Annotated in this window: 52 protein-coding genes, 1 tRNA gene and 1 pseudogene (1 of these 54 running past the window's edge); 41 read left to right on the plus strand and 13 right to left on the minus strand. The window is 60.0% G+C overall.

Going from position 1 to position 57,671, the window contains the following annotated elements; all coding sequences use genetic code 11:
* The coding region (locus PHU01S_RS25550; RefSeq protein ID WP_164762942.1) for a hypothetical protein at nt 1-279 on the plus strand (279 nt) is incomplete at its 5' end.
* Between the two features lie 138 nt (nt 280-417).
* On the opposite strand, the gene PHU01S_RS01940 is transcribed toward PHU01S_RS25550, so the two are convergent.
* Nucleotides 418-1,596, minus strand: a complete 1,179-nt coding sequence (locus PHU01S_RS01940) for a glycosyltransferase (RefSeq protein ID WP_127505822.1) — start codon at nt 1,594-1,596, stop codon at nt 418-420.
* Between the two features lie 55 nt (nt 1,597-1,651).
* Nucleotides 1,652-2,380: a glycosyltransferase gene (locus PHU01S_RS01945; protein WP_127505824.1), complete on the minus strand. Its 729-nt coding sequence runs from the start codon at nt 2,378-2,380 to the stop codon at nt 1,652-1,654.
* 407 nt (nt 2,381-2,787) lie between these two features.
* Between PHU01S_RS01945 and PHU01S_RS01950 the strand changes: the two genes are divergently transcribed.
* The 8 genes from PHU01S_RS01950 to ppk1 all read left to right on the plus strand — a co-directional run bounded on the left by PHU01S_RS01950 (nt 2,788) and on the right by ppk1 (nt 11,187).
* Nucleotides 2,788-3,297 carry a phosphatidylglycerophosphatase A family protein gene (locus PHU01S_RS01950; RefSeq protein WP_048749075.1) on the plus strand — a complete coding sequence of 170 codons (510 nt, stop codon included), beginning with the start codon at nt 2,788-2,790 and terminating at the stop codon, nt 3,295-3,297.
* A 365-nt stretch (nt 3,298-3,662) separates the two neighbouring features.
* A complete protein-coding gene (locus tag PHU01S_RS01955) occupies nt 3,663-3,851 on the plus strand; it encodes a glutamate decarboxylase (RefSeq protein WP_048749077.1) in 189 nt (62 codons plus the stop codon).
* Between the two features lie 43 nt (nt 3,852-3,894).
* Nucleotides 3,895-4,788, plus strand: a complete 894-nt coding sequence (accD, locus tag PHU01S_RS01960; protein WP_048749079.1) for an acetyl-CoA carboxylase, carboxyltransferase subunit beta — start codon at nt 3,895-3,897, stop codon at nt 4,786-4,788.
* A complete protein-coding gene (locus PHU01S_RS01965) occupies nt 4,778-5,908 on the plus strand; it encodes an acetyl-CoA carboxylase carboxyltransferase subunit alpha (RefSeq protein WP_127505826.1) in 1,131 nt (376 codons plus the stop codon). Before accD ends, PHU01S_RS01965 begins: the two co-directional genes overlap by 11 nt.
* 200 nt (nt 5,909-6,108) lie before the next feature.
* A complete protein-coding gene (pyk, locus tag PHU01S_RS01970; protein WP_127505828.1) occupies nt 6,109-7,863 on the plus strand; it encodes a pyruvate kinase in 1,755 nt (584 codons plus the stop codon).
* A 172-nt stretch (nt 7,864-8,035) separates the two neighbouring features.
* A complete protein-coding gene (locus tag PHU01S_RS01975; RefSeq protein WP_048748583.1) occupies nt 8,036-8,557 on the plus strand; it encodes an acyl-CoA thioesterase in 522 nt (173 codons plus the stop codon).
* Nucleotides 8,554-8,979: an FxsA family protein gene (locus PHU01S_RS01980; protein ID WP_021880355.1), complete on the plus strand. Its 426-nt coding sequence runs from the start codon at nt 8,554-8,556 to the stop codon at nt 8,977-8,979. Before PHU01S_RS01975 ends, PHU01S_RS01980 begins: the two co-directional genes overlap by 4 nt.
* A 114-nt stretch (nt 8,980-9,093) precedes the next feature.
* Nucleotides 9,094-11,187: a polyphosphate kinase 1 gene (gene ppk1, locus PHU01S_RS01985; RefSeq protein WP_049867851.1), complete on the plus strand. Its 2,094-nt coding sequence runs from the start codon at nt 9,094-9,096 to the stop codon at nt 11,185-11,187.
* A gap of 142 nt (nt 11,188-11,329) precedes the next feature.
* On the opposite strand, the gene PHU01S_RS01990 is transcribed toward ppk1, so the two are convergent.
* The gene (locus PHU01S_RS01990; protein ID WP_048748584.1) at nt 11,330-12,868 is read right to left on the minus strand and encodes a Ppx/GppA phosphatase family protein; all 1,539 of its coding nucleotides are present in this window, start codon (nt 12,866-12,868) and stop codon (nt 11,330-11,332) included.
* Between the two features lie 381 nt (nt 12,869-13,249).
* Between PHU01S_RS01990 and citZ the strand changes: the two genes are divergently transcribed.
* The 9 genes from citZ (at nt 13,250) to PHU01S_RS02035 (ending at nt 24,121) form a co-directional block, all read left to right on the plus strand.
* Nucleotides 13,250-14,362: a citrate synthase gene (gene citZ, locus PHU01S_RS01995; protein ID WP_048748585.1), complete on the plus strand. Its 1,113-nt coding sequence runs from the start codon at nt 13,250-13,252 to the stop codon at nt 14,360-14,362.
* Nucleotides 14,363-14,494: 132 nt separating this feature from the next.
* Complete coding sequence (gene icd, locus PHU01S_RS02000) at nt 14,495-15,790, plus strand: NADP-dependent isocitrate dehydrogenase (RefSeq protein ID WP_048748586.1); 1,296 nt, start codon at nt 14,495-14,497, stop codon at nt 15,788-15,790.
* 164 nt (nt 15,791-15,954) lie between these two features.
* The gene (gene mdh / locus PHU01S_RS02005; protein WP_048748587.1) at nt 15,955-16,905 is read left to right on the plus strand and encodes a malate dehydrogenase; all 951 of its coding nucleotides are present in this window, start codon (nt 15,955-15,957) and stop codon (nt 16,903-16,905) included.
* Between the two features lie 178 nt (nt 16,906-17,083).
* Entirely contained in the window at nt 17,084-17,554 is a 471-nt protein-coding gene (locus PHU01S_RS02010) for a hypothetical protein (RefSeq protein WP_021880349.1), read from the plus strand.
* Between the two features lie 268 nt (nt 17,555-17,822).
* On the plus strand, nt 17,823-19,283 hold the full coding sequence (locus tag PHU01S_RS02015) for a sedoheptulokinase (protein ID WP_127505830.1): 1,461 nt from the start codon (nt 17,823-17,825) through the stop codon (nt 19,281-19,283).
* Nucleotides 19,284-19,335: 52 nt separating this feature from the next.
* Nucleotides 19,336-21,510: a DNA helicase RecQ gene (gene recQ, locus PHU01S_RS02020; RefSeq protein WP_049869678.1), complete on the plus strand. Its 2,175-nt coding sequence runs from the start codon at nt 19,336-19,338 to the stop codon at nt 21,508-21,510.
* Between the two features lie 346 nt (nt 21,511-21,856).
* The gene (locus PHU01S_RS02025; RefSeq protein ID WP_049867849.1) at nt 21,857-22,282 is read left to right on the plus strand and encodes a hypothetical protein; all 426 of its coding nucleotides are present in this window, start codon (nt 21,857-21,859) and stop codon (nt 22,280-22,282) included.
* 62 nt (nt 22,283-22,344) lie between these two features.
* A complete protein-coding gene (locus PHU01S_RS02030; RefSeq protein ID WP_127505832.1) occupies nt 22,345-23,301 on the plus strand; it encodes a sugar kinase in 957 nt (318 codons plus the stop codon).
* Nucleotides 23,302-23,305: 4 nt separating this feature from the next.
* Nucleotides 23,306-24,121 (plus strand): DeoR/GlpR family DNA-binding transcription regulator, encoded by an 816-nt coding sequence (locus tag PHU01S_RS02035; RefSeq protein ID WP_127505835.1) that lies wholly within the window; start codon nt 23,306-23,308, stop codon nt 24,119-24,121.
* Nucleotides 24,122-24,286: 165 nt separating this feature from the next.
* Here PHU01S_RS02035 and nagA read toward each other — a convergent pair whose 3' ends face one another.
* Entirely contained in the window at nt 24,287-25,456 is a 1,170-nt protein-coding gene (gene nagA / locus PHU01S_RS02040; RefSeq protein WP_127505837.1) for an N-acetylglucosamine-6-phosphate deacetylase, read from the minus strand.
* Entirely contained in the window at nt 25,429-26,196 is a 768-nt protein-coding gene (gene nagB / locus PHU01S_RS02045) for a glucosamine-6-phosphate deaminase (protein ID WP_048745329.1), read from the minus strand. Before nagB ends, nagA begins: the two co-directional genes overlap by 28 nt.
* Before the next feature lie 255 nt (nt 26,197-26,451).
* On the opposite strand from nagB, the gene fni reads away from it, so the two are divergent.
* Nucleotides 26,452-27,522, plus strand: a complete 1,071-nt coding sequence (gene fni / locus PHU01S_RS02050; protein ID WP_127505839.1) for a type 2 isopentenyl-diphosphate Delta-isomerase — start codon at nt 26,452-26,454, stop codon at nt 27,520-27,522.
* A 42-nt stretch (nt 27,523-27,564) separates the two neighbouring features.
* On the opposite strand, the gene PHU01S_RS02055 is transcribed toward fni, so the two are convergent.
* Genes PHU01S_RS02055 through PHU01S_RS02065 form a run of 3 tightly spaced genes read right to left on the minus strand, consistent with a single transcriptional unit; the run spans nt 27,565 to nt 31,117 of the window.
* Nucleotides 27,565-28,698: a Ger(x)C family spore germination protein gene (locus PHU01S_RS02055; RefSeq protein ID WP_218032398.1), complete on the minus strand. Its 1,134-nt coding sequence runs from the start codon at nt 28,696-28,698 to the stop codon at nt 27,565-27,567.
* Nucleotides 28,674-29,774, minus strand: coding sequence for a GerAB/ArcD/ProY family transporter (locus PHU01S_RS02060; protein ID WP_164762944.1), 1,101 nt, complete (start codon nt 29,772-29,774; stop codon nt 28,674-28,676). The genes PHU01S_RS02055 and PHU01S_RS02060 overlap by 25 nt, the downstream gene beginning before the upstream one ends.
* Complete coding sequence (locus tag PHU01S_RS02065) at nt 29,771-31,117, minus strand: spore germination protein (protein ID WP_069202446.1); 1,347 nt, start codon at nt 31,115-31,117, stop codon at nt 29,771-29,773. The genes PHU01S_RS02060 and PHU01S_RS02065 overlap by 4 nt, the downstream gene beginning before the upstream one ends.
* A gap of 196 nt (nt 31,118-31,313) precedes the next feature.
* Between PHU01S_RS02065 and PHU01S_RS02070 the strand changes: the two genes are divergently transcribed.
* Nucleotides 31,314-32,405 carry an MBL fold metallo-hydrolase gene (locus PHU01S_RS02070; RefSeq protein ID WP_246029121.1) on the plus strand — a complete coding sequence of 364 codons (1,092 nt, stop codon included), beginning with the start codon at nt 31,314-31,316 and terminating at the stop codon, nt 32,403-32,405.
* Between the two features lie 104 nt (nt 32,406-32,509).
* Nucleotides 32,510-32,866 (plus strand): cupin domain-containing protein, encoded by a 357-nt coding sequence (locus tag PHU01S_RS02075; protein WP_049867842.1) that lies wholly within the window; start codon nt 32,510-32,512, stop codon nt 32,864-32,866.
* A gap of 95 nt (nt 32,867-32,961) precedes the next feature.
* On the opposite strand, the gene PHU01S_RS02080 is transcribed toward PHU01S_RS02075, so the two are convergent.
* A complete protein-coding gene (locus tag PHU01S_RS02080; RefSeq protein WP_083436320.1) occupies nt 32,962-33,516 on the minus strand; it encodes a phosphatidylglycerophosphatase A family protein in 555 nt (184 codons plus the stop codon).
* Between the two features lie 138 nt (nt 33,517-33,654).
* Here PHU01S_RS02080 and PHU01S_RS02085 point away from each other — a divergent pair, with 138 nt between their 5' ends.
* From PHU01S_RS02085 to PHU01S_RS27055, 4 genes and pseudogenes are all read left to right on the plus strand, one after another.
* The gene (locus tag PHU01S_RS02085; RefSeq protein WP_127505847.1) at nt 33,655-34,740 is read left to right on the plus strand and encodes a GerMN domain-containing protein; all 1,086 of its coding nucleotides are present in this window, start codon (nt 33,655-33,657) and stop codon (nt 34,738-34,740) included.
* A 181-nt stretch (nt 34,741-34,921) separates the two neighbouring features.
* Complete coding sequence (rph, locus tag PHU01S_RS02090) at nt 34,922-35,668, plus strand: ribonuclease PH (protein WP_048745336.1); 747 nt, start codon at nt 34,922-34,924, stop codon at nt 35,666-35,668.
* Nucleotides 35,665-36,018 (plus strand): annotated as a pseudogene (locus PHU01S_RS27050) (non-canonical purine NTP pyrophosphatase); the annotation flags it as partial. The gene rph and the pseudogene PHU01S_RS27050, both read left to right, overlap by 4 nt.
* Before the next feature lie 228 nt (nt 36,019-36,246).
* Nucleotides 36,247-36,501: a non-canonical purine NTP pyrophosphatase gene (locus tag PHU01S_RS27055; RefSeq protein WP_269745411.1), complete on the plus strand. Its 255-nt coding sequence runs from the start codon at nt 36,247-36,249 to the stop codon at nt 36,499-36,501.
* A 646-nt stretch (nt 36,502-37,147) separates the two neighbouring features.
* Here the strand turns inward: PHU01S_RS27055 and asnB are convergent.
* Nucleotides 37,148-38,992, minus strand: a complete 1,845-nt coding sequence (gene asnB / locus PHU01S_RS02100) for an asparagine synthase (glutamine-hydrolyzing) (RefSeq protein ID WP_048745337.1) — start codon at nt 38,990-38,992, stop codon at nt 37,148-37,150.
* Between the two features lie 238 nt (nt 38,993-39,230).
* Between asnB and PHU01S_RS02105 the strand changes: the two genes are divergently transcribed.
* Both PHU01S_RS02105 and PHU01S_RS02110 read left to right on the plus strand, forming a co-directional pair.
* Nucleotides 39,231-39,578, plus strand: coding sequence for a hypothetical protein (locus PHU01S_RS02105; RefSeq protein ID WP_021878854.1), 348 nt, complete (start codon nt 39,231-39,233; stop codon nt 39,576-39,578).
* Nucleotides 39,575-39,916: a hypothetical protein gene (locus tag PHU01S_RS02110; RefSeq protein ID WP_021878855.1), complete on the plus strand. Its 342-nt coding sequence runs from the start codon at nt 39,575-39,577 to the stop codon at nt 39,914-39,916. Before PHU01S_RS02105 ends, PHU01S_RS02110 begins: the two co-directional genes overlap by 4 nt.
* 87 nt (nt 39,917-40,003) lie before the next feature.
* Here the strand turns inward: PHU01S_RS02110 and PHU01S_RS02115 are convergent, their stop codons facing one another.
* Nucleotides 40,004-40,918 (minus strand): YihY/virulence factor BrkB family protein, encoded by a 915-nt coding sequence (locus tag PHU01S_RS02115; RefSeq protein ID WP_232312906.1) that lies wholly within the window; start codon nt 40,916-40,918, stop codon nt 40,004-40,006.
* Between the two features lie 268 nt (nt 40,919-41,186).
* On the opposite strand from PHU01S_RS02115, the gene deoR reads away from it, so the two are divergent.
* Entirely contained in the window at nt 41,187-42,128 is a 942-nt protein-coding gene (gene deoR / locus PHU01S_RS02120) for a DNA-binding transcriptional repressor DeoR (protein ID WP_048745339.1), read from the plus strand.
* A 98-nt stretch (nt 42,129-42,226) separates the two neighbouring features.
* Here the strand turns inward: deoR and PHU01S_RS02125 are convergent, their stop codons facing one another.
* Both PHU01S_RS02125 and PHU01S_RS02130 read right to left on the minus strand, forming a co-directional pair.
* The gene (locus PHU01S_RS02125; RefSeq protein ID WP_049867837.1) at nt 42,227-42,652 is read right to left on the minus strand and encodes an EamA family transporter; all 426 of its coding nucleotides are present in this window, start codon (nt 42,650-42,652) and stop codon (nt 42,227-42,229) included.
* Nucleotides 42,653-42,781: 129 nt separating this feature from the next.
* Nucleotides 42,782-42,858: transfer RNA gene (locus PHU01S_RS02130), tRNA-Arg, on the minus strand.
* Between the two features lie 203 nt (nt 42,859-43,061).
* On the opposite strand from PHU01S_RS02130, the gene PHU01S_RS02135 reads away from it, so the two are divergent.
* From PHU01S_RS02135 to hemA, 13 genes are all read left to right on the plus strand, one after another.
* Complete coding sequence (locus PHU01S_RS02135; RefSeq protein ID WP_246029122.1) at nt 43,062-44,015, plus strand: hypothetical protein; 954 nt, start codon at nt 43,062-43,064, stop codon at nt 44,013-44,015.
* Nucleotides 44,016-44,114: 99 nt separating this feature from the next.
* The gene (gene tig, locus PHU01S_RS02140) at nt 44,115-45,416 is read left to right on the plus strand and encodes a trigger factor (protein WP_021878860.1); all 1,302 of its coding nucleotides are present in this window, start codon (nt 44,115-44,117) and stop codon (nt 45,414-45,416) included.
* A gap of 257 nt (nt 45,417-45,673) precedes the next feature.
* A complete protein-coding gene (gene clpP, locus PHU01S_RS02145) occupies nt 45,674-46,270 on the plus strand; it encodes an ATP-dependent Clp endopeptidase proteolytic subunit ClpP (RefSeq protein WP_048745341.1) in 597 nt (198 codons plus the stop codon).
* A gap of 24 nt (nt 46,271-46,294) precedes the next feature.
* Complete coding sequence (clpX, locus tag PHU01S_RS02150; RefSeq protein WP_021878862.1) at nt 46,295-47,551, plus strand: ATP-dependent protease ATP-binding subunit ClpX; 1,257 nt, start codon at nt 46,295-46,297, stop codon at nt 47,549-47,551.
* 129 nt (nt 47,552-47,680) lie between these two features.
* Entirely contained in the window at nt 47,681-48,790 is a 1,110-nt protein-coding gene (ispG, locus tag PHU01S_RS02155; protein WP_048745342.1) for a flavodoxin-dependent (E)-4-hydroxy-3-methylbut-2-enyl-diphosphate synthase, read from the plus strand.
* 84 nt (nt 48,791-48,874) lie between these two features.
* On the plus strand, nt 48,875-49,789 hold the full coding sequence (locus PHU01S_RS02160; RefSeq protein WP_048745344.1) for a DMT family transporter: 915 nt from the start codon (nt 48,875-48,877) through the stop codon (nt 49,787-49,789).
* A gap of 15 nt (nt 49,790-49,804) precedes the next feature.
* Entirely contained in the window at nt 49,805-50,071 is a 267-nt protein-coding gene (locus PHU01S_RS26205) for a hypothetical protein (protein ID WP_127505854.1), read from the plus strand.
* A 72-nt stretch (nt 50,072-50,143) separates the two neighbouring features.
* Nucleotides 50,144-51,859: an ATP-dependent protease LonB gene (gene lonB, locus PHU01S_RS02170; RefSeq protein ID WP_048749591.1), complete on the plus strand. Its 1,716-nt coding sequence runs from the start codon at nt 50,144-50,146 to the stop codon at nt 51,857-51,859.
* Between the two features lie 36 nt (nt 51,860-51,895).
* Complete coding sequence (gene lon, locus PHU01S_RS02175; RefSeq protein ID WP_048749593.1) at nt 51,896-54,283, plus strand: endopeptidase La; 2,388 nt, start codon at nt 51,896-51,898, stop codon at nt 54,281-54,283.
* A complete protein-coding gene (yihA, locus tag PHU01S_RS02180) occupies nt 54,280-54,900 on the plus strand; it encodes a ribosome biogenesis GTP-binding protein YihA/YsxC (protein WP_021880541.1) in 621 nt (206 codons plus the stop codon). Before lon ends, yihA begins: the two co-directional genes overlap by 4 nt.
* 330 nt (nt 54,901-55,230) lie before the next feature.
* Entirely contained in the window at nt 55,231-55,821 is a 591-nt protein-coding gene (locus PHU01S_RS02185; protein WP_127505856.1) for a non-ribosomal peptide synthetase module, read from the plus strand.
* A 319-nt stretch (nt 55,822-56,140) separates the two neighbouring features.
* Complete coding sequence (gene speD / locus PHU01S_RS02190; protein WP_048749595.1) at nt 56,141-56,539, plus strand: adenosylmethionine decarboxylase; 399 nt, start codon at nt 56,141-56,143, stop codon at nt 56,537-56,539.
* 306 nt (nt 56,540-56,845) lie between these two features.
* On the plus strand, nt 56,846-57,671 hold the 5' portion of the coding sequence (gene hemA, locus PHU01S_RS02195) for a glutamyl-tRNA reductase (protein ID WP_021880544.1). The gene runs 551 nt beyond the window's last position; the window shows 826 of its 1,377 coding nt (coding positions 1-826); it begins with the start codon at nt 56,846-56,848; its stop codon lies beyond the right edge, outside the window.

Consider the following 57,671-nt stretch of genomic DNA (forward strand, 5'->3'; position numbering starts at 1 on the left):
GCAGCCGGCTCTGTCCCGGCTGAGCCGCGCCGCGCAGCCGCCCCTCGCGGGGCGCAGCGGCTGTACGTCAAAATCGCGGCGGACCGTGAGCATCCCGCCGTCCTGGAGCGCCTCAAGGCGCTGCTGGCCGGCCATCCGGGTCCGCTGGGGACCGTGCTCTTCTACGAGAGCGAGGGCAGGACGATCGCGCTCAGCGAGCGTTACAAGGTCAAGCCCTCTCCCGAGCTTATGGGCGGAATCGAAGGCTTGCTCGGCAAAGGCTCCGCTGTCGTCAAATAACAGCCGGTCCAGCCGGCTGCCCCGGCGTCTTCCCGCGTCTCCCGAACAAGGCCGTTCCCCCTTCCAGAGGGGGGACGGCCTTTTCGCATGGACGGCGGACGGAGGCCCCGGAATGCGGGGCGGCATCCTAGACGGCATTCATAACGACAGCAGCCGATCCAGCGCTTGGCATAGATGCGGATGCTTCCCCGAAGCCTCGAGAGCCCGCTTCTCCTCGAGAAACAGCTTCTCCTCCGCGCTCGGAACGAGGAAGCCGCATTCCCTGATCAAATTCCGCACGGGAAGGTCGTAGCGCGTCAGGCGCCCGACGGATTCCAGCATCGCCCTGAAGGAGCTGGTCAGATGGAAGAAGGGACGCTCGGACTCGTTCCGGCCGAGGGCATAGATATCATCCAGCACGCTGCTGACGTCCCGGTAGGACATAAGGATCGGAGGATGGGCAAGCAGCAGGGCAAGCATGCCTACCGTCCGGTATTTTTGCTGGAACAGGAAAAAATTGATCTTGCCCTCCTGCCCGATGGACGTCTGGAGCGGATGCTCCTGGTGATAGGTCGGGACGGAGCTCAGATGGACGAACCGGTATCCGTTCTTGAACAGGCGGTAGCCCATTTCGATATCGTCCGCTCCCCAGCCGTCGTACTCCTCGAACAGGCCATGAACCTCGAAGGCAGCCCTCTCCAGCGAGAGATTTCCCGTCCCGGCCATGATCCAGGGCAGATGGAAGCCGTGGAACCAATCTCCATATAGGCTGATCACATTCTTCACGAAGTAGTTCCCATGCGGATTTTCAGCCGTCATGTCGAGATACCGGCCTTCCAGAATGTCTTCGCGTTCGAAAAGTGCCGGAGGATCGGGAAGCATCCGGGTGCGCAGCCACTTTCCGTGCAGATCCGGATGGCGGACGAGCAGCTCCTCCGCCTGCAGCAGCTGGCCGGGGGACAGCTGCGGATCCAGCCGGGTATAGGATTTGCGGACCGCGAACAGTCCTCCGGCGATGAGGCGGCTATGCTCCCTGTGAAGGCTCATATGGGCTTCGATGAACTCGGGAGGCACGATGATCTCCGCATCGAGGAAGATGAGATGCTGTCCGCGCGACGCATGGATGCCCATATTGCGGGCTCGGGGCCGGCCAATGTTCCTCGTCAAGCGGTAATACCGGAATTCGAACGGGAAAGAGCGGCCGGAGGCGATGCCGGGGGTCTCGTCGTCCGAAGCGTCGTCGATCATGATGACCTCGACCTTGGACAGATCGTACGTCTGCGCTTCGAGAGAATACAGCGTGAGCAGATTAAGCGGATAGCGGTTATGGGTCGGCATGATGATGCTTACCTCGATCGCGATAAGGAGCGCCTCCTTTTCAGACGGCCCGGCATCAAGTCCTCAGCCTGCTCTTGATCCATCGATCCAGCAGCGGCCACCAGCGCTGCCGGGTCGCTTCGGCTTCCAGCTCGATGACAGGCAGATTGCGGATTGTGCCCATCCCTTCGTGGACCCGGTATTGGATCAGCGCCTCATCCACATATTGGAAATCTGCTCCGCTCAGGACGGCGCGGAACCATAAGTCGTAATCATGGGTGTAAGGCAGCGACTCGTCGAACAGGCCAAGATCCAGCAGCAGTTTTTTGCGGGCTACCACCGTGCAGCCGTTGATCGGGCAGTAGTGCTCGAATGCCTTCAGAAAGTCGCTGACATGGGCATATTTGGGCGTTACGTTCCGGCTTGTGACATGACCCGTCCCGTCAATGACGTCGTAATCGCTGAAGGATATTTCTCCGTTTCTCGGAATCATGTGCGCCAGCTGCTTCTCCAGCTTGCCCGGATAGAACCGGTCGTCGGAGCTCAGCCAGGCGATGTAGTCGCCCGCGGCGATCGCTATGCCGGCATTCAAGGCGCTGGCCGTGCCTCCGTTGGATTTTGCGCAGAGGTAAATCCCTGGAAACTGCAGATAGGGCAGCAGCAGCTCCCTGTGCAGCGTGGATCCGTCGTCCACGACGACGATTTCCTTGTTGGGATAGGTTTGCTCCATCGCGCTTTGGATCGCGCTGCCTATATAGGGGTCGTTGTAGAACGGAATGATGATCGATACCAACGGACTGGACAAAGGGGACAGCTCCTCCTTATCGCGCGTTTCGCTTGTTTTACGACAGCGTATGTGCGCCGTTCCGAGCTTGCACCGGATATGCGCCTTGCCCCGCCGAGGCCGGGCTTGTCCGGCTTGCGGGACCGTCCGCCGACGGGAGTCCGGGCCAGCTCCCGGTGAGGACGGCGGTCCCGGCCCTAAGCCTCGCCGCCGCCTGATGCGCCGCTTGCTTCACCGGAAATTAACGGAACATTTCCCGGGACACGCGCATAGAGTAGGAAACACAAGTCGTCAGGCTTGGGCTACCATGGCGGTCGAGCCGGGGCGAGGGAACAGGGACAAGAGGGGCGGCCGGATGGCCGCGCCTCTACTCGTGTCTCCGCTTCCGGCCGCCGTTCTCACGGCAATATTTGCGGGAGGGAATGCGGATGAGTTCCGAAATGGAGCGCTGGCTCGGCCGGCGCGGCGTAACCGTCGATGATGTGGCTTCAATCGTGCTTTCCCTGCAGCTTCCCTACAATCCTCTGCTCACGATGGAGGAATGCACGGAAAGCGTGCGCACGGTGCTGGGCAAGCGGGAGGTCCAGTACGTGCTCTACACGGGCATCGCCTTGGATGAGCTGGCGGAGCGCAAGCTGCTGCCGCATCCTTTGCAGGCCATCATGGAGAAGGACGAATCGCTCTACGGCGTCGACGAGACGCTGGCGATGGGCATAACGAACGTATACGGAATGATCGGCTTGACCAGCTTCGGATATCTCGACAAGGTCAAACCGGGCATCATCAGCCATCTGAACGACAAGACGACAGGCAAGGTCCACGTCTTCCTGGACGACCTCGTGGCGGGGCTGGCCGCCGCCGCTTCCGCCCGGATCGCCCATCAGGATCCCAAGGCGCTGAGCTACAGCGCGTTGGACGCGAGCGAAACCTCGGATTGAAAAAGAGGGATTCCGCATGCCGGGGACGAATGTACCTGCTGAAGCTCCGGCATGCTCCTTCAGCTCCGTGCGCCGCGAGGCGCCGGAATGCCCGAATCCAGCCGGACGAACAGAGATCCATCGGCTTCGCCGCAAGCTTCTTCGCATGTGTTCAAGACGTTTTCTTTTCCCCTTCCTCTCGGGACGGAGGACAAGCCTGGCAAGGCCCTAGCGGCCGCAGAAATACTCCTTCCGACCCTTTTCCAATCCGCAATCCGGGCCGAACGCGCCGATCCGACAGTCCTGTTTCTTGCGGGAAATTATTTTCCTATGCTATGATTGTGAGATCATGTGGCCTGTTTCCGGAATATCAGGAGGTACCTTTCATGTGGACGGTCATCTACATCGCGCCTACCGCGAGAATCGCGGAGAGGATCCAAAAACGGCTGACGGAAGAAGGCTTTCTCGTACAGACACGTCCGATAAACATGTCCAAGCAGCAATACGAGATTCTCGTTCCGTCCGGAGAGCTGGAGGAAGTCCAGGAGGTCCTGAGCTCCATTCTTCATTCGTGATGGCCGGTTCGACTATACTTTAGCGTCTTGAGAGGTGTCACTCGTGTTCAAGGACTTATTTCATAAACGCAAATACGCGACCGTTCCGTCGGAACGGGAGCGCAGCGACAGCCAGGAGCGTCCCAAACGGGACATTCCCGAAGGGCTGATGAACAAGTGTCCCAAGTGTGGGACGATTCAATTCAGCAAGGAACTGGAGAAAAACCTGAAAGTATGTCCGTCATGCGGGCATCATTTCCGGCTGAGCGCCTGGGAGCGTATCGGAATGACGCTCGATGACGGACGTTTGTCTGAATTCGACGCCGATATGATTTCCGAGGATCCGCTGGAGTTCCCGGGCTACGCCCCCAAGCTGGAAACCCAGAAGAAAAGCTCCGGCCTGAAGGATGCTGTCGTCACGGGCACCGGCGAGATCGGCGGCTTCCCCGTCGTCGTCGCGGTCATGAGCTTCGACTTCTTCAGCGGCAGCATGGGCTCGGTCGTCGGGGAGAAGATTACCCGCGCGATCGAGCAGGCGCATGAGCGCCGGCTGCCTATGATCATCTTCTCGACTTCGGGCGGCGCCCGGATGCAGGAGAGCATCCTGAGCCTCATGCAGATGGCCAAGACGAGCGCAGCGCTGGCCAAGTTCCAGTCGGACGGCGGCCTCTACATCTCCGTCATGACGGATCCGACCACCGGCGGCGTCACGGCCAGCTTCGCGAGCCTTGGCGACTACAATCTGGCCGAGCCCGGCGCCCTGATCGGCTTTGCAGGCCGGATCGTCATCGAACAGACGATCCGCCAGAAGCTGCCGGACAATTTCCAGACGGCGGAATTCAACCTGCAGCACGGTCAGCTGGACCGCGTCGTTCACCGCAAGGACATGAAATCGACGCTGACCCGCGTGCTGGACATGCATGCCCCCGTGAAGGAGGAGACAGCCCATGGCGTCTGAATTGCCTTTTGAGAAGCCGCTCGGCGACCTTCGCCGCAAAATCCAGGAGCTGAAAGGGCTCAGCCAGGATACGGGCATCGACTTCACCGACGAGATCGCCCGTCTGGAAGCCCGCTGCAAGCAGCTGGAGGACGAGATGTACAGCGAGCTCAGCCCTGCCCAGAAGATGCATCTGGCCCGCCACCATCAGCGTCCGACCTCGCTCGACTTCATCCATGACATCTTCACGGATTTCCTGGAGCTGCACGGCGACCGGCTGTTCGCGGACGATCTGGCGATCGTCGGCGGCCTGGCCAAGCTGAACGGAGTGCCGGTGACGGTCATCGGCCATCAGCGCGGCAAGGATACAAAGGACAACATCGCCCGCTTCTTCGGCAGTCCCCATCCGGAGGGCTTCCGCAAGGCGCTGAGGCTGATGCAGCAGGCCGACAAGTTCAAGCGGCCGATCATCACCTTCATCGACACGAAAGGCGCTTATCCCGGCAATACGGCCGAGGAACGCGGCCAGTCGGAGGCGATCGCGCGCAACCTGCGCGAGATGGCTATGCTCGGCGTGCCGGTCGTCTGCGTCGTCATCGGAGAAGGCGGCAGCGGCGGAGCGCTGGCTCTTGGCGTCGGCAACCGCGTCCTGATGCTGGAAAATGCCATCTACTCCGTCATTTCTCCCAACGGCGCCGCTTCCATTCTCTGGAAGGATGCGTCCAAGGCGGACCAGGCGGCCGAAGCGATGAAAATCACGGCGAAGGATCTGCTGTCGTTCGGCATCATCGAAGAGATCGTGCCCGAGCCCAAGGGCGGCGCGCATCGGGGCCAGGCGGAGCAGTCGGCGTTCATCAAGGAAGCCGTGTGGCGCCATCTGCAGGAGCTGTCGCTTCTGACCCCGGAGCAGCTGGTGGAAGACCGCTACGAGAAGTTCCGCAAGATCGGCCGCTTCACGTTCGCCCCGTCCGCTCCGGCCGTCGAAGGGCCGCAAGGGCGCGAGCCCCAGGCCGGAGGCGACCCGCAGGAGCGCTTGAGCGGCGAGGCGGCGGTCGAGACCAGGGCCGCTCCGGTTGAAGCGGGCGCGCCGGAGGCCGGAGAGGCATCTCCCTCCGCAGCCGAATCCGCGCGGGTCCATTAAGAGAACCTGCCAGGCAATGACGGGCGCTGCCGCCTTGGCAGCGCCCGGAGCCATGTCCGCATGCATAGGCCATCTTGGCCGGAGCCTGGTTCCCGCAGGCCGGGACAAGCTCCAAAAGCGATGTCTATATTTTTGCCGATTGTGGTAGAATGATTGATAGTGTTCACAAGCAAGCTATATTGATGGAGGAATTCATACCCATGCGCAAAACAAAAATCGTCTGCACCATCGGCCCATCCAGCGAGTCTCTGGAAAATACCAAGAAACTGATTCTTGCCGGCATGAACGTCGCCCGCCTGAACTTCTCCCACGGAGATTTCGAGGAGCATGGAGCGCGCATCACCAACATTCGCCAGGCATCCTCGGAGCTCGGCAAGACGGTCGCGATCCTGCTCGACACCAAGGGTCCCGAGATCCGCTTGGGCAAGCTGAAGGAAGAGCCGATCGAGCTTTTCCAGGACGACTACATCGTGCTGACGACAGAGGAAATTCTCGGAGACCGCCACCGGATTCCGGTTACCTATAAGAATCTCCCTGCCGACCTGAAAGTCGGCTCCACGGTGCTCATCGACGACGGCCTCATCGGCCTCACCGTCGCCGACATCCAGGGCACGGAGATCAACTGCCGCATCGTCAACAGCGGCCAGATCAAGAGCAAGAAAGGCGTCAACGTGCCGGGCGTGCATATCTCCCTGCCGGGCATCACCGAGAAGGACGCGAACGACATCGTGTTCGGCATCGAGCAGGGCGTCGATTTCATCGCCGCCTCCTTCGTGCGCAAGGCTTCCGACGTGCTTGAGATCCGCGAGCTGCTGGAGCGCCACAATGCGAGCCATATCCAGATCATCTCCAAGATCGAGAATCAGCAGGGCGTAGACAACCTCGACGAGATTCTCGAAGTGTCCGACGGCCTCATGGTCGCGCGCGGCGACCTCGGCGTGGAGATTCCGGCCGAGGAAGTGCCTCTCGTCCAGAAGAACATGATCCAGAAGGCCAACCTGGCCGGCAAGCCGGTCATCACGGCGACGCAGATGCTGGATTCCATGCAGCGCAATCCGCGCCCGACGCGCGCAGAGGCGAGCGACGTGGCGAACGCCATCTTCGACGGCACGGATGCGATCATGCTCTCCGGCGAGACCGCAGCAGGCAAATATCCGATGGAATCCGTCCTGACGATGTCCCGCATCGCCGAGCGCGCGGAATCCGCGCTGGACTACCGCGAGATCCTGGTCAAGCAGGCGAGCGCGCAGCAGACGTCCGTCACGGAAGCGATCAGCCAGGCTGTCGCCAACTCCGCCCTGGATCTGCAGGCCAAAGCGATCGTTTCCTCCACGGAGAGCGGGTATACGGCACGCATGGTATCCAAGTACCGTCCTAAGGCTCCGATCATCGCGGTTACGACGGATGAGCGCATCATGCGCCGCCTGGCTCTGACCTGGGGCGTCATCCCGGCCAAAGGAGCGAACGCCGACACGACGGACGAAATGTTCAACATCGCCGTTGAAGGCGCGCTCAACACCGGCCTTGTGAGCCTTGGCGATACGATCGTCATTACGGCCGGCGTTCCGGTCGGACGCGCCGGAACGACGAACCTGATCAAGGTTCACCATATCGGCGAGCTTGTGGCCAAAGGCCAAGGCATCGGCAGCCAGACGGCAACCGGCAAAATCGTGCTCGCCCGCACGCCGGAGGAAGCCATCGCCAAAACGAAGCCGGGCTCCATCCTCGTCACCGTATCGACCGACAAGGACTTCATGCCCGCCATCGAGAAAGCGGCGGCGATCCTGACGGTTACAGGCGGCATCACGAGCCATGCGGCTGTCGTCGGCCTCAATCTCGGCATTCCGGCCGTCATCGGCATCGAAGACGCCTTCGAGCTGTTCCAGGACGGCATGGAAGTGACCGTGTACGGAGAAATGGGCGTTATTTACACCGGACAATCCCAAGTCCTCTAAAGCGGTCCGTCATCCGAGAGGTCCGGCCGCTCGGGACGACCAGATAGAGCTGTGCAGGCCGCATCCGCGCCCTTCCGACCCGCGAGGGACCGGCAGGGGCGGCGCGTTTTGCACGGCTTTTTCTTTTTTGCAGACCATGCCGGCAAGCGGGTACAGAAAGGATGGCAAGAGCATGAAAGCTGAAGCTTGGCATCTTCATCCGATTCGGGTGAGATACAAGGAAACGGATGCCATGGGCATCGTCTTCCATACGAACTATATGGTCTGGTTCGAGATCGGCCGTACCGAGCTGATCCGCTCCGCCGGGTATCCGTACCGCCGCATCGAGGATGAAGGGCTGCTGCTGCCGGTCGTGGACATCGACTGCGCCTTTCATTCCCCGGCCCGTTATGACGACTGTCTTCTGATCTGTACCCGGGTGGAGAGCTACACGCCGATGAGAATGGCTTTCCGGACGCAGATCCGCCGTCTGCCGATCGAGCCGGGCGATCAGCTTCCCGTCGCATATCCTCCGGGCGAGGCGGATGCAGCCGGAGCAGGACTGCCCGGCGAGCTGCTGGTGTCCGGAGGGACGCGCCATGTATGGGTCGGCAGGGATTTCAAGCCTGCGAGGCTGGATAGGCGGCTGCCCGAGTTGTACGCTTTTCTGAAGCAGCATGCGGGCGAACCGGCCCGGAAAGGGGCGAATCGATGAACAAGGCCAGGCAATGGGGATTCATGCAGAAGTTCATGCTCGGGATTGCGGCTTATATCGTGGCGGAGGTCATCGTCATCATGCTCGTGTCCCGCTGGATCGGAGGCGCCGGCGTGGTGCTGCTGATGGCCGGAACGGCGGTGCTCGGAGGCGTTCTCGCCCGCACCCGCGGTCGCAAGGCGTGGGAGGAAATGAGGCTGCGGATGGGCAGGGGAGAGCCGCCGGGCCATGCGCTGCTCGACGGGCTGTGCATCCTTGGAGGCGGCTTGCTCCTTGTGCTGCCGGGCTTTATCGGGGACATCGTCGGGTTGACGATGCTGCTGCCGTTCACGAGAGGCTTTTACCGGGCCAGGCTGTATCGGCTACTGGAGCGGCTGTTCCGCGGAGGCGGGGGAGGGAAATTTTTCATCATCGGCCGCTGAGCCGGGGACGCGCATGCAAAAAGATGAGCATTTACCGTCCTTTTACAGCATCTTAATATAGAAGAAACAGTTGCGCCGCATAATAGGGACAACGAGCAAGGAGGCTTCTGACCCATGACAAAAGCATTGTCCCCCTATGTGAACCGGGACCTCAGCTGGATCGAATTCAACCGGAGGGTTTTGGGCGAAGCCCAGGACGCCTCGACGCCTCTCCTCGAAAGAGCGAAGTTTCTCGCGATCGTATCGAGCAATCTGGATGAATTCACGAGCGTGAGGATGGCCGGCATCCAGGACCAGCTCAAGGCCGGGTACGCCAAGGTCGATTTTACCGGCTACACCCCGCAGGGACTGTGGAAAAGACTGATCAAGCGCACCGGACAGATGGTGGCCGAGCAGTACCGGACTTACCGGGAAGTGATGCGGGGACTGTCCCGCGAAGGAATCGGGTTCAAGGAAATGGAGGATCTGAGCGCCGCCCAGGAAGCGGCCATGGACGAATATTTCCGGACGATCGTCTTCCCCGTCCTGACGCCGATGGCGGTCGACCAGAGCCGGCCTTTCCCGCTGCTGCACACCCGCGAGCTGTATTTGGCTGTCCTGCTCAAGGACGACAGCGGGGACAGCGAGGCCGATCCTTATTTCGCGATCGTTCAGGTGCCGTCGATATTGCCGCGCTTCGTGCCGATACCGTCGAGGGGCAACAGCAAGAAGATGGAATACGTGCTGCTGGAAGACCTGATTCAAGCCCATATCCATACGCTGTTCAACGGATACATACCGTTTGCCGTCCACTCGTTCCGCCTGATCCGCAACGCCGACTTGACGCTCAACGAGGAAGGCGCGGAGGATCTGCTGGAAGAGATCGAGAAGGAGCTGCGCCGCCGCCGCTGGGGCATGCCGGTTCGTCTGGAGGTGGAGGAGGGCTTCCATCCGTATGCGCTGGAGCTGCTCAAGGAGGAGCTCGAGATCGAGGATCATATCCTGGAGATCGGAGGTCCGCTTGATCTTGGCTTCCTCATGAAGTTTTCCTCCGCGCTGCAGGGCAGGGACAGCCTGCGCTTCCCGAGGCTGGAGCCGATCTATCCGCCGGAGCTCGAGGAGGACGACAGCCTGTTCGACGCCATCCGGCGCCGCGACGTGCTGCTCCATCATCCGTACGAATCGTTCGAGCCGATTGCCGACTTCGTGCAGCAGGCAGCGGAGGACCCGAACGTGCTTGCCGTCAAAATGACCCTGTACCGCGTCAGCGGCCAGTCCGAAATCGTGCGGGCGCTCGCGGCGGCGGCCGAATCCGGCAAGCAGGTGACCGTCGTCGTCGAGCTGAAGGCCAGGTTCGACGAGGAGCGCAATATCGCTTGGGCCCGTCAGCTGGAGAAAGCGGGCTGCCATGTCGTCTATGGCCTCGTCGGGCTCAAGACGCATGCCAAGATTCTGCTCGTCGTGCGACGGGAAGAGGGAATGCTGCGCCGTTACGTCCATGTCGGGACGGGCAACTACAACGACAGCACGGCCAAGGCGTATACCGACGTCGGCCTGTTCACCTGCCATCCTGTCATCGGCGCCGATGCCTCGGCGCTGTTCAACGAGATGACAGGGTATTCCTCCCCATACGAGTGGCAGGCATTCGCCGTCGCGCCGACCGATCTGATGGATAAGCTGTTCCGCCTGATCGACCGGGAGAAGGAGCATGCCTTGGCAGGGCGCGGCGGTTATATCGCGGCCAAGATGAATTCCTTGTCCAATCAGGAAATGATCGACAAGCTGTACGAGGCTTCCCAGGCCGGCGTCAAGATCGACCTCATCATTCGCGGCGTCTGCTGCTTGCGGCCGAGCGTGGAGGGGCTGAGCGAGAATATCCGCGTCTTCAGCCTGGTCGACAGGCATCTGGAGCATTCGCGGCTGCTCTATGTCCGCAACGGCGGGGCGGAGGAGGTGTACCTGTCCAGCGCCGACTGGATGACGCGCAACCTGACGCGCCGGATCGAGCTGATGTGCCCGGTATTCGACGCCAGTCTGAGGGAGAGCCTGGTTGCGATGCTGGAGCTCATTCTGAGCGACAATGTCAAGCTTCGCGAGCTGAAGCCGTCGGGGAGCTACGAGAAAGTGCCCGATGCGGACCGGCCTCCTCTGCGGAGCCAGTTCGTCGCGGAGAAGATCTCTTCCTGGAAGCAGCCGGGCACGGACGATGCCGGCTTGATCCATTCCTAGTCCCGCTTCCTTCATCCCCAAAAGAAACAGCCGTCCCGGATCGAAGCGGGACGGCTGTATCGGTTATGGAGTGGACCCGGCTTTGCGCAAGAGAAGGGGCGCAGCCTGTTCATCCGCTCGATAGAAGATCCGCAAAAACCGGTCAGCGGATGGACAGAGTGGGCGTCAGGCCCCATATTTTGGCGAACTCCCGTCCGCCGTCCTCGATTTCCTGACTTTCCAGCGCAAGCGAGCCGGAGGGGCGGATCGCCTGCAGCTGCAAGGAAGATCCCTTGATGGAGATGTCGAGGCGGCTGACCGGCTGCGTCTCGCTCCGGTCGAGCGTGGCCGCCAGCTGGAGGAGCGAGCCGAGCAGCGCGGCCGCTTCGGCATCGCTGTCCTCAAGGAGGGACGCGAAGGGCTCCAGCTGGGACTTCAGGCGGCTGCGGCTGTGGAAGGAGGCGACGGCGGCGGTCAGGACATTTTCGCGGTGCGTCATTCCGTTCAGGCTGCAGTTGGTGAGCAGGTAGAACGTATGCTTCGGATAGGCCGCATGGTCGATCGAGGCTCCGATCCGGTACAGGATGGAAGCCGCGTCGAGCACGACCGCAGCCCGCCCCCCGAGCGACTGCAGGCTTGACGCCGCCTGCGTGTCCTTGAGGCTGTCCAGCAGCTCCAGCGACAGCCGGTTGACCTGATTGACATGAGCGAGCGGAGCTTCGGGATAGAGGGCGTAAGTATTGCTTACGCTGTAGCCGAGCACGTCGTCGAGCCGCGGCCGATCGGGGAACTGGGAGGCGAAGAACAGCCCGTCGCGCAGCCCTGCCGCGCACACCCTGTACTCGGTTGCTCCCGTCAGCCTGCGGAACAGCAGCAGGACCGCCAGCCCCGGCAGGATGAGATCGACCCTATCCTTGGACAACCCGGGGAATTTGCGCCGCTTGTCCATCGGCATGTCCCGCAGCGTGGCGAAGAGGCGTTCCGCATCTTCGGACGGCATGGAATAGTTGTGGGTTTGCGGGAAAGGATATTTCCGTACCGCTTGATGGATTTTCGCTAGGGAGCGGATTGTCCCGCCGACGCCGACCATCGGGAGGCCGGGAGACCAAGTCAGCCAAGGCTCCTTGCGGGCGGCTTCGGACACCTCGGCCTCCAGCGCCTTCAGCCCTTCGTCGTCCAGCATGCCTCCCTTGAGGAAGCGGCGGGAGAGGCTGACGCAGCCGAACGGGAAGGAGACGCTCTGGACGAGCGTGCGGTCGCGGAACAGGGATATTTCCGTGCTGCCGCCCCCGATGTCGATGAGGAAGCCGTCCTGGATATCCATCGTGTTGACCATGCCGAGAAAGCCGCAGGAGGCTTCCTGTTCACCGGGAAGCAGCTCGACATGCAGGCCGGTTTCGGCGTTCAGCACGGCGATGACCTCTTCCCCGTTGGCCGCATTGCGGAGGGCGGCTGTCGCTACCGCGCGGATCGTTCCCGTCCGGTGGTGGGCGCAGATCAGGCGGAAATGGCCGAGAATCTCGACCAGCTCCCGCGTCGTGGCTTCATCGATTGTTCCGTCCGCGGTAATTCTCGAGCTGAGCCTCGCCGGCCGCTTGCTGCCGTCGATGACGCGATGCGCTCCCGAAGCCGTCTGCTCGTAGACAACGAGTCGGATGGAATTGGAGCCGATGTCGATGATGCCGGTTCTCTGCTCGTTCATGACTTCTCCTCCTTGAAGCCGCCGGTCGGACCCGGCGGCGGCATAGTCAGTCCAGTGTACCATTTCGGCGGCAGGCCTTTCCAATCGCAGCGGCAAAGAGGCGGCAGGAAAGGAAATTGTTCAGCAACAAGATAATTCTATGATACCGATAAAGCAATTTTATGTCGCAACAAGTTGGATTCGGACGCAAAATTCGTTATGATAATAGGGACGACTGATTCATTCGGTTTTTCGTGGATCTCTTCCAGCCTCTTATCACACTGCCGAGGCGCAGCATGAAGGCGCTGCCAAGATGCGGACTTCCGTCCTGCATCTGTAATCCCATGTCCGCATACTACTATTCGCCCTGCTACCCAGGCCGAAGCCAAAGGAGAGATAACTATGACAGCTACCAAAGGACTTGAAGGCATCGTAGCCACAACCTCGTCCATCAGCTCCATCATCGACGGCGTGCTGACTTACCGCGGCATCGACATCGACGATCTCGCTGAGAACGCAACCTTCGAAGAAGTGGCCTACCTGCTTTGGTACGGCAAGCTTCCGACCGCATCCGAGCTGGAGCAGCTTAAATCCAAGCTGGATCAATATGCCGCGATTCCTTCCGAAGTCGTGGAAGGCATCAAGCTGTATCCGAAGGACACGAACTCCATGGCTGCTCTCCGAACCGCCGTTTCTTCGCTGGCGCTGTACGATCCTGCCGCCCAGGATATGTCCAAGGAAGCCAACGTAGACAAGGCGATCCGCCTTCAGGCCCAGCTTCCGACCGTCATCGCAGCGTTTGCGCGCATCCGGGAAGGCAAGGAGCCCGTCGCTCCGAAGGCCGGCCTGTCCGTTGCCGCCAACTTCCTCTACATGCTCTCCGGCGACGAGCCGGACGAAGTCGCCGTCAAGGCGCTTGACCAGGCTCTCGTTCTCCATGCGGACCATGAGCTCAACGCGTCGACATTCGCAGCCCGCGTCACGGTCGCTACGCTGTCCGACATCTACTCCGGCGTCGTGTCCGCCATCGGCGCGCTGAAGGGACCTCTCCACGGAGGCGCCAACGAAGCCGTCATGGTCATGCTCGAGGAGATCGGATCCCCGGACAACGTGGAATCCGTCATCAACGAGAAGCTCGCCAACAAAGAGAAGATCATGGGCTTCGGCCATCGCGTCTACAAAAACGGCGACCCGCGCGCCAAGCATCTTCAGAAAATGTCGCAGGAGCTCGGCAAGCTGAAGGGCAACATGGACCTGTACAACATGTCCGTGCACATCGAAGACATCGTAACGGGACAAAAGGGCCTGAAGCCGAACGTGGACTTCTATTCCGCTTCCGTCTATACGACCCTCGGCATTCAGCGCGATCTGTTCACTCCGATCTTCGCGATCAGCCGCCTGTCCGGCTGGACGGCGCATATTCTCGAGCAGTATGATAATAACCGGCTGATCCGCCCTCGCGCGGAATACACCGGTCCATCGAACGCGAAGTTCATCCCGATTGAACAACGCTAATCCATAAGCTCATGCCCCGGCACGCTGCCGGGGCAGGCTTCATTCATCCCGGCTTGTTCCTTTTTGGACGAGCCGCATCTGGATGGACATCATCGCACGGCCGCAATCATATCAGAGGAGGAATACCCACTCATGCCGCAACTCGAAAAATTCGCGCTCCCGACCGAAGGCGAGCAAATTACGATTCAAGACGGAAAACTGCAGGTTCCCAGCAATCCGATCGTGCCTTTCATCGAAGGCGACGGCACCGGCCGCGACATCTGGCGCGCTTCCAAGCGCGTCCTTGACGCAGCTGTAGAGAAGGCCTACAACGGCGAGAAAAAAATCGCCTGGTACGAAGTATTCGCCGGAGAAAAAGCGTTCAACCAATACGGCGAATGGCTGCCGGCCGATACGCTGACCGCGATCCGCGAATACATCGTCGCGATCAAAGGTCCTCTGACGACTCCGATCGGCGGCGGCATCCGCTCCCTGAACGTCGCTCTCCGCCAAGAGCTCGACCTGTACGTCTGCCTGCGCCCTGTGCGCTACTTCGACGGCGTGCCTTCCCCGGTGAAGCGTCCCGAGCTCGTGAACATGGTCATCTTCCGCGAGAACACGGAAGACATCTATGCCGGCATCGAGTACCAAGAAGGAACGGACGCTGTGAAAAAAGTGCTGTCCTTCCTGCAGAACGAGATGGGCGTCAACAAGATCCGCTTCCCGGAAACTTCCGGCATCGGCATCAAGCCGGTATCGGCTGAAGGCTCCAAGCGCCTTGTGCGCGCTGCGATCGAATACGCGATCGAGCATGGCCGCAAATCCGTTACGCTGGTGCACAAAGGCAACATCATGAAGTTCACCGAGGGAGCCTTCAAAAACTGGGGCTACGAAGTGGCTGAAGCCGAGTTCGGCGACAAAGTGTTCACTTGGGATCAATACGACCGCATCAAGGAAGAGCAAGGCACGGATGCGGCCAACAAAGCTCAGGAAGAAGCTCTCGCAGCCGGCAAAATCCTCGTGAAGGATGCCATCGCCGACATCGCCCTCCAACAAGTTCTGACCCGTCCGACCGACTTCGACGTCATCGCGACGCTGAACCTGAACGGCGACTACCTCTCCGACGCCCTCGCTGCCCAAGTCGGCGGCATCGGCATCGCTCCAGGCGCCAACATCAACTACCTGACGGGCCACGCCATCTTCGAAGCTACGCACGGCACGGCTCCTAAGTATGCCGACAAAGACGTCGTGAACCCTGGTTCCGTCATCCTGTCCGGCGTCATGATGCTGGAGCACCTCGGCTGGCAGGAAGCGGCCGACCTCATCTACAAAGGCATGGAAACTTCGATCAACAACAAAACGGTTACGTATGACTTCGCCCGCCTCATGGAAGGCGCCAAAGAAGTCAAATGCTCCGAGTTCGCCGATCAAGTCATCGCCAACATGTAACTTACCAAAGCCCGCTTAGGCGGGCTTTTCCACTCTTCCGGCGCATTCTCGACAACGGCATTCGGCCGGCGGCAAGCGTTGATCTGCAAGCGGCGAGGATGGCTGCAGCGAGGCCGCCTTTGGCGTCATAGGTTCGACATTCCAATCCGATGGAGGTTATTCACATGGCAATTAAGCGCAATAAGATCACGGTTGTAGGCGCAGGCTTCACCGGAGCGACGACGGCTCTCATGCTGGCTCAAAAAGAGCTGGGCGACGTCGTTCTCGTCGACATTCCGCAGCTCGAGAACCCGACGAAGGGCAAGTCGCTCGACATGCTCCAGGCTTCCCCGGTTCAAGGCTTCGATGCCAACATCATCGGCACGTCCAACTATGACGATACGAAGGATTCCGACATCGTCATCATCACGGCCGGCATCGCCCGCAAGCCGGGCATGAGCCGCGACGATCTCGTGAATACGAACGCCGGCATCGTCCGTTCCGTATGCGAGAACATCAAGGTGTCGAGCCCGAACGCTTATGTCATCATCCTCTCCAACCCGGTAGACGCGATGACCTATGCCGCCTTCGAGACGCTCGGCTTCCCGAAAAACCGCGTCATCGGCCAATCCGGCGTGCTCGATACGGCCCGCTACTGCACGTTCATCGCGCAAGAGCTCAACGTTTCCGTCGAAGACGTGCGCGGCTTCGTGCTCGGCGGACACGGCGACGACATGGTTCCGCTCGTCCGCTACTCCAACGTCGGCGGCATCCCGATCGAGAAGCTGATCCCGGCCGACCGCATCGAGGCGATCGTGCAGCGCACCCGCGTCGGCGGCGGCGAAATCGTAGGCCTGCTCGGCAACGGCAGCGCCTACTACGCTCCGGCGGCATCGCTCGTGCAAATGACCGAAGCGATCCTGAAGGACAAAAAACGCATTCTGCCGGTCATCGCCCTGCTGGAAGGGGAATACGGCTACGACGGCCTCTTCCTCGGCGTGCCTGCCATTCTCGGCGGCGACGGCATCGAGAAAGTATTCGAGCTTGAGCTGACGGCCGAAGAAAAAGCGGCGCTCGACAAATCCGCCGAGTCCGTGCGCAACGTCGTGAAGGTTGTAGCCGGCACGAACGCGTAAGCGGGACTCGTCGCGGGTCGATCCGGAACAATATCCTGGGGCCTTCGGGTTCCGGGATATTTTCTTTTGTGAGAAGGAGAGAATTTTTAAGAGGATCCGATTTCAGGTAAGGTCTTAAACGGGTATCGATCCTCCGAAGCATATAGAATACGCGAGAACCGGCTGAAGGAGGCTGAAGATGGAAGAGGAGTCCTTGATTACACATGAAGAATATTTGACATCCGCGGAGCTTTTCCGCTCGGCATTTCCGACCTTCGCCGCCGAGGTCGAACGAGTGGAGGCCCGGCGAGGCCGGCTGAACGACTTCCAGCTGATGCAGGCGGTGAGCAAGGCGACCGACAGCATCGTCATCCTCGGCTGGAACTGCCGCAAGACGGTCGCGGCCATGTTCGATGTCTACGCCGAAATCTATCGCCGCGAAGGCAGGGAAGCGGCCGACAAATGGGTCGAAGCGACCTTTGGCGTATCCTACTCGCCGGAAGCGGGCGAAGTCAGGCAAAGCCTGCTGGAAGCGATGGACAGGGTGACGGTGCTCATCAAGGCCAAGGAAGCCGAGCTGCAGCTGCTGTACCGGGAGCTCCACGAGCTGAAGTCAAGGCTGGAGGAGCCGCAGGCGGTCATGAATGCGGCTGTCGACGAAGAGGAATAGATGGCGCTGGCGGAAGCCGCGGCATTCGGGAAGGAAGGCTAGGCTCCTGCTCGCCATTCATGAGAAGAGGAGCAATGGAGCGGTTCGGGTCGTTCCCGAGGGACATCAGGCGTTGATCGCGCGGCGAAGAACCGCGTGGTCCGCCTGTTTGTCGATTCCGCGGAATTCCGGGGCCGGCCGGTCCGCCGGAAGAGCGTCATGCGGCCGGTCCATGCTATAATAGACTTCACCGATAGAATTAACTAGGCTGGACGGCCGGGAGGTCTTTATGGATACAGCTGCTGGGCACATAGAGGCAGAAGCCGGCTTGCGCACGCATACGGCCGGCATAGACATCGGCACGACCTCGCTCGCCGTGACGGTCTGGGATGCGTCATCCGGGCTCGCCGTACACACTGCGGCCGCGCCGAACCGGGCATGGCTTCCGGCGGAGCATCCGTGGGAAAAGCTTCAGGATCCGGAGCGGATCGTCAGCGATGCGGCAGCGCTGCTGGAGCAGTGCCGGCCTTGGCGCGGCAGGCTCGCCGGAATCGGGATTTCCTCGCAGATGCACGGTATCCTCTATGCAGACGGGAATGGAAGAGCCGTCAGTCCATTGTATACATGGCAGGACGCGCGAGGAGGAAGAGCTCGGGCGGGGGAAGAAGCGGCAGGAGAGTCCCATGCCTCCTTGCTGTCCCGGCTGTCGGGAAGCAGCGTCTACAGCGGTTATGGATCGGCAACCCACAGCTATAATAGGGAAAATGGCCTGGTCCCGGATGGAGCGGCCTCGCTGTGCACGATCGGCGATTATGTGGCGATGAGGCTGTGCGGAGCCTGCGAGCCGGTCATGGACGCCACTCAGGCAGCTGCGATCGGCTTGTTCGAGCCGGAGACCGGGCGCTTCGACGAGGACGTCATCGTCGAAGCGGGCTTGGAGCCGGACCTGTTTCCGCGGGTCGCAGCGGCCGCGGAGGAAGCGGCTGTCGGCCGGACGAATGACGGCATTCCGGTCTATGCGGCCATCGGCGACAGCCAGGCTGGCTTCATCGGCGGCGCCGGCATCAGGAAGGGAACGCTGCTCGTTACGATCGGCACGGGCGCCCAGATCGCGCTCTACAGCGGGGAGCGGGTTTTGGCGGAAGGGCTGGAATCGAGGCCTATGCCGGGCGGAGGCTGGCTTTTGACAGGCGCGGCTCTCGCGGGAGGCAAGAGCTATGAGCTGCTGGAGCGCTTCCTGCGGGAAGCGGCGGAGCTGGCTGGAGGCGTGGCGCCGGAGCGGCTGTACAGCCGCATGAATGAAGCTGCCGAAGCCGAGCTGGACCGGCTGGAGCGGGAAGGCATCAAGCCGGAGCTGACCGTCTCGCCGTTATGGCTCGGAAGCCGGAGCGAGCCGGAGGCTTCCGGCAGCATCACCGGCATCCGCGAGGACGGCTTCACGGTGCCGGGCTTGATCGCCGGATTTCTGCAGGGAACGGTCGACGAGCTGCTGGACATGCTCGCTCCGCTGCCTGCCGGGCTGCGCGCGGGCATCGCACGCATCGCGGGCACGGGCAACGGAATCCGGCGCAATCCGGCCATGCGGCGTCTGCTCGCCGCAAGGACCGGCTTGCCGCTCCGGACGGCGGCGATGACAGAGGAAAGCGCCGCCGGAGCCGCGCTGCATGCGGCCGTCATGTCCGGATTGTACCGCAGCCATGAACATGCGATGCTCGCCGCCGGCAATGCCGGAGGGCAGCTTGAAGGATAAAAGGAATGCCGCGCCGTCGGGGACGGCGCAAGAAGGGGGTTCATCGATGATTATGCTGGAGGAAGCGCGCGATTTGCTGAAACGCGTCTACGGCTACGATTCATTCCGGCAGGGGCAGGAGGATATCATCGCGGCTATTACGGGAGGCAGCGATACGCTGGCGATTCTGCCTACCGGCGGCGGCAAGTCGGTCTGTTATCAGATTCCGGCGATGCTGCTTGCCGGCACGACCATCGTCGTCTCGCCGCTCATCTCCCTGATGAAGGATCAGGTCGACGCCTTGCGCAGGGTCGGCGTTCCGGCCGCCTTCCTCAACAGCTCTCTCGGCGCTGCCGAATACCGCGAGGTGCTGAGGGCCGCCTTGAACGGCGAATACAAGCTGCTGTACGTGGCTCCGGAGCGGCTCGACGCTCCCATGTTCGGGGAGCTGTCGGAGCGGATGCGCATTCCGCTCATCGCGATCGACGAGGCTCACTGCGTGTCCCAGTGGGGGCATGATTTCCGCCCGAGCTACCGGCAGCTGGCCGGCTGGATCACGCGGATGGAGGACCGCCCGCTCGTCGCCGCCTTCACGGCGACGGCGACGCCGGAAGTCTCGCGCGATATCGCGGACATGCTCGCCCTGCGCGATCCGAGCATCTTCATCAACGGCTTCGCCAGGGAGAACCTGTCGCTGTCGGTCGTCAGCGGCGCCGACAAGAAACGGTTTCTGACCCGCTTCCTGCAGGAGCGCCCGGATCAGTCGGGCATCATCTATGCCGCGACGCGCAAGGAGACGGAGGCTGTCCACGCGGAGCTGCTGCGCCAAGGCATACCCGCCGGCAAATACCATGGCGGCCTTGGCGACGAGGAGCGCGCCGATGCGCAGGAGAAATTCCGCTTCGACGAGACGCGCGTCATGGTCGCCACCAATGCCTTCGGCATGGGCATCGACAAGCCGAACGTCCGCTTCGTCCTGCACTGGCAGATGCCCGGCGATCTGGAATCCTACTACCAGGAGGCGGGACGTGCCGGACGCGACGGCGAGGAGAGCGAATGCCTCCTCTTGTTCGAGCCGCAGGATGTGCAGATCCAGCGCTTCCTCATCGAGCAGGGAGCGGGCGACGACGGACGCAAGAGCGTGCAGCTGTCCAAGCTGTATTCCATGATGAACTATGCCCGTACGGAACGCTGCCTGCAGCAGTTCATCGTCGACTATTTCGGCGAGAAGGGCGTGCAGCCTTGCGGCAAATGCGCCAACTGCCTCGACAAGAGCGAGCGGCTCGACATGACCTCCGAGGCTCAAAAGGCGCTCAGCTGCGTCGGCCGCATGAAAGGGCGCTTCGGCGTCGCGATGGCGGCGAAGGTGCTGAAGGGCTCCCGCGACAAGAAGATCATCCAGTTCGGGCTGGACCGGCTGTCCACCTACGGCCTCATGAGGGAATGGCCGGAGAAGGAAGTCTCCGACTGGCTCTACTGGCTCGTCGCCGAAGGCTACCTCCGCATGAGCGAGGGCCAGTATCCGACGGTGTCGCTGACGGCGGAGGCGCTGCCGGTGCTCGAGGGCAGCAAGACGGTCGTGCGCCGCAAGATCACGACGGTACGAAAGGCCGCCCAGAGCGGCGGAGGCGAGTCCTCGCCGCTGTTCGAGGCGCTGCGCGACTGGCGCCGGGCAGCCGCTGCCCGCGAGGGCGTGCCGCCGTTCATGCTCTTCTTCGACGCGACGCTGCGCGAGCTGGCGGCGGCGCGGCCGTCGTCGATGGACGAGCTGATGAGCGTGAAAGGAATCGGCGCCGCCAAGGCGGGCAAGTACGGCGAGGAGCTGCTCGCGATCACGTCCGGAGCGGCCGCGGATCTCTCCGGAGAGCCGGATCTGTTCAGCCGGGGTGGAGGCGCGCAGCCGCCGTCCGGCTCCGCCAGGCGGACCGGCGATGCGGCCTCGGGCGGAGCGGGCAGCCATACCGCCACCTACGACCTGTTCGCGGCCGGCAAGGATGTGGAGGAAATCGCGCAGGAGCGCGGTCTCAGCCGCGTAACGGTGGAGAACCATCTCATGCGCTGCGCGGACGAGGGAGCCGAGCTGGACTGGAGCCGGATCATTCCCGAGGAGCAGGAGCCGCTCATTCTCGAGGCGGTGCAGCGGCTTGGCGGCGACAAGCTGCGTCCGCTCAAGGATGCCCTGCCGCCGGAGGTGGACTATTTCGCCATCCATGGCGTGCTCCGCAAGCATGGCATCAGCAAAAGCTAGCCGGCATGCCTGCCGATCGGCAGCGGAAGCTTACGCTCGGCGAGAGCCGGCTGCGTCTACAGCGGCAAGGCCGCAAAAAGTAAGGTTCGCAGAAAAGAGCGGTCCGGAAGGGGGGGAGCCCCGGCGGACTGCTCTTTTTGATGGAAAGGGTCCCTTGAAAAGCCGGCTTCCATAGCTCTGATGTGCTTAAATCCGGAGCGGGAAGGCGGTGAAGGGGAAAGAAAGAGAAGAAAATAAAAGCCAGAGCAAGCGTTAAGGCGTTTTATGCGCTTTTTCGCAGGTTAGTTTTGTAAAGCGAACATTGATTTAGTATACTGAACGTTAGATAGGCCAAGGAGGTAAATAAATGAATTCCATCATGATTTTTCTGCATGTGCTCGGGGCGGGAGGAGTCGGCTTCTACCTGATTCTTCCGTTCCTCGTAGGCCGTGCATCCCGCCTCGCGGGAGCGGGACAGCAAGGGCTGGCCGAAGGGCTGATCGCCGGCAACCGGATCGCCCAGTATTTCCTGATCCTGCAGTTCCTGACGGGCGGCTACTTGATCTCCCAGGCGGATTACACCGTGCTGTGGATGGTCCTGGTCATCGTGCTGTTCCTCGCCATCGCGGCGCTCGGCGGCATCCAGACCAAACCGCTGAAGCGGATCGTCAGCCAGATTCAGGCCGGCCAGAGCGCTACGGCGGAGATCGGCAAAGTACGCATGTTCAGCTTCATTTTGCTCGTTCTTTATATCGTGACGCTTTACCTAATGGTGAATCCTTTCTACAAATGATTCACCCGACGGCCTGACCATGCCTGATTGGCGGCAACATCCAGTGACAGGGGGAGCGGCAAATGGACAACAGAACTCCGGAGCTGCTTACGTTCGGAGAGAGCATGGCGCTGTTCATGCCTGCCGAGCAGCGCACGCTGGAGCATGCTTCTACGCTCGAGATCGCCTTCGGAGGCGCCGAGAGTAATACGGCGATCGGCGCTGCGCGGCTCGGCTGCAGCGTCGGATGGTTCGGCGCCCTCGGCGACGATCCGTTCGGGAGGAGAATCCGTAAGGCGCTGCGGGGCGAAGGCGTCGATGTATCGAGGGCGGCCCTCAGCAAGGAAGCTCCGACGGGAATGATGTTCCGCGAGGAAGAGGCCGGACGGCTCGCCGTCCACTATTCCCGCAAAGGCTCCGCGGCGAGCAGGATGCGGCCGGATCATTTGGATGGCGCTTACATAAGCGGAGCCCGTCTGCTGCATCTGACGGGCATCACGATGGCGCTGTCGGCCGAAGCCCGCGAGACTGCGTTCCGAGCGATGGAAATCGCAGCGGGGGCGGGAGTCAAGATCAGCTTCGACCCGAACCTCCGGCTCAAGCTATGGTCGGTGGACGAAGCGAGGGACAGCATCCTGCGGGCGGCTGCGATGGCGGATTATTTCCTCCCGGGCTGGGACGAGCTCAAGCTTCTCTACGATACGGAGGACGAAGCCCGCATCCTGTCGCGCTTGGCCGAGCTGAAGGCGGTCACGATCATCAAAGGCAAGGACGGCGCTTCGCTCCTCCTGGAGAACGGGGCCGCAGAGGCGATTCCTTTCTATCCGGCGGACAAGGTCGTCGATACGGTCGGAGCCGGAGACGGCTTCGGCGCGGGCTTCCTCGCCGGCCTGCTGAAGGGCATGGGCGCCCGCGAAGCGGCGAGGATCGCCAGCATTTGCGGCTCTCTTGTCGTGCAGGGAAGAGGAGACTGGGAAGCGCTGCCGAGCTGGGCAGCAGTCCAGCAGCGGCTGGATAATTCGGTATGGGTGGAGCGTTGATCCGATGACGGAATTACCGAACAAGGGCGAGCGGCGGCGGGACGGCATCCTGACCGTGCTCAAGCAGCAGGGACGCATAACGATCTCCGAGATCGTAGAGAAGTTCGGCTGCTCCGAGGCGACGGCGCGGCGGGATCTGGAGCTGCTGGAACGCACCGGACCGCTCGTGCGCACGATCGGAGGGGCCATGTACGACGGCATGAATCCCGTCCGGGACAGCTCCTTCGCCGAGCGGCAAGGCATCTCCCTGCTCGAGAAGGAGCATATTGCACAGGAAGCCGCAAGGCATATCGTGGAGGGGGATGTGGTCGGCCTCTCCGGAGGAACGACCAATTACCTCATCGCCAAGCTGCTCAAGACCCGCAAGGGCATCACGGTCGTGACCAATGCGGTGAACATTGCGATGGAGCTTGCGGGAAGCGAGATCCAGGTCGTCGTAACCGGCGGCATGATGCGGCACAACAGCTTCGAGCTGTGCGGCCCGCTTGGGGAAGGCATGGTGTCCCATCTCAATATCGGCAAGATGTTCATCGGCGTCGACGGCATATCGGAGAATGGCGGCATCACGACCTACTCGGAGCAGGAAGCCCAAATCGCCAAGGCGCTGATGAGCCGGTCCCAGATTACGTACGCGGTCTTCGACCAGAGCAAGGTGGGCCGGACATCCCTGTTCTCCATCGCCCAGCTCAAGGATCTGGAGGCGGTCATCACAGACCGCCATCTTCACGGGAGCCTGGCCGATGCGGCCCGGCGCTGCGGCGTCGCGGTCTATGTGGCCGGCGAAGCCGAAGATGAGGACGAAGCCGCGGAACAAGGCTGAAGCGGAATCGACGGCAAAAGGCTGTAGAGATTGGACCGCTCGGCTGTGCACGCATTTTCAATCGATAAAACCCCGGAGCGTCCTCGCTCCGGGGTTTTGTTCCTTCTAAACGTGAAAAGGCGGCCTGTTGGCACAGGCCGCCTGCAGTTTAAAAAGGAAATAAGGTCAACGCTCGTAGACCGCCTCGCCGCCGACCCAGGTCGCCGCGACATCGAGGCTCTCGTCAAGCAGCACGAGATCGGCCCACTTGCCTTCGGCGATGCTGCCGGTCTGGGCGGACATGCCGAGCAGCGCGGCGGGGTTGCCGCTGCACAGCCGGCTCACCATCGGCACGCTCCAGCCGCTGGCTTCCTTGAACAGGCGGAGCGCGCCGGCCATCGTGAGCGTGCTGCCGGCCAGATTGCCGGCTCCGGTCAGGCGGCAGATGCCGTTCTTCATCGTCACCGGCTGGCCGCCGAGCTCATACTGGCCGTCGGACAGTCCGGCCGCCGAGATCGCATCCGTAATGAGCGAAAGCTTGTCGGCCGGCTTGGCGCGGGCGAGCAGCCGCATCGCGGCCGGATGCACGTGATGTCCGTCCGCGATGAGCTCCGCATGGATGCGGTCATCCGTGAGGATGGCTCCGACCGTGCCCGGCTCGCGGTGATGGAGGCCGCGGCTCGCGTTGAACGCATGGACCGCGCTGCGGAGGCCGGCGTCCGCAGCCGCCTCCACCTGGTCATAAGTGGCATCCGTATGGGCGGCGGCGGCGATGATGCCATGCTCCGACAGCCAGGCGATCAATTCGATGGAGCCGGCCAGCTCCGGAGCGAGCGACAGCTGCTTGATCAGCCCCGGATAAGACGCATTCCATTGCTGCAGCCATTCGAGCCGGGGATCGACGCGGAATTCGGGGTTCTGGGCGCCCATCCATTTGGGGCTGAGGAACGGCCCCTCCAGATGCACCCCGCCGATCCGAGCATGCGGCATCGGGGCGCTGCGGTATTCGTCGGCCGCTTCGAGGACGCGGGAGATCTGCTGCTCCGAAGCCGTCATCGTCGTGGCGAGCAGCGTCGTCGTTCCATGCGAGGCGTGGAACTTCGTAATCGTATCGTAGGCTTCCTGCGTGGCGTCCATGAAGTCGGCTCCGTAGCCGCCGTGGACATGCAGATCGATGAAGCCGGGGAGCAGCCAGCCCCCGCGGCCGTCGACCGTCGCAATATTGGTATCGGTATCGGTATCGCCCTGCCCGTCCGGCTCGATGGCCGCGATGCGGCCGTTCTTGACGGTGACGGAGCCGTATACCGCTTCATCGCCGACGGCGATATTCACATGGCTGACGCGAAAGTGCTGCATCCTTCATTCCCTCCTGTTGCCAGCAAGCTTGCCGCCTCCCGATCGAGCAGAACCGTTACCCGCGCATGGGTCTGCAGCAGGGAAGCGGGGCAGTCGGTCGTAACCGGGCCGGTCAGCGCGCGCTTCACGATATCGGCCTTGTCCGCGCCGCGCACGACGAGCAGGATGCGATGGGCCTTCAGAATGGAGCCCACTCCCATCGTGACCGCTTGGCGGGGCACCTCGTCGATGGAGGAGAAGAACCGCGCATTGGCTTCGCGGGTCGCTTCGTCCAGCGTCACGACATGGGTGCCGGCGCTGAGCTGGCTGTCCGGCTCGTTGAAGCCGATGTGGCCGTTATGGCCGAGCCCGAGCAGCTGCAGATCGACGCCCGCCTGCTCCAGCATGGCGTCATAGGCGGCGCAGTGGGCTTCCAGGTCGCCCGACATGCCGTCCGGCAGGAAGGTCCGATTCAGCGGAATATCGATCTTGGAGAACAGATGCTGGTTCATGTAATAAGCGTAGCTCTGCTCGTTGTCCGGCGTCAATCCCACATACTCGTCGAGATTGTAGGTCGAGACGGATTTGAAGGAAATTCCGGAGCGGGCGGCCGTATCGACGAGGCTCCGGTAAATGCCCACCGGCGTCGATCCGGTAGCCAGGCCGAGAACGGCATTCGGCTTGGCGGCGACGAGCTCCGCAATGAGCGAGGCTGCAGCGGCATCCAGGTCTTTGTTATCTTGAAATACGCGAATTTCCATGATCGTTCATCCTCCCTGTCAGCGGCAGTTCGTTTTCTTTCAGTCTACGCTTTTTTTGATTCGATGACAATGAAAATGATCATAACGCACATAAAAATGAGCAATACAATCAATGGAAAGAATTGCCCCGGCCTGTTTGCCCAGCAGGTCCGCCCGGGGTATGATAAGAAGAATGACTAGCGGAAAAAGACAATCGATCACAATCGACTAGGGCAGCAACCGCGTTCGATATAGCGATAATGAAGGAGTCTTAGGATGAGCAGCTCACGATATCAGGATACTTCCGGCGGCGGGACGGAGCAGCGCAAGGCCGAGCATATCCGCATCTGCCTCGAGGAGCAGGTGCAGGGAACGGGTGCCGGCAACGGACTGGACCGTTACCGCTTCCTTCATAACGCCTTGCCCGAGCTGGACTGGGCGAGCGTTTCTTTGGATACGGACTGGCTGGGCATTCGCATGAAGGCGCCGCTGCTCGTGAGCTCGATGACGGGCGGGACGGACGAGGCGGGCCGAATCAACCGGGGTCTTGCCGAAGCTGCCGAGGCGCGCGGATGGGCGATCGGGCTGGGCTCGATGAGAGCCGTATGGGAGAAGCCCGAGCTGGCCGATTCGTTCCGGGTCCGTCGGGAGGCGCCGAGCGTGCCGATCATCGCCAATGTCGGAGCGGTGCAGCTCAATTACGGGCTCGATGCCGATGCCTGCCGCAGGCTTGTCGAAGCCGCGGAGGCGGATGCTCTCGTGCTGCATCTCAATTCCCTGCAGGAAGTGTTCCAGCCGGAAGGCGATACCCGATTCTCCGGCTTGCTGGCAGCGATTGAGACGCTCTGCCGGCATGCGGGCGTGCCGGTCGGCGTGAAGGAGGTCGGCTGGGGCATCGATCCGGACACCGCCGTCCGCCTGGCGGAAGCCGGCGCCTCCTTCATTGACGCCGCCGGCGCAGGAGGCACCTCCTGGAGCCAAGTCGAGAAGCATCGCTCGCGCAGCCCTCTTCGCGCCCAGGCGGCCGAAGCGTTCGCCGATTGGGGAATTCCGACGGCGGAGTCCGTCCTCGGAATCCGCCGCCGGCTGCCCGGCATGAAGCTTATCGCTTCAGGCGGATTGGCCAATGGAGTCGAAGCGGCCAAGGCGATCGCGCTTGGAGCCGATCTTGCGGGCTACGGCCGGGCGCTGCTGCCGGGCGCCGCAAGCGGAGCGGATGCGGCGCAAGCCATCGCCGGCCAAATGGAGAGGATCGAGTTCGAGCTGCGGACGGCGATGTTCGGCATCGGCGCCGGAACGCTTGAGCAGCTTCGCGGCCATGAACGGCTGAAGCCTGTCCACCCTTGACGAGGGAGGACAGGCTTCTTCAATTCCAGATCGGTACCCGGTCTATTTGATCAATCCCGTCCCTTGGATTTTCACCTTCGCCTGAATTTCGAATTTGAGCCTCGGATACATCTCCAGCCACTCCTGATAGGCTCGGGAGCTGAGATGAGTAGCCCGGTAGCGGAGGCCGAAGCCGAACGGGTCGACGCCTGCCTTCTGGATTTTTTGGAAGAGGGCCATCGCATCCTTCTCGAGGTCGCGCTCGAACATTTTCTGCAGCTCGCCCCAATCCTGGTTGAACACATTGTTCGGCGCTTCCTCGATCGCGCCTGCTATGTTCACCTTCATCTTCAGGATTCCGTTGCTGCTGACCGTATAGCGAGAGGAAATATCGGTCGCGGTGAGGATGATGGGATGGCCGTCAAGCTTGGTTTTGATGATGGAGTTCACATACTGCTGGTCCAGCTGGTTGAACAGCTGGGTTTCCTCCGGCGTGAGAATGGTTCGGACCTTGGTTTTGTCCAGAAGAGCGAGGCGGTCGACTTCATATCCGTTGCCGGTCGTGCGGATGACGGGAAGATAGGGATCCATCCCTCTCTCCGTCCTTCTGCGCTGCAGATCGAACAGATGCTCCGTGCGGATATAGGAAGAGCGGGTGCCGTCCCCTCCGAAGGTAAGAAACAGCGAGTTGCCGGAGTACCTTTCGGACAGGGGCATTTTCTGCAAAATGTCGTATCCCTGGCTGCCGGCCATGGCGACATACGCCGAGCCTTGAATATCGCGGCGCCGGACCATCCAGTCCACCGCATCGCTGATATCGTCATGGCTGAGCTTCTTCCCGAGCACGAACATTTTGCAATGCCCCAGATCGAGCTCCTTGTCCAGCAAGGCTTTGATCCGCCGGACGCCTTCCGATATTTCGGCCGCTTCGATCGTTTCCACCTGCGATTTTTCCATGCCGGGCTCGATTTTGGAATTCGGGATCGACAGGCGGAGCGTAATGCGGTAAGGCTTCTGCTCGCTGCCGGACTTGTCGATCGCCACGGCGACGACAAAAAAACGCTTGTCGATATCGACGAAACCGCATCCTCCGAGCGGCAGCAGGAGCAGCGCCATAACGGCCAGCAGCCAGGATCGGAGCGGCATCATCCTCTTGCGTGCCGCACGGCTCTTCATATCGGCTTCTTCCTTCGCCACGACACGACGATCAGGAACAGCACGGTCGCCGCCTCGAGAAACATGCGGACGATGAGCCATACCTCGGCGATTTCGAAATCGATCCTTTCGTTCAAGAACAAGAGCCCTACGAATGAAAGGGCGAAAAAAGAGCCGCACACCCACCAGTTGGCAGCCGGGGCGATGCTGTAATCAACTTTGAATTTATATTTTTTGCTCACGCTGAGAATGAACTCCATCGACTGGTTCCATCCCGTAATCGCATACATAAGGGACAGTCCGAGATACAGGAACAGGAAAACGAACACGACACGCTCAATGAAGCCGTATCTCATCGTCATGGAATCCGCCGTTTGCGTCCACACGTACAGGTAGCGCTCCACTCCCATCGTTCCGTGAAAGCCGATCGGGAGGAAGAAGGTCGCCAGGAGAATCAGCGTGCCGGTTGCCGGAATGATCCATCGTCCCTTCAAGCGGAAGTTGGGCGGGTTGACCCGATTGAAGATGGCCATATTGATATATCCTGTGAAAATAAAGGTTCCGGCTCCGACGCTCGACAAGGTCGGAAAGCGGTTCACGTATTGCGCGATCGTATAGATGGCGTCCCAGCTCAAGTCCGGGCTTCGTACGCCCTTGAAGAGAATGAGCAGAACGAGCGGGGCGACCAGCAGCATCGTAATCTCCAGCAGGTAGAGGATCGTCAATGCCGATCGCGTCGCTCCGTAAACGCATAACAGGCCGAGAATGAGGTACAGGTTCCACGCGGGCTGGTCGGGAGTGAGCACTCGGTTCATGAGCAGCGTGAAGCCGATCAGCGCGAAGCTGGAAGCGAAGAACCACATGAATGCATATACGGGAAGCAGCGTTTTGACGAGCCATTCCGGCAGGAAGAGCCTCAGGATCTCCGGCAGGCCCAAGCCGGGGAATTTGGACAGCGCGCTGGTCGAAGCATAGGCGAGCAGCGTTCCGATGACGAGAGCGACGATAAGCGAGGATACCGCCCCGTTCAGCCGGTTTTCGAGCAGGACGGCGGGCACGTACAGCATGAGATTGAGCATTGCAACCATGACGAAGCTGTAATAGAAATAGCGGTTCATTCGTGGTTCACCTCTCCGATATCGGTATGCTTCAGATCCCCGGGCAGAATCAGCCGGAAATAAGGCCTGCCGAAGCTTCGCTGGTTGCATAAGTAGATGACGAAGAAGAATAGTCCGCAGGCAACCCCCGGCAGGCCGAAGAAAATGGCGAGCAGAATGAGCGGATATTTAATGAAACGGACCGACAGCGAGAGAGAGTAGACGGGAATGACGAAATTGGAAATGGCCATCACCGACGTGACGATGATCATGATGCTGCTGACCAGGCCGGCCTGCTGGGCCGCCTGGCCGAGGATGAGGCCGCCGACCGTCGTAGCGGTGGAGCCGATGTATTTGGGCAGCCTGACGCTCGCTTCCACGAGCATCTCGATCATGAAGAGCATGATGAATACTTCCACGAAGGAAGGATACGGAACGGCCGCCCGGCTGCCCGCTATGGAGAAGGCGAGCTGCACCCGGAACAGCTCCGGGTTGTAGGAGACGATGGCGATGTAGAGGGCGGGCAGCGTCGTTGTGAGCAGCAGGGCGCAAAAACGAAGCGACAGAAGCAGAATCGACATCCAGAAATTCTCGTACCGGTCTTCCGTGGCGACCATGAGATCGAAAAACGTGATGGGCAGGATGATGGCGAACATGCTTCCCTGCATCATGACGATGACCTTTCCGTTGGCCAGCCCCCGGGAGACGCGGTCGACCCTCTCGGTGATGAGCTCCATCGGGAAGAGCCGCTTGCGGTTGTCGTTCAGCGCCTTGGCGAGCTCTCCGGTTGCGCTCAGGATATCGGTCTGGATGCCGCGGATTTTAGCCCGGACGAGGCTCAGCACCTTGGGATCCGCCCTTCGCTGATCGAACATCATGAGGATCTGGGTTTTGGACAAATAGCCTACCGTATATTCTTCCACCTGGAGATCCGGGGTGGCATAGCGGGCCCGTATGATGTTGGCCGAGTCCGAGAGATCCTCGCTCAGGGCGATTTGCGGCCCTTCAATGGAGCTCTCCACGCTCGTTTGCGGCGAGGTGTTGCGGATGACCTTGGCCGCGAAATAGCAGAAGAAGCTCTGCTCCACCTTGAGAAGCACATAACCTCTCAGCATCAGATCGGTCCAGATGGCGGGATCCTCCACCGGCTTGAAGGAAGGATCGCTCCTCACCACGTCGGCGAACGGCTTCAGCTCTCTGGAGAAAGGAACGAAAATAGCGTCGTACAGCTTGTTTTCTTCGACCAGGGTCGCGATGTACGCGACCTCCAGTATGAGCGAGCCGTTGCTGATCCGATGCGTTTTCACATCGTTGGATGTAGCGAACAGCTCGTTGATCCGCTGCAGCACGGGCGTCTCCTCCATTTTCCAAGTAAGGGTTAGTATGCCTGCTTGAGGAAGAAATTATGTTGTCTTTTGCCGACCGGCGGCGGTATGCCTTACAATGAGGGGACAACGAGGGCTCAAGGACAGATTCCTCCCGGCTGCAGAGGCTTTGCCAGGCATCATCGCAATCCGCCGGGAACATCGTGCGTCGAGCGAAGAAAGCGTGGTTGATAGCGTGAGTGGAACAGCGAGGGAAAGAACTGATGAAGGCAGAGGGATTTCGGATCGGGAGGATGGCGGCGAGACCGCAGCCGAAAATGCGGCCCAACGCGGAGACACGGCGGCGGAACGGCTGGAGAACGGCTGGTTCCGGGTGAAAATTCCGCTGCCTTATTCGCTGCGCTATGTGAACAGCTATCTGATTCCGGAGGCGGACGGCAGCTGGACGCTGATCGATCCGGGTCTGAATACGGCTGAATCCCGGGATATTTGGCTGCGGGAGCTGAACCGCCTCGGAATCCGCTTCCGCGACATCGGCCGCATCGTGCTGACCCATCAGCATCCCGACCACTACGGCCTTGCCGGCTGGTTCCAGCTGCAAGCGGGCTGCCCGGTGCTGATGACGGCCGAGGCAGGACGATATGCCCGCAGGCTGTGGGGAAGCGGCAGCGTTTTTGCCGCCGAACTGACCGGCTGGTTCCGGAATCACGGCATGCCGGAGGAGCTGCTGGTCCAGCTCGGCCCGCATCTGGCGTCCTTTCGCGAACGGGTGGAGCCGCAGCCCCGGCTCACGGATCTGGAGCCGGGAAGCCGGCTGGATATGGGCGGGGAGAGCTGGCGGATCATCGATGCGCCGGGACATGCCGGCGGCGGAGTATGCCTGTACAGCGATGCCAGCATGACACTGATCGCAGGGGATCAGGTGCTGCCGCGCATTACGCCGAATATCAGCCTGATTCCGGGGATGCAGGAGGACCCCGATCCGCTCGGTTCCTACCTGGACAGTCTCCGGGAGCTGTCGGGCCTTGAGACGAGGCAGGTGCTGCCGGGCCATCGCGACCCTTTCCCGGATGCCGGCCGACGGGCCATGGAGATCATCGCCCACCACGAGCGGCGGCTGGAGCATCTGCGCGGCTTGCTGGCGGAAGGGCCGGCCAGCGCGTTCGACCTATGCGAACGGGAATTCGGAACCCATCTTCGGCATAACATCCATAACCTGCGCTTCGCGATGTCCGAGACGCTCGCGCATCTGGCGCTGCTGGCCAAGCGCGGCGAGGCAGCCGTTTCCGGTCCGGCCGGCGGACCGTGGACATATGCTTCAGCTTGAGCCTTGATCATCCGATAATGGAGAGGGATTAGGCGGCGCTTCTGCTCATCGTTTAGGAATGGGGTCTAGCGCCTGACAAAGCATACCTACGAGGAGGAACGCGGATGAAATTTTATGCCCTGCCGGGAAAAGAACGGTCGGTCGAAGCATACGGCAGCAAGGGAGCGATGTTTTCCGGCATTACGAGGCATGACGGCCGCATCCAGTTCAGCAGCTTCCGCATCGAGCCGGACGGAGTCGTCGGGCGTCATCCGGCGGCGGTGAGCCAGCTGTTCCTCGTCGTCGACGGGGAAGGCTGGGTCAGCGGCCCGGACGGGCAGCATTATGCGATCCGCACCGGCCAGGCGGCTTTCTGGGAACCCGGCGAAAGCCATGAATCCGGTTCCCGCACCGGAATGACCGTCCTGCTCGTCGAAGGAGAGGAACTCGTCATCGAGATGCAGGAGCTGGCCTCGCTGTAAGCGGGGTCGCGGATCGGCAGAAGAGGACAGGGTGAATGAAAAAAAGAAGCTCTTCCCTTAGGGGCAAGAGCTTCTTTTTTTATTCTTAGCGGCGATTACGCCAGAGGAACCTCGTCGCTGTGCTCGTCCCGGTCGATTTCGCGCTGGGCTTGCTTGCGGTGGGCGATCCGGCTCGCGGCGGATGCCGCGATCGCGCCCACGATGTCATCGAGGAACGTGTGGATCTGTCCGTCGTTCTTGTCGTTCAGACGCACGAGAATGCCGGGCTTGAGCTTGTCGATGTAACCGAAGTTCGTGAGGCCGATGCTGCCGTATACGTTCACGATGGAGAGGGCCAGAATCTCGTCGCAGCCGTAGAGCCCCTCGTCGTTGCCGATCATGTCCTGCAGGGGAGGGATCAGCTTGCCTTCCTCGGCGAGCACGTCGAGCTGGATGCCGGTCAGGATGGCGTTCTGCACTTCTCTTTTGGCGAGGACGGCATCCACGTTCTCCTCGCACTCCGCGATGGACAGATCCGGATAGTAGTCCTTTTGCAGGAACAAGGCCAATTCGGCGATCTGGGTTTTATTGACGCCTCGCTTCTCCAGCCATACGGCGGTCGCTTCCGCCACCGCCTTGCTGTTGAGCGCATATGTTCCGGGATCGGACATGTCTCTGCCTCCTAACATCATTTTTGAGCCAAGCCAGGTCTAAAAGGATGGTACAACCCATACACATAGTACTACAAAAAGAGCCAGTACCACCAGGCTGCGGCAAGCGGCCGGTTAACCCAAGGGAGGATATCGACAATGAAAAAACAGCGCTACAAATGGATTCGCCGGGCAGCTCTCACGGGCGCCCTTACCCTGCCGGTCGTCACGGCGGGCTGCGGCTGGTTCTCGCCGTCCGAAAGCAAGGACATCGATCCGCCGCAAGGAGTGACAGGATCGGTCCTTCCCGGCACGGATGCAGCCATCTCGGCTTCCTCGGACGGTGCGGCCACGGTCGCCGACCAGACGGCGGCAAGCGGCCTCACCGTCTATCTCAAAGACAAAAACGACTATTTGGCGCCTGTCACGATTCAGGCCAAGCTGGACAGCAAGCTGACGCCGGAGGCGCAGGCGCTGGAGCTGCTCGTGAGCGGAGGGCCTTACGCCAAGCTTCTGCCTGAAGGCTTCACAGGCGTGCTGCCCCAAGGAACCGAGATCCGCAACGTGCAGATCGATAAAAAGACAGGCCTTGCATCGGTTGATTTCTCCAAGCAGTTTTACGACTACAACGAGCAGGAAGAGCGCAGCATCGTGGAAGCCGTCACCTGGACGCTTACCGGCATGGAAGGCGTAAGCGGCGTCAGCTTGTGGGAAGAAGGCGAGAAGCTTCAAGAGATGCCTGTAGGCGCCTTCCCGCTCGACCGTCCGCTTACGCGTGCGGTAGGGATCAATCTGGAAGCCCAGGACGGAGTCGACTACAGCCTTTCGACGCCGGTGACGCTGTACTTCTCCGGCATTACGGATCAGGATGCCCAGTATTATGTCCCGGTTACGCGCCTCGTTCCCCGTACGTCCAATAAGCTGGCATCGGCGATGAAGCAGCTGGCCGCAGGGCCGCTCGACGGAAGCAGCCTTACTCCTGTCTGGGTTCCGGACGTATCGGTCAAAACCCTGGAGCAGTCCAAGGGAACGGTCACGGTCGATCTGTCCGACGCCCAGTACAAAAAAGGAGAAGCGGCGCCTTCCGAAATGCTGCAAGCCGTCGTCCTGTCGCTGACGGAAAACAGCGGCGCGGGCAAAGTCCAGATCAAGCTCAACGGACAGTCCGACTTCAAGGACAGCCGCAACGTCTCCTATACCGAGCCGGTCAGCCGTCCGGAGCATCTGAACGCGTTCAAATCGTAAAAGCGGCCCCGGGCGGCCGGTAGCGGGAAGCCATCATGACCATGAACGGCCAGGGAGCGGGGAATACGCCTGCTCCTTTTTCGGCGTTGGCGGCAGAGGCTGCCCCGGGATGATTTTCCTCCTCCCGTCTGCTACAATGAGGGCTATTGCCGGATACGGCTTGAAGGAGGATGTTGGATCAATGAGAACGGACGGAAGACAATTCGGGCAGCTTCGCCCTGTGACGATCACGACGGGCGTCAATAAATATGCGGAGGGCTCCGTGCTGATCGAGGCGGGAGACACCAAGGTGCTTGTCACGGCGACTGTAGACGAGCGTGTCCCTTCTTTCATGAAAGGGCAAGGCAAAGGCTGGGTTACAGCCGAGTATTCCATGCTGCCCCGCTCGACGCATACCCGCAACCAGCGCGAATCCCAGCGCGGAAAAGTAGGAGGCCGCACGATGGAGATCCAGCGGCTGATCGGCCGCGCGCTCCGTTCGGTCGTCAACCTGCAGGCGCTGGGAGAGCGGACGATTACGCTTGACTGCGACGTGCTCCAGGCCGACGGAGGAACCCGCACGGCTTCCATCACCGGCAGCTTCGTAGCGCTTGCGCTTGCGGTGGACAAGCTGGCCCGCACAGCGTCCTTCTCCGTCTATCCGCTCACGGACTACCTGGCGTCCACAAGCGTCGGCGTCATCGCCGACCAGCCGCGGCTCGACCTCAACTACGAGGAGGATTCCAAAGCCAAGGTCGACATGAACGTCGTCATGACCGGGGCCGGCAAGTTCGTGGAGCTGCAAGGCACAGGAGAAGAGGAGCCGTTCTCGCGCGAGGAGCTCGATGCTCTTCTCGCTCTGGGAGAATCCGGAATCCGCGAACTGATTGAAATCCAGAAGCGGGCGCTCGGAGAGGCCGGAGCGCGGATAGGGACGGTCCGGGCATGAGCGGGCTTCTCGGGGGCTCCGGACTCGTCGTCGTTGCAACCGGCAATCCCGGCAAGGTCAAGGAATTCGCTCATGCCTTCGCTTCGCTGGGCCTTGAAGTCCGGAGCTTGAAAGACTATGAAGGGATGCCTGAAATCGTCGAGGACGGCGACAGCTACGCGGCCAACGCCCGCATCAAGGCAGGCCAGATCGGACGTCTGCTCGGCATCCCGGTGCTTGCGGACGATTCCGGCCTATGCGTGGATGCGCTCGGCGGAGCTCCTGGCATCTACTCGGCGCGGTACGCGGGACCGGGCGCGGCGGATGCGGACAACAACGCCAAGCTGCTGGCAGAGCTCGCTTCGGCAGAGGCGGTAGTTCCCGATGGAGCGGCGGAATCGGTTGAGCAATCTGCTGGAGCAGTTCCGCTTGGATCGGCGAAAAACCAAGCATCCGGCTCGGATGATTCGGATGGCGCTGGACATTCGCCGGTATCGGACGAGGCGACCGAAGGCGCTGGACATTCGCCGGTATCGAACGGAGCCTCGGATGGCGCTGGACATTCTCCAATAGCGGAAGGAGCCCCAGATGGCATTCATCTGCTAAGCACAGCTCGCTTCAAGTGTGCCCTCGCCCTCTATGTGCCTGCCGAAGAACGCTTTATCGAAAGCGAGGGCTCGATGGAAGGCTATATCATCGACAGCCCCCGCGGCGCAGGCGGCTTCGGCTATGACCCCCTGCTCTGGATCCCTGCCCTTCGCCGCACGGCGGCGGAGCTGAGCATGGAGGAGAAACAAGCCGCCAGCCATCGCGGCGCGGCGTTGCGCTCGCTGCTCGAAAAGCTGCAGGGCTGATTCAGCCGGTCCAGCAGTATCTATTGAGCAATCCGAAACAGGGGACTGTATTCAAGGTGTGATTGAACAACGAGCCTCTATATGGGACATACGGGCGTAAGTCGAGCTGCTGCTGAGTAGACCGCGAAGTTATCGGACCTGTGATCCGTTATTCTAGCTTTAACCGAGTAGCAGCGAAGTTAGGGTATATGCAATCCGATAGTTAAGCTGCAACCGAGTAGCCGTCAAGTATTGGAACATGCGATTCGGTATTCGAACTGTGACCAAGTAACCGCGAAGTTGTCGGACATACGATGCGTTAATTGAGCTGTAATCGAGTAACCGCGATTTTATCGGACATACGATCCGTTAATTGAGCTGTAATCGAGTAACTGCGATTTTATCGGACATACGATCCGTTATTTGTGAACAAATAGCGGGATACAGATAGTAGCGGTTCAAATAACGGAACGGATGTCCGTTAAAAAAATGAGAATGTTAGTTTTAGGCCAAATAGCGGATCTGATGTCCGATAATAAGCAGCAGATTCTCCAACGGGGTCGTTCCCGGATTCGAACGCTCATCGAACACCAGCGCCTGAATACCACCACCTATAAAACAAAGCCGCCGCGGCATCGCGTTTCACGCGATGCCGCGGCGGCTTTTGCTATCGGATCGACACCTTGTATTCCTTCAGCCAGCGGTTGACCTGGTAAAGATAGGCGAACAGCTGGGGGCCGGACATGAGCTGGCCGAACCAGGGAATATTGGAGCTGGCGGCGTCCGAGCCCGCGATCTCGCGGACTTTGGCCGTGTCGATGAGAGGGAGGATCGGAGAGGACGGATCGTCGAGCACATCCAGCAGCTTGGAGCGCACCGCATTCAGGTAGGCTGGATTGTGGGTTTTCGGGTAAGGGCTTTTTTTGCGGAAAAGCACGTCATCGGGCAGGACGCCGCGAAGCGATTGACGCAGAATGCCCTTCTCGCGATCGCCGGAGGTTTTGATCTCCCATGGAATGTTGAACACGTAATCGATGAGGCGATGGTCGCAGAACGGAACCCGGACCTCGAGCCCGGCGCCCATGCTCATCCGGTCCTTCCGGTCGAGAAGCGTCGGCATGAAGCGGGTGATGTTGAGGTAGGACATCGTCCGCATTTTGCGCTGCTTCTCCGTTTCTCCCTTCAAATGGGGAACGGCCGCAACCGCTTCTGAATATCGGTCGCCGATGTATTCCAGCGGGCGGACCCATTCCCGCATTTCCGGCGAGAGAAGTTCGGCCCTCATCCCCGAGGCGAGCGCCCATGGGAACGTGGAGGCGTTCAGCGACTCCTCGCGGTGGAACCATGGATAACCGCCGAAGACTTCATCGGCCGCCTCTCCCGAGATGGCCACGGTAACATCCTTCTTGATTTCCCGGCAGAACAGCAGCAGCGAAGCATCGACATCCGCCATGCCGGGAAGATCGCGCGCGGTCAGCGCGTCATCCAGAGCGGCGACCAGATCCGGCGTGTCGAAATAGACGTCGTGATGCTCGGTGCCGAGATAATCCCTCATTCTCTGAATCCAGGGGGCATCGGAGTTGGGCTGGAAGGCATGGGACTTGAAATGCTTGTCGTTGTCGACATAGTCGACGGAGAACGTATGCAGCTGCGCGCCGCCGGAGCGGTTCAGGAAATTCACGGCGAGAGAAGTCAGGGCGCTTGAATCCAGGCCGCCCGACAGCAGCGTGCCGATCGGCACGTCGGAGGCGAGCTGGCGCTCCAGCGTATCGCGAAGCAGCTCGCCGACATGCGCGGCTGTCTGCTCGACGCTGTGCTCATGCTCGCAGCTTCGAAGCTCCCAATACGTATGGGTACGGACGCCGCTGCGGTCGACGGTCATGCATTTTCCCGGCAGCAGCTCGGTGAGCTGGCTGTAGACGCCGACTCCGGGAGTCCGGGCCGGACCGACGATGAACAGCTCGGCGATTCCTTGAGCGCCGACCTCGGGCTTCACGGCGGGATGGGCGAGCAGAGCTTTCGGCTCCGAGCCGAAGATGAACTGGCCGCCAGCCTGGCTGATGAACAGAGGCTTGACTCCGACCCGGTCGCGCGCGAGGAACAGCTTTTCCTCCTTGGCATCCCAAATGGCGAAGGCGAAGATGCCGTTGAACTTTTCTACGGAAGCGGCTCCCCACTCCATATAAGAGGCCAGCAGCACTTCGGTATCGCAGGTCGTCGAGAAGACGCGCCCTCTGGATTCCAGCTCTCTTTTCAGCTCCGGCGCGTTGTACAGTTCTCCGTTATAAACGATGACGAATTTGCCGTCATCCTGATTGCGAATCATGGGCTGTGCGCCCTTCTCGGGATCCATCACCGACAGCCTGCGATGCCCGAGCGCGCAAGGTCCCGAGATCCAGGTGCCCGAAGCGTCGGGTCCCCGCAGGGCAAGCGTCGACGTCATCCGCTCCAGGTCGTCGCTGTGCAGCGTCAGGTCGCGATTCCAATCGATCCATCCGGTGAATCCGCACATGGGTTATTCATTCCTCTCTTGTTCTAAAAGGTCGGGCAAAAAAAGCGGAAACCATGAGATCATCCGCCTGATATCGTTTGCGGCGTCCGTACTTCGTCCGCCTGCTCTCCCCGAATCGATGCTTGCGGCATGAAACGACGTACTACCATGAATATGCGGAATTCAGGCATAACATGTCTGTCCGCAGGGAGACACTACAAAGGAATTTGACGGTTAAAGGAAGGAGCTGTCGACATCTGTGAATGTCTATGAAGAAGAAGGGCAGCGCAAGACCTACTATGTCTCCGTCGGAGCCGGCCAGGTTTTGGAGGATGGGGAGGCGGCCTCCTATGAGCTGGAGATCGTCGCGAACGAGCATGAGCGCGACGGGCTGAAGGCGCTGTTCGCGGAGCTCTCGAGCATGGATGAGGCGGAAATGGCCCATTTCCACAGCAGCCCCTTCGGCTCCGCCAGCCTGGAGGAAATGAACCGGGGCTACGAGGGGCTGATCAAGCAGATCTATACCTTGATCTACCGGCTCGGCACCGAAGGGACGCGGAAGCATATCGAATCCATGAACATGGAGATCGGGGGACTCAAAGGGTGAATGTGATCGAAGCCAAGGTCGTCCGTTCCGTCGACAAGGAAGGAATCCCTTGCGGAGAGGTGCAGGTGAGCACCGACGATCCGCAGTGCGAGCAGGTTCTGGCGTACTTCAGCCTCTCCAGGGACGAGGACTACGACCTCGTCTCCATCGTGCGCAGCGACGCGGACCTGCTGACAGACTGGTTCGACAACAGCATGCATACCGCCTATGAAGAGATTACGATGCAGTGGTTCGAAAACGAAAACGGCAAGACCGACTGGGGCCGCCGCGAAACGTTCAAGCAGCAGGTTCTAAGCAGCGGACAGGTACGCTCCGAGCTCGGCAGGCTGCTCGGCTGATGGCATGCAAGACATCAACAGGGACGGCCGCCGAGCCTTTTCAATGGCTTGGCGGCCGTCCCTGTTGTTCTGTTCGCGGGGAGCCTTTTACATCGGAATCCGCTTGTCTTTCCCGTTCTTGCGGGTGAAGGGCAGATGCAGGCCGAATGTTTTCTGAGGTTTTTTTTGAATGCCGTCCTGGCCGAACTTCAAGGCCGCATTGATCTCGCCGCCGAGAATGATGATGATGGAGCTGAGGTACAGCCAGGTAAGAAGGACGATGACTCCGCCCAGGCTGCCGTACGTTTTGCTGTAGTTGCCGAATTGATTGACGTAGATCGAGAACAGGAGCGAGGTCGCGATCCAGCCGATCGTCGCGAAGACGGCGCCCGGCAGAACTTCGCGGAAGCAGAGCCGGCGGTTGGGCGTAATCCAGTACAGCAGGGTGAACACCATGATCATCGCGGCGAACGGGACGAGGTAGCTGACGATATTCCAGATCGGCTCGAACCCGCTCGGATAGTCGAGCAGCTGGAACAGGTATTCGCCGATCGTCTTTCCGAAGACGAGCATGAGCATGACGAGTATGATGACGACGGCGAGCACGATGGTCGCGATGATCGAGATGCCCCGGACTTTCCAGAAGGGGCGGTTCTCCTCCTCGTCGTAGGCTTTGTTGAGCCCTTTGATGACGGCATTGATGCCGTTCGAGGCCGCCCAGATGGTCGCGATCATCCCGATCGAGAGCAGAGCTCCGTTGCGGTTGCCGGACACTTCATGGATGATGTCGCGGACGGTATTGCCCCCGTCCTCCGGCATGAGCAGCAGCAATTGTTCGATGACATCGTCTCCGGACATATCCATGAAGCTGACGATGCTGACGATGAAGATCAAGAACGGGAAGAAGGCCAGCAGCAGGTAATAGGTAAGCTGGGCGCCCATGGCAGGCACTTCGTCATCCTGGAAGCGGCTGATCATGTTCTTGACGAAGTCCTTCAGATTGAATTTTTGTTTCATCGGCATAACAGGCCCCTCCGTTTTCAGTCTGTAAAATAGATACGGCACAAGCCTGCATTCTATGTCCTCCATGCAGATGTCCTTTGCCTGACAAGAGGCCGGCGGCGCTTGCCTGCGCATTTGCATGTCTTTACCCCGGCGAGGGCAGGCAAAAACGATGAAACGCCGGCGTTTTTCAATGCGCGCCCGTTTCGCCAATCTTTCATTGCTTTTAATCGCTAAAGGATTCTATAATGGACAAAATGAAGCAGCGGCGCGAATACGGAGTGGTTCTATGTCGGAGAAAATAGAAAAAATGGTGGAAGCCGCGAGGCTGTATTATCAAATGGACTACAGCCAGCAGGATATCGCGCGTCTGCTCGGCGTATCCCGGCCGACCGTGTCGAGATTCCTGCAGCAGGCCAAGACGGAGGGCATCGTCCAGATCACGATTCACGATCCGCAGGAGAACCATGACCGGATTTGCCGGCGGCTGGAGGAGACATTCGGGCTTAACCGGGTCATTGTCGTCTCGACCCCGTCCCATGACGATGCCGTAGTGAAGAAATATATCGGCGAAGCGGCCGCCGCCCACCTCTACGAGATCGTCAAGGCCGGGGATACGATCGCCGTGACATGGGGAACGACGCTTTACGAGGTCGCCCAGAGGCTGCCGATGAAGAGCGTCAAGGATGTCCGCGTCGTCCAGCTGAACGGCGGGCTCAGTTATTCCGAGACGAATACATACGCCTCCGAGATCGTTCATTTATTCGGCGGGGCGTTCAATACGCCTCCCCATCTGCTGCCGCTTCCGGCCATCGTCGACGAGCCCTTCGTCCGCCGGGCGATTGAAGCGGACCGCCACATATCCAAGATTCTGGAGATCGGCAGGGAGGCCAACATCGCCGTGTTCACCGTCGGCGTGCCGACCGTCGATTCCGTGCTTGTCCAGGCCCAGTATTTGCGGCCGGAGGAGCTGGAGACCGTGCATCGAGCAGGCAAGGGGGATATCTGCTCCCGATTCATCGACATCGACGGGGACATCTGCAACGAGGAGCTGGATGCGCGCACGATCGGCATCCGCCTCGAAGAGCTCCGATCCAAGGAGCATTCCATTCTCGTTGCGGGCGGCATCAAAAAAGTCGAGGCGATGTACGCGGCTATGCGGGGGGGATATCCGAACACGGTGGTGACGGATTCCTTTACCGCCAGGCAGCTGCTCGAAATAGTCGGCTGAAGCGGCCTCGATTCCGTTCCGGAGGCAGGCGGAGTTCCGCGGGGCTGCACCGCGTCTTTCCAAAGCGGAAGATGCCGGTGCAGTTTTTTTGTTTTTTGCTATTTGAGCGAGGTCAAAATCGCCCCGGCCGCAATCAGGACGACTCCGACACCGTTCCAGAGCGTGAGCTTCTCTCCGAGAAACAGAACGGCGATGACGATCGCGAGCACGACGCTCAGCTTGTCGACGGGACCGACCTGCGCGACTTTGCCCACCTTCAGGGCGAGGAAGTAGAACAGCCAGGAGACAGCGCCGGCCGTTCCGCTGAGGGCGATGAAGCCGAGCGAGCGCTTGTGGGCGGCGATGTCGGCCAGCTGGCCGAATTTGCCCTGTACAGCGACGACCGCCAGCAGGAACAAGGCCATGACGACCGCGCGCAAGGCCGTGGCGCTGTTCGCGTCTATGTCTTGGAGCCCGATCTTGCCGAATACGGAGACGAGAGCGGCTGCTGCCGCGGAGAGCAGGGCGAGCGGGAGCCAGAGCATGGGCGTGCACCTCCAGGGTTGCCGATTAGACCGGCCTATATCTCTAGTGTGCGTGGGGAAGGAGAATCCATGCGCGGGCATAGAAAAAAGCCCCTTCTCGAAGAAGGGGCTTGTGCCGGATCAGGAAAATGGCGTCCCGGAAGGGATTCGAACCCCCGACCGTGCGCTTAGAAGGCGCATGCTCTATCCGACTGAGCTACCGGGACAACTGGGAAGCCGGACAGCTGATGCTGCGGACCTCGAAAAATGATACTTCCTGATACTACAGGAATAACTTGCATAAATCAAGCTTTTTGCGAACTGTTTTTCCAACCGGTTTCACAGAGGCGTCCCGCGGCCTTCCGAACGCTTGCAGCGGGCCTAAAGTTCTCCTTTTGAGTATGGCATGTTATAATTGACGCGTAATTTGGTGAATAATTGGCGTCAGAGACAACAAGGCGGTGGTACCATTACGACTTCCAACGATTTTCCCCGCGAGGAGAAAGAACATAATGTCTATCTGCTGCCCGGGACGCTCGATCACTATCAGGAGCAGCTGACGCGGATGCTCGAAGCCGAGCAGTATGGAGAGGCCAAGAGGCTGCTCCAGTTCCTGCTGCAGACGCGCGGCGAGCAGCGCAACTATGAGGAATGGGAAAGTCTTCTGGCCTGGCTGGAAGCGGCATTTCCCGATACGGGGGACAGGGAGGAGGAGGATCCCGACGAGGAAGAGCTTCGCCAGGCTGCGCTGTCGGGCGGGGATCAGGACGAATCCTACGTGCAGCAGGTTCTGTATATCATGAAGAACCACCCGATGCTCGACCAGCAGCTGCTCGCGCTGGAGAGGGCGGCTCATTTGCGAAGCCCCGAGGTCGACGACTCGATTCTCGGCTGGCTGGAGGAAGAGAAGCTTCATCCCGTCGTCCAGTACAAGGCTCTGCAGTGCCTGAAGCGCAGAGGCGTGGCCGGGACCGTGCGGCTGGAGCGTCTCGGCGAGCGGGTCGAGCTGGAGATTGAACGCACCCCGCTCGCTCTGGAGGACTACCCCGTTCCGGTGCGGCGCATCGTGGAGAGGGTGGAGGGAGTCGCCGAGACGGCGGATCCGACGCTTCCGCATTTCGCCCGCGAGCTGTGGAAGGAGTGCCTGCAGTACCTTTACGGCAGCTCGGCCTACGAGCGCATGCTGAGCGAGGAAGAGGCCGCAGTCGACAGCCATGCGGCGGCGCTTCACCTTACCCTTCTGCTGGCTGTATACGGGTCCGCGGATGAGGACGAGATCAGGCATACATACGGCATTACCGGAGAGCTCCGATTCCGCTACGAGCAGGCTTGCCGCTCCCTGCGCCAAATAACGGATTTGCAGGAAGGATACGGCGAACGCTGACTTCTCTTGTAATCGATGGGCGGATTCATTATAATGGAGTGGTTTATTACACGTGTATATTCGGCGCAAGGCGCCTATTTTTTGGAGGGGACAGCATAAATGGCAGCTACTTGGGAGAAAATAGAAACGAACGTCGTCTCGATCGACGTTGAAGTCGGAGCGGAGCAGGTCAAGGACGCGCTCGACCAGGCATTCAAGAAAGTCGTAGGCCGCGTGAACGTTCCGGGCTTCCGCAAAGGCAAAGTACCGCGGGGCATGTTCGAATCCCGCTTCGGCGTGGAGAGCCTCTACCAGGACGCGATCGACATCCTGCTTCCGACGGCGTATGCCGATGCCCTCAAGGAAACGGGCGTAGAGCCGGTTGACCGTCCGGAGATCGACATCGAGCAGTTCGCCAAGGGCGAATCCTTCAAATTCAAGGCAAAAGTAACCGTCAAGCCCGAAGTGAAGCTTGGCGATTACAAAGGCGTCGAAGTTGCGGCGGCCGATGCCGAAGTAACCGAAGAAGAGCTGAGCGCGGAGCTGGATCGCCTCCAGCAGCGCCATGCCGAGCTCGTTGTCGTTGAAGAAGGCGCTGCCGAGAACGGCGACGTAACCGTCATCGATTTCGAAGGCTTCGTCGACGGAGAGGCTTTCGAAGGCGGACAAGCCGAGCGTTACACGCTCGAGCTGGGCTCCAACTCCTTCATCCCAGGCTTTGAGGAGCAGGTCGTCGGCATGGCGACGGGAGACTTCAAGGACGTCGAAGTGACTTTCCCCGAGGAGTACCATGCGGAGAACCTGGCCGGCAAGCCTGCCGTATTCAAGGTCAAGCTGCATGAAATCAAGCGCAAGAACCTGCCTGCCCTGGACGACGAGTTCGCCAAGGATGTGAGCGAGTTCGATACGCTGGACGAGTTCAAGCAGGATCTGTCCTCCAAGCTCAAGGAGCGCAAGCAGCAAGAGAGCGAGCAGGCTCGCGAGAACGCGCTCGTCGACAAGGTTGCCGAAGCTGCCGAAGTTGAAATTCCGGAAGCGATGATCAACAGCGAAGTGGACTTCCTGCTCCGCGACTTCGAGAACCGCATCCGCCAGCAAGGCCTCAACATGGACCTGTACTACCAGTTCTCCGGCCAGGACGAAGCCGCTCTGCGCGAGCAGATGCGCGCCGACGCCCAGAAGCGCGTCCTGAACAACCTGGTTCTGGATGCCATCGCCAAGCAGGAGAACATCGAGATCTCCGAGGACGAAGTCGGCGAAGAGCTCGAGAACCTGTCCAAATCCTACAACCGTCCGGCAGCCGAGCTGCGCGAGATCTTCGAGCGCAACGGCAACCTCGACAACATGAAGGAAGACCTGAAGCTTCGCAAGACGATCAAGTTCCTTCTTGACAACAGCAAAGTCGCAACCGAAGTCGCTTAAGAATTCCGCGTCCGAGGAAGCATCCCGTAAGGCACGTCATCCGCACGTGCCTTATTTTTACCACATAAGCTTTATGAGTGCCGCTTCGGCATGGATTGCGCTGCCGAAGGAATGGGGGAGTTCCCCCCTACATAAGATTCAACACAGCCGGAACTTTCGCGTTCATCCCCGTACTGCCTGCAAAAATGACAGGGGATGTCCGAACGTGATAAAATGGTCGTGTATCTGAATTCCACAATGGAAAGTAGGTTGGTCGCATGAATTTGGTCCCTATCGTAGTCGAACAGACAAACCGCGGTGAACGATCTTACGATATCTATTCCCGTCTCCTCAAGGACAGGATTATCTTTCTTGGCAGCGCCATCGACGATGACGTCGCCAATTCCATCATCGCCCAGCTGCTCTTCCTTGCGGCTGACGATCCGGAGAAGGATATCCACCTGTACATCAACTCGCCCGGCGGTTCGGTCACGGCCGGCATGGGTATTTATGATACAATGCAATTCATCAAGCCGGATGTTTCCACGATCTGCGTAGGCATGGCCGCCAGCATGGGGTCCCTGCTGCTGACCGCAGGAGCCAAGGGCAAGCGCTTCTCGCTTCCCAACAGCGAGGTCATGATCCATCAGCCGCTGGGCGGCGTTCGAGGCCAGGCCTCGGACATCAAGATCCACGCGGACTGGATTCTCAAGACCAAGCAGAAGCTGAACCAGATCTATGTCGACCGCACAGGACAGCCTTACGAGAAGATCGACCGGGATACGGACCGCGACAACTTCATGAGCGCGGACGAAGCCCAGGCATACGGTCTGATCGACAAGGTTATTGCCGTTCCGGAAGCCGGAGTTCTGTAACATCTTCCTCCAAGGGGTGATCAAGTGTTTAAATTCAACGAAGAAAAGGGCCAGCTCAAATGCTCGTTCTGCGGCAAGTCCCAGGATCAAGTACGCAAGCTGGTAGCCGGTCCCGGCGTTTATATATGCGATGAATGCATCGAGCTGTGCACCGAGATCGTCGAAGAAGAGCTCGGCCACGAAGAAGAGCTCGATCTGAAGGATATTCCGAAGCCGAAGGATATCCGCGGCATTCTGGACTCCTACGTCATCGGCCAGGAAGCCGCGAAGAAATCGCTGTCCGTAGCGGTATACAACCATTACAAGCGCGTCAATTCCCAGAACAAGCTGGAAGACGTGGAACTGCAGAAGAGCAACATCATGCTCGTCGGCCCTACAGGCTCCGGCAAGACGCTTCTGGCGCAGACGATGGCCAAGATCCTCAACGTTCCGTTCGCCATTGCCGACGCGACTTCCCTCACGGAAGCCGGCTATGTGGGCGAGGACGTCGAGAACATCCTTCTCAAGCTTATTCAGGCCGCCGATTACGATGTCGAGAAGGCCGAGCGCGGCATCATCTACATCGACGAAATCGATAAAGTGGCCCGCAAGTCCGAGAATCCATCCATTACCCGCGACGTGTCCGGCGAGGGCGTGCAGCAGGCGCTGCTCAAAATCCTCGAAGGCACCGTGGCATCCGTTCCTCCGCAGGGCGGACGCAAGCATCCGCATCAGGAATTCATCCAGATCGACACGACGAATATCCTGTTCATCTGCGGCGGCGCGTTCGACGGCCTGGAGCAGATCATCAAGCGCCGCATCGGCAAAAAAGTGATCGGCTTCAGCACCGGCGCGGACGGCACCAAAGACATGAAAGCCGGGGAATACCTTTCCCTCGTGCTGCCGGAAGATCTGCTGAAATTCGGCTTGATTCCGGAATTCGTCGGCCGGCTGCCGGTCATCTCGACGCTGGAGCCGCTTGACGAGCCGGCTCTGGTGCGCATTTTGTCCGAACCGAAGAACGCTCTCGTGAAGCAGTACCAGAAGCTTCTGGAGATGGACAATGTCAAGCTCGAGTTCGATGCAGGCGCCCTGGACGCCATCGCGAAGGAAGCGATCAAGCGCAACACAGGCGCTCGCGGCCTCCGCGCCATCATCGAGGGCATCATGCTGGAGATCATGTACGAAGCTCCTTCACGCGAGGAGATGAGCACCTGCGTCATCACGGAGAAGGTTGTCCAAGACCGGGTCATTCCGGAGCTGACCGCCAAAAAGGGCAAGAAAAAAGAAGAAAGCGCCTGAGTTGAAGGGACGAAACATCCTTCGATGACGGGCTTCAAGCCTTAACTCTCGTCATCGTTCCACCCTGCCGGACCTTTTTTCAGCGGTCCTCGCAGGGTGGACTTTGGCGTTTCATAGGGAGAGATCATAATGTATTCTCGCAAAGACACCGTGCCCGTCCGAGTAGGGGATCTGACGATCGGGGGCAGCAACGAAGTCATCATCCAGAGCATGTGCACGACCAAGACCGCGGATGTGGAAGCGACGGTAGCGGAGATACTCCGTCTGGAGGAAGCCGGCTGCCAGGTCGTCCGGGTTACGGTCAACAACAAGGAAGCGGCGGAAGCGATCAAGGAGATCAAGAGCCGCATCCATATTCCGCTCGTCGCCGACATTCACTTCGATTATCGGCTTGCCTTGCTGGCGATCGAGAACGGGGTGGACAAGGTCCGCATCAATCCCGGCAACATCGGCCGCCGCGAGAAAGTCGAAGCGGTCGTCAAAGCCTGCAAGGACAAGGGCATTCCGATTCGGATCGGTGTCAACGCAGGTTCCCTGGAAAACCATCTGCTGGAGAAGTACGGCTATCCGACTCCCGAAGCGATGGTAGAGAGCGCGCTCTTCCATATCGGCATTCTCGAAGAGCTCGATTTCCATGACATCATCGTGTCGCTCAAGGCATCCGACGTGCCGATGGCGATCGCGGCCTACAGCATGGCGGCCGAGAAGATCAAGTATCCGCTCCATCTGGGCATTACCGAGGCGGGGACGCTCCATTCCGGCACGATCAAGAGCTCGGCCGGCATCGGCGCCCTGCTCGCGATGGGCATCGGCAACACCGTGCGCATCTCGCTGAGCGCGGACCCGGTCGAAGAGGTCAAGGTCGCGCGCGAGCTGCTGAAGACATTCGGACTCATCACCAACGCGGCGACGCTCATCTCCTGTCCGACTTGCGGCCGGCTCGATATCGACTTGTTCTCCATCGCCAATGAAGTCGAGGAGTACATCTCCAAGATCAAGGTTCCGATCAAGGTGTCGGTGCTCGGCTGCGCCGTCAACGGTCCCGGCGAAGCTCGCGAAGCCGATATCGGCATCGCCGGCGCGCGCGGGGAAGGCATGCTGTTCCGGTATGGAGAGATGATCCGCAAAGTTCCCGAGCAGGAGCTGCTCTCGGAGCTCAAGAAGGAAATCGACGAAATCGTCCGCGTGTTCGAGGCGACGGGAGAAATTCCGGGGCGCAAGGAGCATCTGCCTGCGTAAGCCGCACGTAAAGACGTTCATGACCGGCCAGCCCTAGCGCTGCCGGTTTTTTTCATGGCCAGATTCAAGAGAGAAGGGTTGATCTTGAGCAAGCTTTCGAAGAGACAGACTGTCAGTTATCTGGCTTTTCTCATTCTCGTATGGGGCGTCAACTGGCCGCTGTCCAAGGCGGCCCTTCAATTCAGCCCCCCTCTCCTGTTCGCAGGACTGAGGACGCTGCTTGGGGGACTGATCCTGTGCGCCGTCGCAGCTCCCCGATGGAGACAGCTGCGGCTGAGGTCGAACGGGATCTATTATGCGGCAGCCGGCGTGCTCAACATTACGTTGTACTATGGGCTGCAGACGGTCGGCCTCCAATACATGCCGGCGGGCCTGTTTTCCGCGATCGTATTCCTGCAGCCGGTCCTTCTGGGAATCGCAGCCTGGCTATGGCTGGGCGAAGGCATGCACGGGTCCAAGCTGGCCGGCCTGCTGGTCGGCTTCGCCGGCGTGGCCGTCATCAGCGTCGGCAGCATCGGCTCCGGATTATCGCTCGAAGGCGTGCTGCTGGCGCTGGCCTCGGCGCTGAGCTGGTGCATCGGAACGGTCTACATGAAGCGGGTGGGAGGCCGGGTCGATATCGTATGGATGACCGCCATGCAGCTTCTGATCGGCAGCGTCCTTCTGTTCGCTTCCGGCGCAGCCGCATCGGAATCGTACGCCGCTATCCGCTGGACGGGAACTTTCTGGCTTGAGCTCGTCTTTATTTCTGTATTTGTCATCGCGCTCGGATGGCTGGCTTTCTTCACGCTGGTCGGTTCGGGGCAGGCGAGTACAGTCGGGGTATACACATTCCTCATTCCGGTCGTGGCCTTGATCGTCAGCGTGCTGTTCATGGGAGAGCAGGTGACAATGCGGCTTGTCGCGGGGCTTGTTCTCGTGCTGGCCAGCATCGTGCTCGTGAACCGGAGGACGGGGTCTGAAAAAGAAAAGACGGAATCGAAGCCGGCGGCGTCATAGCCGCAAGCGGAGCGCATGCTGGCAGGCATGCGCTTTTTGATGTTTTGCTTAAGCGGACCGCTGTCCGGCATGCTGCACGAAGCTGTGCCGGGCATTTGCATCGGACCGCTGTTCCGGCATGCTTCTCGAGTATCGGACCGCTGTTCCGGCATGCTCGAGAAGCTGCGTTTGTTGGATTCGTCGAAATTCCATCAAGGCATGGCCGTCGAAGCCGCAGAGGGATGCGAGGATGTGCAGGAGCTGCAATTCGGATTGAATCTAATTCGGAAAAGTCGGATTTAAACCTGGCGCCGCAGGCAATACTATCCGGTATGGGTCTTTTATTCCGGAAACGCTTGAGAGGAGCGGGTAAGCATGACGTTAAGCTTGTTTTTGATGCTGGTTCAGGTATTTTTCGCTGTCGTAATCGGGGTCTACTTTTGGAATATGCTGCGCAGCCAGCGCACGAACCGGTCCGCCGTGGACAAGGAATCGCGCAAGGAAATGGATAAGCTCCGGAAGCTTCGCTCCATCTCGCTGACGAAACCGCTCGCGGAGAAGACGCGTCCGCAGACAATGCAGGACATCGTCGGGCAGCGCGACGGTCTTCGCGCGATGAAGGCGGCGCTCTGCAGCGCCAATCCTCAGCATGTCATCGTCTACGGTCCCCCGGGAGTCGGCAAGACGGCCGCAGCCCGGGTCGTGCTGGAGGAAGCGAAGAAAAATCCGACGTCCCCGTTTCTGGCGGAAGCGAAGTTCACGGAAATCGACGCCACGACGGCCCGCTTCGACGAGCGCGGAATCGCCGATCCTCTGATCGGCTCCGTGCATGATCCGATCTACCAGGGAGCCGGAGCGATGGGCGTGGCCGGCATTCCGCAGCCCAAGCCGGGCGCTGTGACGAAGGCGCATGGAGGCATGCTGTTCATCGACGAAATCGGGGAATTGCATCCCATCCAGATGAATAAACTGTTAAAGGTTCTGGAAGACCGCAAGGTGTACCTCGAGAGCGCCTACTACCACTCCGAGGATCCGAATATTCCGATGTATATCCATGACATTTTCCAAAACGGCCTGCCGGCCGACTTCCGTCTCGTCGGAGCGACGACCCGGTCTCCGCAGGATTTGCCGCCGGCGCTCCGTTCCCGCTGCATGGAGATTTACTTCCGGCCGCTGCTGCCGGAGGAGATCGCAGAAATCGCCGACAACGCGGTGAAGAAAATCGGCTTCGCCCCTTGCCCTGAGGCGGTGGATGTGGTCAAGCGCTATGCGACCAACGGCCGCGAAGCGGTCAACATCATCCAGCTTGCCGCCGGCCTTGCCTTGTCGGAAAAGCGGGAGGGCATCGGCGCAGCCGATATCGAGTGGGTCGTGAACAGCAGCCAGATCCCGCCGCGTCCGGACCGCAAGATCCCCGCCGCGCCTCAGGTCGGCTTCGTCAATGGCCTTGCCGTATACGGCCCCAATATGGGCACGCTGCTGGAAATCGAAGTGAGCGCGATTCCGGCCGCTTCCGGCAAAGGCTCCTTCACCATTACGGGTGTCGTCGACGAAGAAGAGCTTGGAGGCGGACAGCGGACGCTCCGGCGCAAGAGCATGGCCAAAGGCTCCGTGGAAAATGTCATCACGATGCTTCGCCGCATCGGCATGAGGCCGCATGACTTCGATCTCCACATCAACTTCCCGGGCGGCACGCCGATCGACGGACCGTCGGCGGGAATCGCCATGGCGACCGCGATCACATCCGCCATCCGCGGCATTCCGGTGGACCACCGGATCGCAATGACCGGGGAAGTGGGAATCCACGGCAACGTCAAGCCCGTCGGCGGCGTGCTGGCCAAGGTGGAGGCCGCCTTCCAGGCCGGTGCCGACACGGTCTATATTCCGAAGGACAATTGGCAAGAAATTTTCGCAGGCTTGAACGGTCTGCGTGTCATTCCGGTCGATCGGGTGGAGGAAGTGTTCCAGACGGTCTTCCCGCAAGGATTCATGGCGGAGGAAGCCGTGGAGGACATTTCCGAGCCGGCAACGATCAGCGATTTGTTCCTGACGCCGCAGGTGCCCTATTTGCAGGCGGATTCTCGGGAATGATACAATAGGGGGACTATCTAAATGGGAGGTGTTGGCATGGGACCTGCCAAAGGAAGAAGCCGCAGGCTGCCGCTGCTCCCGCTTCGGGGGCTGCTTGTATACCCCAGCATGGTGCTTCATCTGGATGTGGGAAGGGAGAAATCGGTCAAGGCGCTTGACCGGGCCATGCTCGACGATCATATGATCCTCCTCTGCTCGCAATCGGAAGTGAATATCGAAGAGCCGACCGAAGAGGATATTTACCGAATCGGCACCATTGCCCGGGTGCGCCAGATGCTGAAGCTGCCCAACGGCACGATCCGGGTGCTGGTGGAAGGCGTTACGAGGGCGGAGATCCAGGATTACGTCGCCCGCGAGGAGTTTTACGAGGTGTCGATCCGGGAGCTTCCGGAAGAGGAATCGACCGATCCGGAGATCGACGCCCTCATGCGCACGGTGCTGAACCAGTTCGAGCATTACATCACGCTGTCCAAGAAAGTCACGCCGGAGACGCATGCCGCTGTATCGGATATCGACGAGCCCGGCCGTCTGGCCGATGTCATAACGAGCCATCTGTCGCTCAAGATCAAGGACAAACAGGAGATTCTCGAGACGGTCGACGTGCGCGCCCGGCTGGAGAAGCTGCTCGATTTCCTGAACAACGAGCGCGAGGTGCTGGAGCTGGAGCGCAAGATCAGCCAGCGCGTAAAGAAGCAGATGGAGAAGACGCAGAAAGAATACTATCTTCGCGAGCAGATGAAGGCGATCCAGAAGGAGCTCGGAGACCGCGAGGGCCGTGCGGGAGAAGTCGAGGAGCTGCGCTCCCAGCTGGAAACCGCCGAGCTTCCCGAGAAGGTCAAGGAGAAGGTCGAGAAGGAAATCGACCGGCTGGAGAAGATGCCGGCATCCTCGGCCGAGGGCGGCGTCATCCGCAATTATATCGATTGGCTCTTGTCGCTGCCTTGGGGCAAAGCGACCGAGGACGATCTTGATCTCGCCAAAGCGGAGGAAGTGCTGGACGAGGACCATTACGGACTGGAGAAGCCGAAGGAGCGGGTGCTGGAGTATCTGGCGGTCCAGAAGCTCGTCCAAAAGCTGAAGGGACCGATCCTTTGCCTTGTCGGACCTCCCGGGGTCGGCAAAACCTCGCTCGCCCGCTCCATCGCCAAGTCGCTCGGACGGGAGTTCGTCCGCATTTCTCTCGGCGGCGTCCGGGATGAGGCGGAGATCCGCGGCCATAGGCGCACCTATGTGGGCGCCATGCCGGGACGGATCATCCAAGGCATGAAGAATGCCGGCTCGATGAATCCGGTATTCCTGCTCGACGAAATCGACAAGATGGCTTCGGATTTCCGGGGCGACCCGGCTTCCGCTCTGCTGGAGGTGCTGGATCCGGAGCAGAACGGCACGTTCAGCGACCATTTCGTGGAGGTGCCGTTCGACCTCAGCTCGGTCATGTTCGTGACGACGGCCAATGCGCTGCACAACATCCCGCGTCCGCTGCTGGACCGGATGGAAGTGTTGTACATTCCCGGGTACACGGAACTGGAGAAAAGCCAGATCGCGCGCCGCTACCTCATTCCGAAGCAGAAGAGGGAGCATGGCCTGAAGGAGGAGCAGCTGGAGATCGAGCCGGAGGCGCTCCTGCAGCTGATCCGCGAGTACACCCGCGAATCCGGCGTCCGAAATCTCGAGCAGCAGATCGCGGCCATCTCCCGCAAGGCGGCCAAAAGGCTCGTCTCGCAGCCGGAAGGGGAAACGATACGGGTCGACGAGGCGGTCATCAAGGAATGGCTGGGGCCGGCCAAGTTCCGCTACGGCATGGCCGAAGCGGAGGATCAGGTCGGCGCCGTCACCGGGCTTGCCTGGACCGAGGTCGGCGGCGATACGCTTGTCATCGAGGTGACGGTGCTCCCCGGCACCGGCAAGCTTACGCTTACCGGCAAGCTCGGCGATGTCATGAAGGAATCGGCGCAAGCCGCCTTCAGCTACACCCGCTCGCGGGCGGAGGAGCTCGGCATCGATCCGCAGTTCCATGAAAAGAACGATATCCACATCCATATTCCCGAAGGCGCGATTCCAAAGGACGGACCTTCTGCGGGCATCACGATGGCGACTGCCCTGATATCGGCTCTTACCGGCCGCAAGGTGGATAAAAAAGTCGCCATGACCGGCGAGATCACGCTCCGGGGCCGTGTGCTGCCAATCGGCGGCCTCAAGGAAAAATCGCTTGCCGCCCATCGGGCAGGCATCCGCAAGGTGCTGCTGCCGTTCGACAACGAGCGGGACCTGCGGGATATCCCGGACAGCGTGCGCGAACAGATGGAATTCGTTCCCGTCGCGCATATGGATGAAGTCGTCCGCCATGCGCTGCTGCCGGCAGAGGACGGAACAAGCGGCGGCCAGGCCGCCGCAGAAGAGAAAGCAGGGACCCCGATTTTATGAAGATTACGAATGCAGAATTTATCATCAGTGCGGTCCAGCCGCATCAATATCCTGTCGACGCCTTGCCGGAGATTGCTCTGGCAGGGCGTTCGAATGTCGGAAAATCTTCTCTCATCAACAAGCTCATCATGCGCAAGAATCTCGCTCGGACAAGCTCCCAGCCGGGCAAGACGCAGCAGCTGAACTATTACAAGGTCAACGAGGCCGTCTACTTCGTCGATTTTCCCGGATACGGCTATGCCAAGGTATCCAAGACCGAACGAGAAGCCTGGGGCAAAATGATCGAACGCTATTTGCAGGGCCGCGAGGAGCTGAAGCTCGTGCTGCTCGTCGTCGATATCCGCCATGCGCCGAGCAAAGACGACGTGCTCATGTTCGATTGGCTCAAGCATTACGGCATTCCTTTCTGCATCGTCTGCACGAAGGCGGACAAGATTCCGAAGAGCCAATGGGACAAGCAGATCAAGCTGGTCAAGCAGACGCTCGGCGCAAGCGCGGGCGACCGGGTCGTTTTGTTCTCCTCCGAAAAGGGTAATGGAAGAGACGAATTATGGAGCGTAATCGCGTCCGCGGCAGGATATGAGGGAGAAGTTCTTCAAGGAACGCCGGAATTGTAAGCATTTTGCATCTTTCTTGATGCCAATCACGGTTCCTAGCGGATAATTCTCAAATTCGGCGGATAATCGCGGCCGGCCGGCAGGAATCGTTTGAGCCGATGCCGTATAATGGTTGTAGGTCTTTTATTTGCCCGTGAATGCGGAAAAAGCGTTCGAAGCCGGAAAAGTGGTGACGGTCGCCTTTGAAGACGGATTTCCCTCCTTAGAAATCTAATGAAGGAAGTCTGGGTTCAACAGCGATTGAAGGCTCGGACGGTTTTGGAGCGAATGCAAGCGGGCAGTGAACATTGCAACCATAGCTTCGAAGAACAAAGAATTGAGGAGATTTTTATGGCTCAGCGGATAGCCACCGAGTACGTTCAAGCCAAACTGCGACTGACACGCGATGAGATGACCCGATTCCTCCGTTTTTTTGACGAGCAGCAAGTACGCCTTGGCGTCAAGGTGCTCGATAACGGCAGCCAAGAGGCGGTTCTCGAAGACTGTGCAGGGAGGGAAGAAGTCCGCTTTGTATTCCAGCAGGATGAAGATCGCTTTGTATGCGAGTGGTCCTGCCGCATCACCAACGTCGCGCTCACCAATGCGCTTCGCAAGGCCGTCGCGGCCTTCAAGGGCGACGCCGTCGTCAAACGCATCTACAGCCATTATACGATGTCGTATCAGTATGTAGCAGGCGCCGTGCATCAGATCGCCGAGCTGACCGCCAAGGGCAGCCGCATCGTGTACCAGTTCAAGGACACGCTGGGCGAGCTTGAGCGTGCTTTCCGCCTCCAATCGGTGGAGGGGGAAATCCAGTGGATCCAGCAGGCTGTCAACGAGCTGCTCGATCGCCGCATCGATGCTGCAAGCGCAGCCGAGAAGCTGGACATCGACCGCAGCCTCAAACTGTATTCCGACCGGCTTTTCGCTCTCGAAGCCTGATTCCGACCGCTTTTTCCGATGCCGCCTCCGGGCGGCTTTTTTCATGCCTCCGCCTTTTGCGGGCCCGCTTCGGACATGCAGCTGGAGAAGGGCTGTCCGCGTGCAGGAAAACGGGTTTTTTTTAACAGAAAAAAAGGTTGCATTTCCTATAGATAGATGGTATTTTTAATTTCGTTGAAAAAAACCCAATATAGGAACCAGGATTCACTCAGGACATGGATATGTTGCGAGAGAGAGTTATCCCTCGGGAAGTGAATGACGTAGGTCCTAGCGGATGAAATTTTTAATCATTTTATTCCTAGGAAGGGGGAGCCGGAAGATGGAATATTCGACTTTCGGAAGACATGTTGCGGTTGATGCTTGGGGAGTAGACTTCGAACTCATTAACAACGCAGAGTTTCTGCAAGCCCACATGGTAGAGGCTGCTGAAGCATGCGGAGCATCTGTGCTCTCGGTACAGGCAAAACAATTTGAGCCCCAAGGCGCAACCGTATTGGTGCTCTTATCGGAAAGCCATCTCTCGATTCACACGTATCCAGAAAGAGGCTTTGCTGCTCTTGACTGCTACACCTGCGGTGAGACCGTGGACCCACAGCTGGCGATCGATTACATGCTGGCCGTGCTGAAACCTAAAGCCACTCACGCGAAGAAGCTGATTCGCGGAATGGGTGAGCTGCAAGTCGTAGAACCGGAAATGAAACAAATCGAGCTGGTTTAACATCCAGCCTGCTGTACAAATAACCATGGGAAGGCTCCATGGTTATTTTTTTTAAGCCTGGAATAGAGATCGGGCTGCGGGCCTAAACTAGACAATGGATGAAATGGTTGTCTTTGTCGGAATGGGCTTCTTGCCCGGCGGAAGCCGGCTGTCCTGCTGTCGTCAAGACATTTCCTTCCTTTTGGCGAGCCGGTCAAAAAAACGTCATAACTTGAGTCTTCCCTCCCAAAAAACTATGTTATAATAATTCTAAATTAGTTGCTCGGACAAGGCAGCTTAGATACGAAAATAAGGCGGTGATGTCACTTGCATATTATTGTGGTCGGGCTCAACTATCGTACGGCTCCTGTCGAAATCAGGGAGAATTTCGCAATCGCGGACAGCGATCTGCCCCGTGCGGTCGAAGCTCTCAAGGCGACCCCAAGCATACTGGAAGGTGTCATCGTCGCGACCTGCAACCGGACGGAGCTGTATGCGGTCGTTGACCGGCATCATCTGTGCGGCCACCATATCCGCACGTTCATGGAGCAGTGGTTCCGCCTCCCGCGGCAGGAATTCACCAGCCATCTTTATATGTATGAAGACGATCGGGCTATCGAGCATCTGTTCCGGGTTGCAAGCGGCTTGGATTCCATGGTCATAGGGGAGACGCAGATCCTGGGCCAAGTGCGGAATGCTTTCCTGCTCGCCCAGCAGCAGCGCGCGACGGGCACGATCTTCAACATGCTATTCAAGCAAGCCGTAACTCTTGCCAAGAACGCCCATACCGAGACGTCGATCGGGGAGTCGGCCGTATCGGTCAGCTATGCGGCCGTGGAGCTCGGCAAGCGGATCTTCGGCCAGTTCAACCGCAAGACGGTCATGATCATCGGAGCCGGCAAGATGAGCGAGCTTACGGCCAAGCACTTGTATGCGAACGGAGCCGACCGGGTGCTCGTCGTCAACCGGACGTTCGAGCGCGCGGCGGAGCTGGCGGAGAAATTCAGCGGCATACCCTGCTCCATGGAAGAAGCGGAGCGGAGGCTGCATGAGGCCGATATCATCATCAGCTCGACCGGAGCCCAAGGTTATGTGCTCAGCCGCGAGCAAGTGGCGGCCGCCATGCAGCGCAGGAGAGCCCGTCCTTTGTTCA

Origin of the sequence: Paenibacillus humicus NBRC 102415 (assembly GCF_004000905.1) — a bacterium.
GTDB classification, from domain to species: Bacteria; Bacillota; Bacilli; order Paenibacillales; family Paenibacillaceae; genus Paenibacillus_O; species Paenibacillus_O humicus.

Bases quoted from the DNA above. Each gene is read 5' to 3' on its own strand.
- PHU01S_RS01940 (WP_127505822.1), bottom strand. From the start codon at position 1,596: ATGCCGACCCATAACCGCTATCCGCTTAATCTGCTCACGCTGTATTCT.
- PHU01S_RS01950 (WP_048749075.1), top strand. From the start codon at position 2,788: ATGAGTTCCGAAATGGAGCGCTGGCTCGGCCGGCGCGGCGTAACCGTC.
- PHU01S_RS01955 (WP_048749077.1), top strand. From the start codon at position 3,663: ATGTGGACGGTCATCTACATCGCGCCTACCGCGAGAATCGCGGAGAGG.
- PHU01S_RS01965 (WP_127505826.1), top strand. From the start codon at position 4,778: ATGGCGTCTGAATTGCCTTTTGAGAAGCCGCTCGGCGACCTTCGCCGC.
- pyk (WP_127505828.1), top strand. From the start codon at position 6,109: ATGCGCAAAACAAAAATCGTCTGCACCATCGGCCCATCCAGCGAGTCT.
- PHU01S_RS01975 (WP_048748583.1), top strand. From the start codon at position 8,036: ATGAAAGCTGAAGCTTGGCATCTTCATCCGATTCGGGTGAGATACAAG.
- PHU01S_RS01980 (WP_021880355.1), top strand. From the start codon at position 8,554: ATGAACAAGGCCAGGCAATGGGGATTCATGCAGAAGTTCATGCTCGGG.
- ppk1 (WP_049867851.1), top strand. From the start codon at position 9,094: ATGACAAAAGCATTGTCCCCCTATGTGAACCGGGACCTCAGCTGGATC.
- PHU01S_RS01990 (WP_048748584.1), bottom strand. From the start codon at position 12,868: ATGAACGAGCAGAGAACCGGCATCATCGACATCGGCTCCAATTCCATC.
- citZ (WP_048748585.1), top strand. From the start codon at position 13,250: ATGACAGCTACCAAAGGACTTGAAGGCATCGTAGCCACAACCTCGTCC.
- icd (WP_048748586.1), top strand. From the start codon at position 14,495: ATGCCGCAACTCGAAAAATTCGCGCTCCCGACCGAAGGCGAGCAAATT.
- mdh (WP_048748587.1), top strand. From the start codon at position 15,955: ATGGCAATTAAGCGCAATAAGATCACGGTTGTAGGCGCAGGCTTCACC.
- PHU01S_RS02010 (WP_021880349.1), top strand. From the start codon at position 17,084: ATGGAAGAGGAGTCCTTGATTACACATGAAGAATATTTGACATCCGCG.
- PHU01S_RS02015 (WP_127505830.1), top strand. From the start codon at position 17,823: ATGGATACAGCTGCTGGGCACATAGAGGCAGAAGCCGGCTTGCGCACG.
- recQ (WP_049869678.1), top strand. From the start codon at position 19,336: ATGCTGGAGGAAGCGCGCGATTTGCTGAAACGCGTCTACGGCTACGAT.
- PHU01S_RS02025 (WP_049867849.1), top strand. From the start codon at position 21,857: ATGAATTCCATCATGATTTTTCTGCATGTGCTCGGGGCGGGAGGAGTC.
- PHU01S_RS02030 (WP_127505832.1), top strand. From the start codon at position 22,345: ATGGACAACAGAACTCCGGAGCTGCTTACGTTCGGAGAGAGCATGGCG.
- PHU01S_RS02035 (WP_127505835.1), top strand. From the start codon at position 23,306: ATGACGGAATTACCGAACAAGGGCGAGCGGCGGCGGGACGGCATCCTG.
- nagA (WP_127505837.1), bottom strand. From the start codon at position 25,456: ATGCAGCACTTTCGCGTCAGCCATGTGAATATCGCCGTCGGCGATGAA.
- nagB (WP_048745329.1), bottom strand. From the start codon at position 26,196: ATGGAAATTCGCGTATTTCAAGATAACAAAGACCTGGATGCCGCTGCA.
- fni (WP_127505839.1), top strand. From the start codon at position 26,452: ATGAGCAGCTCACGATATCAGGATACTTCCGGCGGCGGGACGGAGCAG.
- PHU01S_RS02060 (WP_164762944.1), bottom strand. From the start codon at position 29,774: ATGAACCGCTATTTCTATTACAGCTTCGTCATGGTTGCAATGCTCAAT.
- PHU01S_RS02065 (WP_069202446.1), bottom strand. From the start codon at position 31,117: ATGGAGGAGACGCCCGTGCTGCAGCGGATCAACGAGCTGTTCGCTACA.
- PHU01S_RS02075 (WP_049867842.1), top strand. From the start codon at position 32,510: ATGAAATTTTATGCCCTGCCGGGAAAAGAACGGTCGGTCGAAGCATAC.
- PHU01S_RS02080 (WP_083436320.1), bottom strand. From the start codon at position 33,516: ATGTCCGATCCCGGAACATATGCGCTCAACAGCAAGGCGGTGGCGGAA.
- PHU01S_RS02085 (WP_127505847.1), top strand. From the start codon at position 33,655: ATGAAAAAACAGCGCTACAAATGGATTCGCCGGGCAGCTCTCACGGGC.
- rph (WP_048745336.1), top strand. From the start codon at position 34,922: ATGAGAACGGACGGAAGACAATTCGGGCAGCTTCGCCCTGTGACGATC.
- asnB (WP_048745337.1), bottom strand. From the start codon at position 38,992: ATGTGCGGATTCACCGGATGGATCGATTGGAATCGCGACCTGACGCTG.
- PHU01S_RS02115 (WP_232312906.1), bottom strand. From the start codon at position 40,918: ATGCCGATGAAACAAAAATTCAATCTGAAGGACTTCGTCAAGAACATG.
- deoR (WP_048745339.1), top strand. From the start codon at position 41,187: ATGTCGGAGAAAATAGAAAAAATGGTGGAAGCCGCGAGGCTGTATTAT.
- PHU01S_RS02125 (WP_049867837.1), bottom strand. From the start codon at position 42,652: ATGCTCTGGCTCCCGCTCGCCCTGCTCTCCGCGGCAGCAGCCGCTCTC.
- tig (WP_021878860.1), top strand. From the start codon at position 44,115: ATGGCAGCTACTTGGGAGAAAATAGAAACGAACGTCGTCTCGATCGAC.
- clpP (WP_048745341.1), top strand. From the start codon at position 45,674: ATGAATTTGGTCCCTATCGTAGTCGAACAGACAAACCGCGGTGAACGA.
- ispG (WP_048745342.1), top strand. From the start codon at position 47,681: ATGTATTCTCGCAAAGACACCGTGCCCGTCCGAGTAGGGGATCTGACG.
- PHU01S_RS26205 (WP_127505854.1), top strand. From the start codon at position 49,805: ATGCTGGCAGGCATGCGCTTTTTGATGTTTTGCTTAAGCGGACCGCTG.
- lonB (WP_048749591.1), top strand. From the start codon at position 50,144: ATGACGTTAAGCTTGTTTTTGATGCTGGTTCAGGTATTTTTCGCTGTC.
- lon (WP_048749593.1), top strand. From the start codon at position 51,896: ATGGGACCTGCCAAAGGAAGAAGCCGCAGGCTGCCGCTGCTCCCGCTT.
- yihA (WP_021880541.1), top strand. From the start codon at position 54,280: ATGAAGATTACGAATGCAGAATTTATCATCAGTGCGGTCCAGCCGCAT.
- PHU01S_RS02185 (WP_127505856.1), top strand. From the start codon at position 55,231: ATGGCTCAGCGGATAGCCACCGAGTACGTTCAAGCCAAACTGCGACTG.
- speD (WP_048749595.1), top strand. From the start codon at position 56,141: ATGGAATATTCGACTTTCGGAAGACATGTTGCGGTTGATGCTTGGGGA.